Annotated in this window: 59 protein-coding genes and 1 pseudogene (1 of these 60 cut by a window edge); 27 read left to right on the plus strand and 33 right to left on the minus strand. The window is 59.8% G+C overall.

Features of this window, described 5'->3' with window-relative positions:
• Positions 1-100: 100 nt before the first annotated feature.
• Both ppk1 and hemB read right to left on the minus strand, forming a co-directional pair.
• A complete protein-coding gene (ppk1, locus tag A462_RS01800) occupies positions 101-2329 on the minus strand; it encodes a polyphosphate kinase 1 (RefSeq protein WP_003214009.1) in 2229 nt (742 codons plus the stop codon).
• An 18-nt stretch (positions 2330-2347) separates the two neighbouring features.
• Positions 2348-3361 carry a porphobilinogen synthase gene (hemB, locus tag A462_RS01795; RefSeq protein WP_003214011.1) on the minus strand — a complete coding sequence of 338 codons (1014 nt, stop codon included), beginning with the start codon at positions 3359-3361 and terminating at the stop codon, positions 2348-2350.
• Positions 3362-3590: 229 nt separating this feature from the next.
• Here hemB and A462_RS01790 point away from each other — a divergent pair, with 229 nt between their 5' ends.
• Positions 3591-4229, plus strand: a complete 639-nt coding sequence (locus A462_RS01790) for a DedA family protein (protein WP_003214015.1) — start codon at positions 3591-3593, stop codon at positions 4227-4229.
• On the opposite strand, the gene A462_RS01785 is transcribed toward A462_RS01790, so the two are convergent.
• Positions 4210-5445 carry a sterol desaturase family protein gene (locus A462_RS01785; RefSeq protein ID WP_008439297.1) on the minus strand — a complete coding sequence of 412 codons (1236 nt, stop codon included), beginning with the start codon at positions 5443-5445 and terminating at the stop codon, positions 4210-4212. The two genes, A462_RS01790 and A462_RS01785, sit on opposite strands and share 20 nt — an antisense overlap.
• 115 nt (positions 5446-5560) lie before the next feature.
• On the opposite strand from A462_RS01785, the gene elbB reads away from it, so the two are divergent.
• Positions 5561-6226 carry an isoprenoid biosynthesis glyoxalase ElbB gene (elbB, locus tag A462_RS01780; protein WP_003214018.1) on the plus strand — a complete coding sequence of 222 codons (666 nt, stop codon included), beginning with the start codon at positions 5561-5563 and terminating at the stop codon, positions 6224-6226.
• Here the strand turns inward: elbB and A462_RS01775 are convergent.
• Both A462_RS01775 and A462_RS01770 read right to left on the minus strand, forming a co-directional pair.
• Positions 6223-6675 (minus strand): YaiI/YqxD family protein, encoded by a 453-nt coding sequence (locus A462_RS01775; protein WP_003214020.1) that lies wholly within the window; start codon positions 6673-6675, stop codon positions 6223-6225. The two genes, elbB and A462_RS01775, sit on opposite strands and share 4 nt — an antisense overlap.
• Before the next feature lie 2 nt (positions 6676-6677).
• Positions 6678-8573, minus strand: coding sequence for a cytochrome c/FTR1 family iron permease (locus A462_RS01770; protein ID WP_008439302.1), 1896 nt, complete (start codon positions 8571-8573; stop codon positions 6678-6680).
• Positions 8574-8879: 306 nt separating this feature from the next.
• On the opposite strand from A462_RS01770, the gene A462_RS01765 reads away from it, so the two are divergent.
• Genes A462_RS01765 through A462_RS01750 form a run of 4 tightly spaced genes read left to right on the plus strand, consistent with a single transcriptional unit; the run spans position 8880 to position 12029 of the window.
• A complete protein-coding gene (locus tag A462_RS01765) occupies positions 8880-10277 on the plus strand; it encodes a COG3014 family protein (RefSeq protein ID WP_008439303.1) in 1398 nt (465 codons plus the stop codon).
• A gap of 10 nt (positions 10278-10287) precedes the next feature.
• Entirely contained in the window at positions 10288-10659 is a 372-nt protein-coding gene (locus tag A462_RS01760; protein WP_008439304.1) for a YcfL family protein, read from the plus strand.
• Positions 10660-10694: 35 nt separating this feature from the next.
• Positions 10695-11282, plus strand: a complete 588-nt coding sequence (lpoB, locus tag A462_RS01755; protein WP_003214026.1) for a penicillin-binding protein activator LpoB — start codon at positions 10695-10697, stop codon at positions 11280-11282.
• Between the two features lie 3 nt (positions 11283-11285).
• On the plus strand, positions 11286-12029 hold the full coding sequence (locus A462_RS01750) for a hypothetical protein (protein WP_008439305.1): 744 nt from the start codon (positions 11286-11288) through the stop codon (positions 12027-12029).
• A gap of 142 nt (positions 12030-12171) precedes the next feature.
• On the opposite strand, the gene A462_RS01745 is transcribed toward A462_RS01750, so the two are convergent.
• The 3 genes from A462_RS01745 to A462_RS01735 form a co-directional block, all read right to left on the minus strand.
• Positions 12172-12804, minus strand: a complete 633-nt coding sequence (locus tag A462_RS01745) for a LysE family transporter (protein ID WP_008439306.1) — start codon at positions 12802-12804, stop codon at positions 12172-12174.
• A 203-nt stretch (positions 12805-13007) separates the two neighbouring features.
• Positions 13008-13571 (minus strand): mechanosensitive ion channel family protein, encoded by a 564-nt coding sequence (locus A462_RS01740; protein WP_008439307.1) that lies wholly within the window; start codon positions 13569-13571, stop codon positions 13008-13010.
• Positions 13571-15481, minus strand: coding sequence for an ATP-binding cassette domain-containing protein (locus A462_RS01735; protein ID WP_003208841.1), 1911 nt, complete (start codon positions 15479-15481; stop codon positions 13571-13573). Before A462_RS01735 ends, A462_RS01740 begins: the two co-directional genes overlap by 1 nt.
• A 50-nt stretch (positions 15482-15531) precedes the next feature.
• Between A462_RS01735 and A462_RS01730 the strand changes: the two genes are divergently transcribed.
• Complete coding sequence (locus A462_RS01730; protein WP_008439308.1) at positions 15532-15993, plus strand: TIGR02444 family protein; 462 nt, start codon at positions 15532-15534, stop codon at positions 15991-15993.
• Here A462_RS01730 and A462_RS34525 read toward each other — a convergent pair.
• On the minus strand, positions 15990-16946 hold the full coding sequence (locus A462_RS34525) for an AlgP family protein (RefSeq protein WP_008439317.1): 957 nt from the start codon (positions 16944-16946) through the stop codon (positions 15990-15992). The two genes, A462_RS01730 and A462_RS34525, sit on opposite strands and share 4 nt — an antisense overlap.
• 192 nt (positions 16947-17138) lie before the next feature.
• Here A462_RS34525 and A462_RS01725 point away from each other — a divergent pair, with 192 nt between their 5' ends.
• Entirely contained in the window at positions 17139-17804 is a 666-nt protein-coding gene (locus tag A462_RS01725) for an FKBP-type peptidyl-prolyl cis-trans isomerase (RefSeq protein WP_008439319.1), read from the plus strand.
• Between the two features lie 53 nt (positions 17805-17857).
• Here A462_RS01725 and A462_RS01720 read toward each other — a convergent pair whose 3' ends face one another.
• The 7 genes from A462_RS01720 to A462_RS01690 all read right to left on the minus strand — a co-directional run bounded on the left by A462_RS01720 (position 17858) and on the right by A462_RS01690 (position 24256).
• Positions 17858-18316: an Rsd/AlgQ family anti-sigma factor gene (locus A462_RS01720; protein WP_008439329.1), complete on the minus strand. Its 459-nt coding sequence runs from the start codon at positions 18314-18316 to the stop codon at positions 17858-17860.
• Positions 18317-18522: 206 nt separating this feature from the next.
• Positions 18523-19044 (minus strand): disulfide bond formation protein B, encoded by a 522-nt coding sequence (locus A462_RS01715; protein ID WP_003208831.1) that lies wholly within the window; start codon positions 19042-19044, stop codon positions 18523-18525.
• Between the two features lie 237 nt (positions 19045-19281).
• Entirely contained in the window at positions 19282-20523 is a 1242-nt protein-coding gene (locus tag A462_RS01710) for a heme biosynthesis protein HemY (RefSeq protein WP_008439330.1), read from the minus strand.
• A 5-nt stretch (positions 20524-20528) separates the two neighbouring features.
• The gene (locus tag A462_RS35010) at positions 20529-21647 is read right to left on the minus strand and encodes a uroporphyrinogen-III C-methyltransferase (RefSeq protein WP_008439331.1); all 1119 of its coding nucleotides are present in this window, start codon (positions 21645-21647) and stop codon (positions 20529-20531) included.
• Positions 21648-21665: 18 nt separating this feature from the next.
• Complete coding sequence (locus tag A462_RS35015; RefSeq protein ID WP_238544273.1) at positions 21666-22433, minus strand: uroporphyrinogen-III synthase; 768 nt, start codon at positions 22431-22433, stop codon at positions 21666-21668.
• On the minus strand, positions 22430-23371 hold the full coding sequence (gene hemC / locus A462_RS01695) for a hydroxymethylbilane synthase (RefSeq protein WP_008439333.1): 942 nt from the start codon (positions 23369-23371) through the stop codon (positions 22430-22432). Before hemC ends, A462_RS35015 begins: the two co-directional genes overlap by 4 nt.
• A 138-nt stretch (positions 23372-23509) precedes the next feature.
• Entirely contained in the window at positions 23510-24256 is a 747-nt protein-coding gene (locus A462_RS01690) for a LytR/AlgR family response regulator transcription factor (RefSeq protein WP_003208820.1), read from the minus strand.
• A gap of 562 nt (positions 24257-24818) precedes the next feature.
• Here A462_RS01690 and argH point away from each other — a divergent pair.
• Positions 24819-26213 (plus strand): argininosuccinate lyase, encoded by a 1395-nt coding sequence (argH, locus tag A462_RS01685; protein ID WP_008439335.1) that lies wholly within the window; start codon positions 24819-24821, stop codon positions 26211-26213.
• Positions 26214-26323: 110 nt separating this feature from the next.
• Here argH and A462_RS01680 read toward each other — a convergent pair whose 3' ends face one another.
• Positions 26324-26983 carry a glutathione S-transferase family protein gene (locus A462_RS01680; protein WP_008439337.1) on the minus strand — a complete coding sequence of 220 codons (660 nt, stop codon included), beginning with the start codon at positions 26981-26983 and terminating at the stop codon, positions 26324-26326.
• A gap of 125 nt (positions 26984-27108) precedes the next feature.
• Between A462_RS01680 and A462_RS01675 the strand changes: the two genes are divergently transcribed.
• From A462_RS01675 to A462_RS01665, 3 genes are all read left to right on the plus strand, one after another.
• Positions 27109-27393 (plus strand): hypothetical protein, encoded by a 285-nt coding sequence (locus A462_RS01675; protein ID WP_003208814.1) that lies wholly within the window; start codon positions 27109-27111, stop codon positions 27391-27393.
• A 148-nt stretch (positions 27394-27541) separates the two neighbouring features.
• Complete coding sequence (locus tag A462_RS01670; RefSeq protein WP_003208812.1) at positions 27542-27790, plus strand: TIGR02647 family protein; 249 nt, start codon at positions 27542-27544, stop codon at positions 27788-27790.
• A gap of 168 nt (positions 27791-27958) precedes the next feature.
• Positions 27959-30796, plus strand: a complete 2838-nt coding sequence (locus A462_RS01665; protein ID WP_008439344.1) for a class I adenylate cyclase — start codon at positions 27959-27961, stop codon at positions 30794-30796.
• Here the strand turns inward: A462_RS01665 and rnk are convergent.
• The 3 genes from rnk to cyaY all read right to left on the minus strand — a co-directional run bounded on the left by rnk (position 30793) and on the right by cyaY (position 31888).
• Positions 30793-31203 carry a nucleoside diphosphate kinase regulator gene (gene rnk, locus A462_RS01660; protein WP_003208808.1) on the minus strand — a complete coding sequence of 137 codons (411 nt, stop codon included), beginning with the start codon at positions 31201-31203 and terminating at the stop codon, positions 30793-30795. The genes A462_RS01665 and rnk overlap by 4 nt on opposite strands.
• A 131-nt stretch (positions 31204-31334) precedes the next feature.
• Positions 31335-31553 carry a DUF1289 domain-containing protein gene (locus A462_RS33955; RefSeq protein WP_008439345.1) on the minus strand — a complete coding sequence of 73 codons (219 nt, stop codon included), beginning with the start codon at positions 31551-31553 and terminating at the stop codon, positions 31335-31337.
• Between the two features lie 2 nt (positions 31554-31555).
• Entirely contained in the window at positions 31556-31888 is a 333-nt protein-coding gene (gene cyaY, locus A462_RS01655) for an iron donor protein CyaY (protein WP_003208803.1), read from the minus strand.
• Positions 31889-32127: 239 nt separating this feature from the next.
• On the opposite strand from cyaY, the gene lptM reads away from it, so the two are divergent.
• The 6 genes from lptM to A462_RS01625 are packed head-to-tail and all read left to right on the plus strand — an operon-like array spanning position 32128 to position 36708.
• Positions 32128-32289, plus strand: a complete 162-nt coding sequence (lptM, locus tag A462_RS33965) for an LPS translocon maturation chaperone LptM (RefSeq protein ID WP_003208801.1) — start codon at positions 32128-32130, stop codon at positions 32287-32289.
• A 9-nt stretch (positions 32290-32298) separates the two neighbouring features.
• A complete protein-coding gene (lysA, locus tag A462_RS01645; RefSeq protein ID WP_008439346.1) occupies positions 32299-33546 on the plus strand; it encodes a diaminopimelate decarboxylase in 1248 nt (415 codons plus the stop codon).
• Positions 33547-33550: 4 nt separating this feature from the next.
• A complete protein-coding gene (gene dapF / locus A462_RS01640) occupies positions 33551-34381 on the plus strand; it encodes a diaminopimelate epimerase (protein WP_008439347.1) in 831 nt (276 codons plus the stop codon).
• 13 nt (positions 34382-34394) lie between these two features.
• Entirely contained in the window at positions 34395-35111 is a 717-nt protein-coding gene (locus tag A462_RS01635; RefSeq protein WP_003208796.1) for a DUF484 family protein, read from the plus strand.
• A gap of 2 nt (positions 35112-35113) precedes the next feature.
• Entirely contained in the window at positions 35114-36013 is a 900-nt protein-coding gene (gene xerC / locus A462_RS01630) for a tyrosine recombinase XerC (RefSeq protein WP_008439350.1), read from the plus strand.
• A complete protein-coding gene (locus A462_RS01625) occupies positions 36010-36708 on the plus strand; it encodes an HAD family hydrolase (RefSeq protein ID WP_008439351.1) in 699 nt (232 codons plus the stop codon). The genes xerC and A462_RS01625 overlap by 4 nt, the downstream gene beginning before the upstream one ends.
• A gap of 255 nt (positions 36709-36963) precedes the next feature.
• Here A462_RS01625 and sutA read toward each other — a convergent pair whose 3' ends face one another.
• From sutA to glnK, 4 genes are all read right to left on the minus strand, one after another.
• Positions 36964-37290 (minus strand): transcriptional regulator SutA, encoded by a 327-nt coding sequence (gene sutA / locus A462_RS01620; RefSeq protein ID WP_003208791.1) that lies wholly within the window; start codon positions 37288-37290, stop codon positions 36964-36966.
• A 103-nt stretch (positions 37291-37393) separates the two neighbouring features.
• A complete protein-coding gene (locus A462_RS01615) occupies positions 37394-37819 on the minus strand; it encodes a secondary thiamine-phosphate synthase enzyme YjbQ (protein ID WP_003208787.1) in 426 nt (141 codons plus the stop codon).
• A gap of 209 nt (positions 37820-38028) precedes the next feature.
• Positions 38029-39369 (minus strand): ammonium transporter, encoded by a 1341-nt coding sequence (locus tag A462_RS01610; RefSeq protein ID WP_008439352.1) that lies wholly within the window; start codon positions 39367-39369, stop codon positions 38029-38031.
• A 34-nt stretch (positions 39370-39403) separates the two neighbouring features.
• On the minus strand, positions 39404-39742 hold the full coding sequence (glnK, locus tag A462_RS01605; RefSeq protein WP_002555808.1) for a P-II family nitrogen regulator: 339 nt from the start codon (positions 39740-39742) through the stop codon (positions 39404-39406).
• Between the two features lie 422 nt (positions 39743-40164).
• Here glnK and A462_RS01600 point away from each other — a divergent pair, with 422 nt between their 5' ends.
• The gene (locus A462_RS01600) at positions 40165-40425 is read left to right on the plus strand and encodes an accessory factor UbiK family protein (protein WP_003208783.1); all 261 of its coding nucleotides are present in this window, start codon (positions 40165-40167) and stop codon (positions 40423-40425) included.
• Positions 40426-40477: 52 nt separating this feature from the next.
• On the opposite strand, the gene cfa is transcribed toward A462_RS01600, so the two are convergent.
• Positions 40478-41560: a cyclopropane fatty acyl phospholipid synthase gene (gene cfa, locus A462_RS01595; RefSeq protein WP_008439353.1), complete on the minus strand. Its 1083-nt coding sequence runs from the start codon at positions 41558-41560 to the stop codon at positions 40478-40480.
• A gap of 263 nt (positions 41561-41823) precedes the next feature.
• Between cfa and A462_RS01590 the strand changes: the two genes are divergently transcribed.
• The 4 genes and pseudogenes from A462_RS01590 (at position 41824) to A462_RS01575 (ending at position 46041) form a co-directional block, all read left to right on the plus strand.
• Complete coding sequence (locus A462_RS01590) at positions 41824-42732, plus strand: LysR family transcriptional regulator (protein WP_003208779.1); 909 nt, start codon at positions 41824-41826, stop codon at positions 42730-42732.
• Positions 42733-42829: 97 nt separating this feature from the next.
• Positions 42830-43681 (plus strand): annotated as a pseudogene (locus A462_RS01585) (YifB family Mg chelatase-like AAA ATPase); the annotation flags it as partial.
• A 472-nt stretch (positions 43682-44153) separates the two neighbouring features.
• Positions 44154-45176, plus strand: coding sequence for a hypothetical protein (locus A462_RS01580; RefSeq protein ID WP_157222897.1), 1023 nt, complete (start codon positions 44154-44156; stop codon positions 45174-45176).
• Positions 45177-45267: 91 nt separating this feature from the next.
• On the plus strand, positions 45268-46041 hold the full coding sequence (locus A462_RS01575; RefSeq protein ID WP_008439369.1) for a hypothetical protein: 774 nt from the start codon (positions 45268-45270) through the stop codon (positions 46039-46041).
• A 34-nt stretch (positions 46042-46075) separates the two neighbouring features.
• On the opposite strand, the gene A462_RS34715 is transcribed toward A462_RS01575, so the two are convergent.
• Both A462_RS34715 and A462_RS35365 read right to left on the minus strand, forming a co-directional pair.
• Positions 46076-47575, minus strand: coding sequence for a potassium channel family protein (locus tag A462_RS34715; protein WP_008439370.1), 1500 nt, complete (start codon positions 47573-47575; stop codon positions 46076-46078).
• Positions 47576-47597: 22 nt separating this feature from the next.
• Positions 47598-47990: a helix-turn-helix domain-containing protein gene (locus A462_RS35365; protein ID WP_032899896.1), complete on the minus strand. Its 393-nt coding sequence runs from the start codon at positions 47988-47990 to the stop codon at positions 47598-47600.
• Positions 47991-48034: 44 nt separating this feature from the next.
• On the opposite strand from A462_RS35365, the gene A462_RS01570 reads away from it, so the two are divergent.
• From A462_RS01570 to A462_RS01560, 3 genes are read left to right on the plus strand one after another with little or no spacing between them, the layout of a single operon-like run.
• Positions 48035-48328 carry a DUF4031 domain-containing protein gene (locus A462_RS01570; RefSeq protein WP_008439371.1) on the plus strand — a complete coding sequence of 98 codons (294 nt, stop codon included), beginning with the start codon at positions 48035-48037 and terminating at the stop codon, positions 48326-48328.
• 30 nt (positions 48329-48358) lie between these two features.
• Positions 48359-49579: a nucleoside triphosphate pyrophosphohydrolase family protein gene (locus A462_RS01565; protein ID WP_008439372.1), complete on the plus strand. Its 1221-nt coding sequence runs from the start codon at positions 48359-48361 to the stop codon at positions 49577-49579.
• Positions 49576-50247: a uracil-DNA glycosylase gene (locus tag A462_RS01560; RefSeq protein WP_008439373.1), complete on the plus strand. Its 672-nt coding sequence runs from the start codon at positions 49576-49578 to the stop codon at positions 50245-50247. Before A462_RS01565 ends, A462_RS01560 begins: the two co-directional genes overlap by 4 nt.
• A 9-nt stretch (positions 50248-50256) precedes the next feature.
• Here A462_RS01560 and A462_RS01555 read toward each other — a convergent pair whose 3' ends face one another.
• From A462_RS01555 to A462_RS01540, 5 genes are read right to left on the minus strand one after another with little or no spacing between them, the layout of a single operon-like run.
• Complete coding sequence (locus A462_RS01555) at positions 50257-51057, minus strand: hypothetical protein (RefSeq protein ID WP_008439374.1); 801 nt, start codon at positions 51055-51057, stop codon at positions 50257-50259.
• A complete protein-coding gene (locus A462_RS33975; protein WP_083853267.1) occupies positions 51035-51685 on the minus strand; it encodes a C1 family peptidase in 651 nt (216 codons plus the stop codon). The genes A462_RS01555 and A462_RS33975 overlap by 23 nt, the downstream gene beginning before the upstream one ends.
• Positions 51682-52698 carry an ImmA/IrrE family metallo-endopeptidase gene (locus A462_RS01550; protein ID WP_008439376.1) on the minus strand — a complete coding sequence of 339 codons (1017 nt, stop codon included), beginning with the start codon at positions 52696-52698 and terminating at the stop codon, positions 51682-51684. The genes A462_RS33975 and A462_RS01550 overlap by 4 nt, the downstream gene beginning before the upstream one ends.
• Positions 52699-53049 (minus strand): helix-turn-helix domain-containing protein, encoded by a 351-nt coding sequence (locus A462_RS01545; protein WP_008439377.1) that lies wholly within the window; start codon positions 53047-53049, stop codon positions 52699-52701. It abuts the gene before it with no gap.
• Positions 53042-53311 (minus strand): acyl carrier protein, encoded by a 270-nt coding sequence (locus A462_RS01540; RefSeq protein WP_008439386.1) that lies wholly within the window; start codon positions 53309-53311, stop codon positions 53042-53044. Before A462_RS01540 ends, A462_RS01545 begins: the two co-directional genes overlap by 8 nt.
• A 159-nt stretch (positions 53312-53470) precedes the next feature.
• Between A462_RS01540 and A462_RS34530 the strand changes: the two genes are divergently transcribed.
• Entirely contained in the window at positions 53471-54517 is a 1047-nt protein-coding gene (locus A462_RS34530; RefSeq protein WP_157222899.1) for a hypothetical protein, read from the plus strand.
• A gap of 729 nt (positions 54518-55246) precedes the next feature.
• Here A462_RS34530 and A462_RS01525 read toward each other — a convergent pair.
• Positions 55247-55555 carry the 3' portion of a hypothetical protein gene (locus A462_RS01525; protein ID WP_008439391.1) on the minus strand. It continues 123 nt past the right edge of the window, so 309 of the gene's 432 nt are visible here — the last part of the coding sequence; the start codon falls outside the window, past its right edge — the gene reads right to left on this strand; the stop codon is at positions 55247-55249.

Below are 55555 nucleotides of genomic sequence, written 5' to 3' on the forward strand. Positions count from 1 at the left end.
TCACGCTGAACGTGCGCTGATATGAGTGAGTGACGCGGAGCGTCACAGGATGTATTCCCACGCAGAGCGTGGGAACAATCCAACGCCACCGCGTCGGTTTTTAGTTCACCGTCAGAATCGGGCTGCCCAGCTTCTCCAGCAACGTCGCCTGGGCGCTGCGCGGGTTCTGGTTGCCGGTCGGGGTGTTGCGCACGTAGCGCCCGTCCGACTGCAGGCTCCAGCTGTGGGTGTTATCGGTGAGATAACTTTCCAGCTCCTTCTTGACCCGCATGATCAGTTTCTTGCCTTCCACCGGGAAGCAGGTCTCCACACGCTTGTCGAGGTTGCGCTCCATCCAGTCGGCACTGGAGAGGAACATCTGCTCCTCGCCGCCATTGAGGAAGTAGAACACCCGCGTGTGCTCCAGGAAGCGCCCGATGATCGAACGCACGTGGATGTTATGGGATACCCCGGCGATGCCCGGCCGCAGGCAGCACATGCCACGCACCACCAAATCGATACGCACACCCGACTGGCTGGCCTTGTACAGCGCGCGGATGATCTTCGGATCGGTCAGCGAGTTGAACTTGGCGATGATGTGCGCCGGCTTGCCTTCGAGGGCGAACTGGGTCTCGCGGGCAATCATGTCGAGCATGCCCTTCTTCAGGGTGAACGGCGCGTGCAGCAGTTTCTTCATGCGCAGGGTCTTGCCCATGCCGATCAACTGGCTGAACAGCTTGCCGACGTCTTCACACAACGCGTCGTCGGAGGTCAGGAGGCTGTAGTCGGTGTAGAGCTTGGCGTTGCCGGCGTGGTAGTTGCCGGTGCCCAAGTGGGCGTAGCGCACGATCTCACCGGCTTCGCGGCGCAGGATCAGCATCATCTTGGCGTGGGTCTTGAAGCCGACCACGCCGTAGATCACCACCGCACCGGCCGCCTGCAGGCGGCTGGCCAGTTGCAGGTTGGACTCTTCGTCGAACCGCGCCCGCAGTTCAATCACCGCCGTCACTTCCTTGCCGTTACGCGCGGCGTCTACCAGCGCATCGACGATTTCCGAGTTGGCGCCGGAGCGGTACAGGGTTTGGCGCACAGCCAGCACGTGCGGGTCCTTGGCGGCCTGGCGCAGCAGGTCGACCACCGGGGTGAAGGACTCGAACGGGTGCAGCAGCAGAATGTCCTGCTTGCTCACCACACTGAAGATGTTCTCGCTGTTTTGCAGCAGTTTCGGGATCTGCGGGGTGAACGGCGTGTATTGCAGCTCCGGGTGGCTGTCCAGGCCAGTAATGCTGAACAGGCGCGTCAGGTTCACCGGGCCATTGACCTGGTACAGCTCGGTCTCGCTCAGGTTGAACTGCTTGAGCAGGTAGTCTGACAGGTGTTTCGGACAGGTGTCCGCCACTTCCAGGCGCACCGCATCACCGTAGCGACGGGAGAACAGCTCGCCGCGCAGGGCGCGGGCCAAGTCTTCGACGTCTTCGGAGTCCAGCGCCAGGTCGGCGTTACGGGTCAGGCGGAACTGGTAGCAGCCCTTGACCTTCATGCCCTGGAACAGGTCATCGGCGTGGGCGTGGATCATCGACGAAAGGAATACATAGTTATCGCCAGCGCCCCCCACCTCTTCCGGTACCTTGATGATCCGTGGCAACAGGCGCGGTGCCGGAATGATCGCAAGGCCCGAGTCGCGACCGAAGGCATCGATACCTTCCAGCTCGACGATGAAGTTCAGGCTCTTGTTCACCAGCAGCGGGAACGGGTGCGTCGGGTCGAGGCCGATGGGGGTGATGATCGGCGAGATTTCGTCGCGGAAGTAGCGGCGCACCCAGGTCTTGATCTTGGTGGTCCAATGACGGCGCCGGATGAAGCGCACGTGATGCTTTTCCAGTTCCGGCAGCAGGATGTCATTGAGGATCGCGTATTGGCGGTCCACGTGGCCGTGTACCAGCTCGCTGATGCGGGCCAGGGCCTGATGCGGTTGCAGGCCGTCGGCACCGGCTTGTTCACGGGCGAACGTGATCTGCTTCTTCAGGCCGGCGACACGGATCTCGAAGAACTCGTCCAGGTTGCTGGAGAAGATCAGCAGGAATTTCAGCCGCTCCAGCAACGGATAGGACTCATCCAGTGCCTGTTCCAGCACGCGGATGTTGAATTGCAGTTGTGACAGCTCGCGATGGATGTACAGGCTGCTGTCATCCAGGTTGGTAACCGCAACCACCGGTACCGGCGCGGCAGCGGGCGCTTCGGCCACCACGGCAGGCGGGGCCGGCTCCAGCTCCGGCGGGGTCTCGGTAGCTTGTTCGACCACCGGGTGAGCGTCTTTTACGGCAACTTCTGTGAGTCCTTCGGTATTCATCGAGTGTTCCTGTGAGGGCTAGTGTTGCTCTCTAAGCAATTGGGCAGCGCGGGCGGCGAAGTAAGTCAGGATGCCATCGGCACCCGCGCGTTTAAAGGCAGTCAGGGATTCAAGGATCACCCCTTCACTCAACCAACCATTCTGGATCGCGGCCATGTGCATGGCGTATTCACCGCTGACCTGATAGACAAAGGTCGGCACCTTGAATTCCTCTTTGACCCGATAAAGGATGTCGAGGTACGGCATCCCGGGCTTGACCATCACCATGTCGGCGCCTTCGGCCAGGTCCGCGGCCACTTCGTGCAGGGCTTCGTGGCTGTTGGCCGGGTCCATCTGGTACGAGGCCTTGTTGGCCTTGCCCAGGTTCAGCGCCGAACCCACCGCATCGCGGAACGGGCCGTAATAGGCGCTGGCGTACTTGGCCGAGTAGGCCATGATGCGCACGTTGACGTGACCGGCCAGCTCCAGGGCTTCGCGAATCGCCTGGATGCGACCGTCCATCATGTCCGAGGGGGCCACCACCTGGGCGCCCGCTGCGGCGTGGGACAAGGCCTGTTTTACCAGCGCATCAACGGTGATGTCGTTCTGAACATAGCCTTCTTCGTCGAGAATGCCATCCTGCCCGTGGGTGGTGAACGGGTCCAGCGCCACATCGGTAATCACCCCCAGCTCCGGAAAGCGTTCACGCAAGGCGCGGGTGGCGCGCTGGGCGATGCCGTCGGGGTTCCAGGCTTCGGCGGCGTCCAGGGACTTGAGCCCGGACGGCGTGACCGGGAACAGCGCCAGCGCCGGAATCCCCAGTTCAACCCAGCTCGCGGCCTCTTCGAGCAGCAAATCAATGGTCAAGCGCTCCACGCCCGGCATCGACGCCACCGCTTCCCGACGATTTTCACCGTCCAGCACAAACACCGGCAGGATCAGATCATTCACCGTCAGCACGTTTTCACGCACCAGGCGCCGGGAAAAATCATCACGACGGTTGCGACGCAGACGAGTGGCGGGAAACAGGCGGTTGGCGGGGGTAAAGCTCACGGCAGACTCCTGAGCCCGGCTTGACGGGCGAGCGTGACAGTTATAAGCGGCCATTATGACGAAGGAATTACAGTTGTGGTTAGCTCATGCGCCGTAAGGCAACCGGCGTGCGACCTGTAGTCGCATTCGTCGTTTATGTAGGAATTGTTCACTTCGTGACACATCTCGATACTTTCATGAATGTTCACGAAGGCGTAGGCTGCGCGTTCATTTCGCCAGCACCCAGACCATGCTTCAACAATTTCTGCATGACTTCGGCTACTTTGCGCTGTTCCTAGGCACCTTCTTCGAAGGCGAAACCATCCTGGTTCTCGCAGGCTTCCTGGCGTTCCGTGGATACATGGATATCAACCTGGTGGTGGTCGTTGCCTTTTTCGGCAGCTACGCCGGCGACCAGTTGTGGTACTTCCTGGGACGCAAGCACGGCCGCAAACTGTTAGCGCGCAAGCCGCGCTGGCAACTGCTGGGCGACAAGGCCCTGGAGCATATTCGCAAGCACCCGGACATCTGGGTGCTGAGCTTCCGGTTTGTCTACGGTTTGCGCACGGTGATGCCGGTGGCCATTGGTTTGTCGGGCTACCCGCCGGGTCGCTACCTGTTGCTCAACGGGATTGGCGCCGCCGTGTGGGCCGCTGCGCTGGGCGCTGCGGCTTACCATTTCGGCGCGGTACTGGAAGGCATGCTGGGCAGCGTCAAGAAATACGAGCTGTGGGTGCTGGGCGCACTGCTGGTGCTGGGCCTGGGCTTGTGGATTCGCCGGCGCGTCAAGAACGCCCGCCTGACCCGCGAAGCCTGTGCCGCCGAGAAGGTTCGCCTGGCGGCCGGCGAACCTGAAAAAGCCGAAAAGCCTACGACGCCAGTCGAGTAAGCCGGTCTCTGCAACAGTAGAGGCCGATGCCGCTGAGCAAGCTGTAACTGACCAGCCCCAGCCAGCCCAACGCGCTGGCCGGCCACAGCCCCACCAGCGGCGCCAGCCACACCAAAGGCACATTCAGTGCCAGGCGCAGCAGTTCAGCCTTCAACGCCCACGGGCGGTTCTCCAGCGCCACCCCCAGGGTAAACAACCCCAATGCCATCGCGCTCCAGCCCAACACCAGGGCAGCGGTCGGCAAGCCCTCGCCGAAATTCATCAGGTAGCTGCCAAAACCCACGTACGCGGCAAACTGCAGCGCGATGTAAATCTGTTGGCGCCCATCCAGCGGCACCTCGAACTTGCGGAACTGGCTCAAGTCCGGCTTGGCCATCGGGTACTTTGCCGCCACATCCGCCGGGCGCCAACCGGTGCGCATGAACCAGATCCGCAGCTTGTCCCACCCACTTTCGGTGCGCCGTGCATCACTCCACAGCTGCGCATAAAACTGCAGGTTGGCCCACAGCGGGTTCCAACTGGCCAAGGGCGTGGTCACGCCAAAGATTACCGGCTCGTTATCGTCTTCTTCCTGGAAGGAGCCAAACAGGCGGTCCCAAATAATGAACACCCCGCCGTAGTTGCGATCCATGTAGAGAGCGTTCTGTGCATGGTGGGCCCGATGATTGGATGGCGTGACGAAGAACCACTCGTACCAGCCGAGCTTCGGCACATGCCGCGTATGCACCCAGAATTGATACAGCAGGTTGAGGGACGCCACGCTGATAAACACCACCAGCGGCACGCCCAACACGGCCAGCGGCAAGTAGAAGATCCAGCTCAGCAGGAAGCCGGTGCTGGTCTGGCGCAAGGCGGTGCTGAGATTGTAGTCCTCGCTCTGGTGATGCACGGAATGCGCGGCCCAGAGGATGTTGCGCTCATGGCCCATGCGATGCAGCCAGTAGTAGCAGAAGTCATAGAACACAAAGGCGAACACCCAGGTCCAGACGCTTTGGGCCGACAGCTCGATGATTGCCAGGTGCTTGAGCGCGAAGGCGTAGGTAAGGATGCCCACACCTTTGGTGAGCAACCCCGTGGTGGTGGACAGCACGCCGGTGCTGAGGCTGTTGATGGCGTCGGCCACCCGGTAGTTGCGTTGGCCGCGCCGGTAGTCGGCCAGCAGCTCGACCACGATCAAGGCAATGAAAAACGGTACCGCGTAAGGGACGAAGTCCATGGGCAAGTCCGGTCAATTATTGTTACATCTAGAGTAGGTGTAGCGGCTGGATATCCCATTGGCAATGAGTGACAAATGAGTAGACATTTAACGCCATGAATCAGGAGAAATGCCCATGAGCAAAAAGATTGCAGTGATCCTTTCCGGCTGTGGCGTGTACGACGGTGCCGAGGTTCATGAAAGCGTGATCACCCTGCTGCGCCTGGACCAGCGCGGCGCCGAGGTGCAGTGTTTTGCGCCGAACATTGCCCAGTTGCATGTGATCAACCACCTGACGGGCGAGGAGATGCCCGAGTCGCGCAATGTGCTGGTGGAGTCGGCGCGCATTGCCCGTGGCGAGGTGAAGGACATTCGTGAGGCCAACGCCGAGGATTTCGACGCACTGATCGTGCCCGGGGGGTTTGGCGCGGCGAAAAACCTGTCGAACTTTGCCGTGGAAGGCGCCGGGTGCAGCGTCAACCCGCAGGTGCTGGAACTGGCCGAGGCGTTTGCCGAAGCGGGCAAGCCCGTCGGGCTGATCTGCATCTCGCCGGCGCTGGCAGCGAAGATCTATGGCCCAGGCGTGACCTGCACCATCGGCAATGACGCCGACACCGCAGCCGCCATGGACAAGATGGGCGCCACCCACCAGGAATGCGCGGTCGACGACATCGTCGAAGACAAGGCGCGCAAGCTGGTGAGTACCCCGGCCTACATGCTGGGCAAACGCATCAGCGAAGTGGCGTCAGGCATCAACAAGCTGGTGGACCGGGTGCTGGAACTGACCCACGAGAACGATTAGGCCTTCATCAGCCGGGTCAGAATCCGATCCAGCGAATTGGCAAACGCCTGCTTGTCCTTGTCCCCATGGGGCGGCGGGCCACCGCCCATCTGGCCCTGTTCCCGCAGATCGGTGAACAGGTTACGCACCGCCAGCCGCTCGCTCATGTTCTGCGGGCTGAACTCCTTGCCTCGTGGGTCGAGCGCAGCCACGCCATTCTTCACCAAGCGGTCGGCCAACGGCACATCGCTGCAGATCACCAGGTCACCGGGCACGGCGTGCTCCACCAGGTAGTCATCGGCCGCGTCCGGGCCGCTGGGCACCACGATCAACTTCACGCACGAGAAGCTCGGCTTGATCTGGCTCTGCCCGGCCACCAGCACCACTTCGAACTGGCGCTTGAGGGCGAACTTCACCACCTGATCCTTGGCCGCCCGGGGGCAGGCGTCTGCATCGATCCACACGCGCATGGTTAAGCCACCACCCGGCGCTTTTCAGCGAGCCGGCTGCGACCGTACAGCACCACAATCGCCAGGATCGCCACAGCCTGGGCGCTCAGGGAATAGGCATCGGCGTGAATGCCCAGCCAGTCGAAGTCAAAGAACGCGACCGGCCGGGTGCCGAAGATCCCGGCTTCCTGCAACGCCTTGACGCCATGCCCGGCGAATACCACCGACAGCGCGCACAGCAACGCCGCGTTGATGCCGAAGAACAGCGCCAGCGGCAGTTTCGCCGAGCCCCGCAGAATCACCCAGGCCAGGCCCACCAACAGCACCAGCGCCGTGGCGCCACCGGCCAATACCGCGTTGTGCCCCGCAGGGCCGGCCTGCAACCACAGGGTTTCGTAGAACAGGATCACTTCGAACAGCTCGCGGTACACCGAGAAGAACGCCAGCATCGCAAAACCGAAGCGCCCGCCACCGCCTACCAGGCTGCTCTTGATGTAGTCCTGCCAGGCGGCCGCGTGACGGCGGTCGTGCATCCACACCCCGAGCCACAGCACCATCACGCTGGCAAACAGCGCCGTGCAGCCTTCCAGCAACTCGCGCTGGGCGCCGCTGACGTCGATCACATAAGCCGCCAACGCCCACGTCGCCAAGCCGGCCAACAGCGCCAGGCCCCAGCCGACGTTGACGCTGCGCACCGCCGATTGCTGGCCGGTGTTACGCAGGAACGCGAGAATCGCCGCCAACACCAGGATCGCTTCCAGGCCTTCGCGCAGCAGGATCAGCAAACCGGAGATGTAGCTCAGGGACCAGCTCAAGCCATCGCTGCCCAGCAGGCCGGCCGACTCGGTGAGCTTGCCCTTGGCCACATCCAGGCGCTGCTGCACTTGCTCGATCGGCAAGCCGTCCTGCAATGACTGCCGGTAGGCCATCAGGGCCTTTTCGGTGTCCTTGCGCACGTTGGCATCAACGTTATCGAGGGAGCTTTCAACCAGCTCGAAACCTTCCAGGTAGGCGGCTACCGACAGGTCGTAGGCCTGCTCGTGCTCGCCATTGCGGAACGCGGCGAGGCTTTTGTCGAGGGTGGCCGCGGTGTAATCAAGCAACTGCGCCGGGCCACGCTTGACCTGCGGCGGTTGGGCGCGCTGGGCGCGGAAGGTGGCAACTGCGCCGGGACCTTCGGCAGCCAGCACTTCGTTGGGGGTCTGGCGCGCGAGGTCGGCGAGGTTGAAGGACTTTTCACTGTTCGCGGCAGCCGGGTCGGCGGTGAAGCCGGCGATATAGGTCGCCAGGTCCCAGCGCTGGCGGTCGTCCAGTTGATCGGCAAACGACGGCATGTCGGTGCCTTCCACGCCCAGACCCAGGGTGTTGTAGATCGCGTAGAGGCTCAAGCGATCGAGGCGTGCAGCGTCCCGCAGGTTGGCGGGCGGCGGCGTCATGCCCACGCTTGCGGGGCCATCGCCGGCGCCTGTGGCGCCGTGGCACACCGAGCAGTTCTGCGCGTACAGCGGCGCACCGCGCGTCGGATCGGGGGTAATGGCCGGGGCCTGGCTGACTTCATAGGCCACTGCCAACTTGGCGCCCAATTGCCGGGCCTGGTGCGCAACCACCGCGCCGTCCTGATGGGCCGTTACGGCGGCCAGCAGTTCATCCACGCCTTTGATCAGTTCGGCGCGCTCGGGCTTTTCCGGTAGATCGGCCACAAGCCCCTGCAACACCCCGAGAAACTCTACCTGTTCACGGTATTCGGAATCATCGATAACCTTGCCCGCCTCCACTGTCGGGGGGTAGTCCGCACCGATGTAGTCCAGTAAATGCAGGGCTTGGGGCGCGCCCTCGGCAGTTGCAGCCAGCAGGTTGAAACTGCACGACATCAACGCCGGCAGCACCAGCCAGGCAAGAAAACGGAAGGGGGCAATCATGAATGGATCTCAAATGGAAATACGAAGTAACACATTGTCAAACCTTACGGGGTTTGACTCAAGTTGTAAGTGATGTGGGCCTGGGTTTACCAAGAGGCGGATGATGGCCTCGTTACCGGAAAATGGATCCAAAAGGCCATTGTTTTGCCAGTAATCGGGCTTATAATGCCGCGCCTTCGTTATTGCGAAATGGCATTTTCGCTCCTCTTTTTATGAGGAATTGGCAGGATGCAACGCCTTCCTGCCATTGGTGATTCGGCCCGACCAGCACATTCGGCCGATTACGTTCAGGGAAGAAGCTCTTCGATGGCATCTCGCGCCTTTACCTCGCTCGCGCTCGCGGCAGTGACCTTGCTGTCCGGTTGTTCGATGTTTCGCAGCTACGACACCGAGCTGCAAGCCACCAATCAGCAGTTGGCCACCGGCAACGTCGACGCCGCGCTGACGCTGCTTGAGAAGAACAACACCGGCGACGACAAGGACCTTCTCTACTACTTCGAAAAGGGTGAGTTGCTGCGCGCCAAGGGCGACCTGACCGGCAGCCAGGTCGCCTGGCGCAGCGCCGACCTGCAAGTCTACAAGTGGGAAGAGTCGGTCAAGTTCGACACCGACAAGTACCTCGCGCAGTTCGGCGCCTTCCTGGTCAATGACAAGGTCCGCCGCTACGAAGGCTACGACTACGAAAAGGTCATGCTGACCACCCAGATGGCCCTGAACCTGCTGGCGCTGAATGACTTCGACGGTGCCCGCACCGAGATCAAGAAGACCCACGAACGCGAAGCGGTGATTGCCGACCTGCGGGACAAGGAATACCTCAAGAGCGAAAACGAGGCCGAGCGCCAGGGCATCGCGACCCAGTTCAAGGACCTGCGCGGCTACCCGGTGGAAAGCCTCAACGCCCCTGAAGTGGTAGGCCTGAAGAACAGCTACCAGAGCGCGTTCAGCCACTATCTGGCCGGATTCGTCTACGAAGCCCTGGGCGAAAAAGACCTGGCCGCACCGGGTTATCGCAAGGCCGCCGAACTGCGCCCCAACACACCGCTGCTGGAACAGGCCCTGCTCGACCTGGACAAATCCAAGGTCGGTGCGGACGAGACTGACGTGCTGATCGTGGTGCAAAGCGGCCTGGCGCCGGCCCGCGACTCGATTCGCCTGCCGTTGCCGATCCCCATCGACGGCCACCTGGTGATCACGCCACTGTCGTTCCCGGTGATCAAGCCCGACACCTCGACCGCGCCCTTCGCCCAGATCGGTGTCGACGGCCGGCAACAGAACCTCACTGCCCTCAACAGCACCACCGCCATGTCCCGCCGCGCCCTGCGGGATGACATGCCGGGGATCATCCTGCGCACCACCGTGCGCGCCGTCACTCGCGGCATCACCCAGAACAACCTGAACAAGACCAACCCGATGGCGGGCCTGGTACTCGGTATTGCCTCGGCCGTCACCGAAGGCGCCGACACCCGCACCTGGCGCACCCTGCCGGACATGACCCAGGTGACACGCCTGCGCCTCAAGCACGGCGAGCATCAGGTCAGCCTGCCCAACGCCCTGGGCGGCACGCTGGTGACGGTCAAGGCCGATCAACGCTACCAGGTGATCACCCTGCGCGTGGTCGGCAACCAGGTCTTCGCCGGCGGTCTTGCAGCCCACGTGGTGCAGAACAATCCGGCCCAGGCCGTCGCCACTCTCAAACAACCTTAAGGAGCACGCTATGCGTCATTTCATCCTCGGCGCCCTGGCGCTGGTCCTGCTGGCCGGTTGCGCCACCCCGCCACCGCCGGAACCCGGAAGCGCCGCGAGCAAGATCGTGGTGATGGGCAAGTTCAAGGGCATCGCCGTCGGCGCCATCCGGGTCGCCCGGGAAAACGGCTTCCTGACCGCCAAGGTGCAGTTGAGCAACATCACCAGCAGCAACCAGATGATGTATTACCGCTTCGCCTGGCTGGGTGCCGACGGTTTCCCGGTGGGTGATGAAGAGACCTGGAAGGTGCTGAACCTCTACGCAAACCAGGCGACTTTCCTGCCGGCCATCGCCAACCTGCCCCAGGCTGCCGACTTCCGCCTTGAAGTGAAGACGCCTTGATCCACCCACTCATTCAGTTTCAGAGAGACATCCCCATGTTTGCACGCTTCTCGTTCCTCGCCGTGGTGGCCGTCCTGGCCAGCGGCTGCGCCAACACCTCGCCAGTCCTGGGCGGTAAAAACATCAGCTACGGCGACAGCAAGGCCGTGGAACTGGTGACCAACGAGTTCGGCTCCACCGACCTGCAGATGATCGCCGAAAGCATGACCCGCTCCCTGGCCCAGTCCGGCATCCTGCAAGGCCGCCCGGTGGTGCAGGTGTATGACGTGAAGAACAAGACCAGCGAGTACATCGATACCCGCGAGATCACCACGTCGATCAAGACCCAGCTGATGAAGACCGGCACCGCCCGCTTCGCCAGCGACAACACTGACATGCAAAGCCAGGTCGACCAGCTGAAGCTGCAGAACCAGAGCGGCCTGTACAAGAAGTCGACCGTCAGCAAGACCGGCAACATGGTCGCCGCCAAGTACCGCCTGGAAGGCTCCATCAGCTCCATCGTCAAGCGCAGCTCGGACTACAAGGACGTGTTCTACAAGTTCAGCCTGCAACTGGTCGACGTCGAAAGCGGCCTGGCCGAATGGATGGACGAAAAAGAAATCCGCAAGACCACGGAGCGCTAAGCAATGCGTGCATGGATCGGCATGATCGGCCTGCTGTGCGCCTTTGGCGCCTCGGCCGCACCGAAGATCGCGGTAACCGACCTGGCCTACGAGGCTCGCGTGGAGGAGTACATCCACCAGGTCGCGGCCAGTAATAATTTCCAGGCCAGCGCCTACAACGCCAGCGGCGGCTCGAGCTACAGCGAGTACGAAAGCCGTACCAGCTACATCGAGCAGACCGAGCTGCGCAAGTTCAGCGGCGACATCAAGGGGGAAATCCTCAAGTCGCGGCAGTTCCAGCTGGTGCAGGGCACGCCTTACACCGCGGACGCCAAGGGCGATGTGTATGACGTGATCAAGCGGATCAAGGCCGGTAACTTCAAGGGTGCGGACTACGTGCTGTTCGGCACCTTGTCGGACATCGACTTCACCCAGGACATCAACGCGCTGGACCACACCAACAGCTACTCGGCGGTGCTGGGCCTGACGCTGGTGGCGGATTTCAGCCTGATCAACACCCGCACCTTTGAGATCACCTCGGCGTTTACCGCCATGGGCGAAGGCCAGGACACCAAGCTGGTGAACAACCGTGACGTGCGCGTGAGCCTGAACCGGCCTCGCGTGGTGCGGGAAGTGTCGAAGGCGTTGGGCGAGGATGTGGCGCGGCAGTTGGCCGAACAACTCGGCGGTGGTTATCAGGAAGCACCTGGACAGCCTGCATTGCGCAATAACCTGCCACGGGATGAAGCGCCGAAGATCCTGCGCTGAACGAAAATCCCGCTACCGACATAAAACCAATGTGGGAGCGGGCTTGCTCGCGAATGCGGTGGGTCAGTCAATACATCTGGTGACTGACACTGCGCATTCGCGAGCAAGCCCGCTCCCACATTTTTTGATCCGGTTTCGTCAGTTACGCCGTTGCGCGATGCAGACTTGCGAGAAAGCCCGCCGCACCAACGAACAACCCGGCAAACGTACGGTTCATGCGTTTCTGCTGCTTCGGTGTGCGCAACAGGCGCAACACTTTCGAGGCGAGCCCGGTGTAGCCGGCCATCACGATCATGTCCACGCAGATCATTGTCGCACCCAGGATCAGGTATTGGTTCAGCAGCGGCGCCTGCGGGTTCACGAACTGCGGCAGCACCGCCAGCATGAACACCAGGGCCTTGGGGTTGCTGGCGTTGACCAGGAACCCGCGGAACATCATCGCCATCGGCTTGCCGATCGGGCGAATCGCCCCGTCATCGCTCAGGTCGGTTGGCAGCGCGCGCCATTGCTTGATGGCCAGGTACACCAGGTACGCTACGCCAAACCATTTGATCGCATAAAACGCGGTGGAGGATGCGGCAAGAATCGCCCCCAGGCCACCGGCGACCACGGCAATCTGCATCGCCAGGCCCAATTGCAGGCCCAGGGCGTTCCAGTAACCGCGCAGGAAACCGTATTGCAGGCCGCTGGACATCGACGCAATGGCACCGGCGCCAGGGGAAAGACTGATGATCCAACTGGCCAGGAAAAAGGCCAGCCATGTGTCGAGCGCCATTACACACCTCAGAGCTTAGTTTGCTGAATGTTTCTAAACTAACGCTGCCGGCTGAGAAATGGCTAGAAAAATTTTGGGGTGCGCCTTTGTGGCGAGGGGGCTTGCTGTGGCGAGGGAGCTTGCTCCCGCTGGAGTGCGTAGCGCTCCCGGCTTTTTTTGGGGCTGCTACGCAGCCCAGCGGGAGCAAGCTCCCTCGCCACAGGTTAAGGCAGCACGTCGCTGCCGCGCCAACGGCGCACCGAGCGCTGGAAGAACAGGCTGTTGGGCACTTGCACCATGACACTGCCGGTACCGGCCTCTTCCACTTCGATCAGCGTGGTGTAGAGCAGGTTGATCGCCACCACCCGGCCTTTGACGCCGGGCTTGTCGACGGTGTCCACCAACTCGACCACATCGCCCAGGCGGAACGGCCCGACGGTGAAGATCAGGATGGCGCACAGCAGGTTGGACAACACCGACCACATGGCGAAGAACGCGACCGCAGCCACCGCCACAAAACCCGACAACGCCGTCCACAACACCGTGGCAGAGACGCCCAGGCGCTCCAGCACGAAGATCAGCGCGCTGCCCATGATCAGCCAGCGCAGGCCGCCGCGCAGCGGCATCAGCAACTGCGGCGGGAACGGATAACGTTCCCCCAGGCGGTTCAGGCATTTGGCGACGAAACGCTGGGCGAGATAGCCGGCCAGCAGGATCAGCAGAATCTGTACGGCCACCCAGATCGGCGCGATCCATTGGGCCGGCAGCGGCAGTTGCAGCGCTTCCATCAGGACAGCGCCTCCAGCTCCGCTTGCAAGGATTCCAGCAGTTCGAGGGCTTCCATCCAGGTCTCCTCCAACTGCGCTTCACGTACCTTGAGCTTGGCCTGTTCGGCCAGCAGGTCGCGCAATTCATCCTTGCGGGCCGGCTCGTAGACGGCGCTGTCACCCAGGCTGGTTTCGATCTTCGCCAGCTTCTCGTGGATCTTGCCCAATTCGGCTTCCAGCTTGTCCGCTTCACGCTTGTGCGGGGCCAGTTGCTGACGCAATGCAGCCGCGGCCTGGCGCTGGGCCTTCTTGTCGGTCTTGTCCGGGTTGACCGGCGTGTTGCTGACCGGCGCGTTGCGCAGGCGGTAGTCCGACAGCCAACGGGCATAGTCTTCCAGGTCGCCGTCGAATTCCTCGACCTTGCCATCAGCCACCAGCAGGAAGTTATCCGTGGTGCTCTTGAGCAGGTGGCGATCGTGAGACACCACCAGTACCGCGCCGCTGAATTCCTGCAGGGCCATGGTCAACGCCAGGCGCATTTCCAGGTCGAGGTGGTTGGTCGGTTCGTCGAGCAGCAACAGGTTTGGCCGGTCCCAGGCGATCAGGGCCAGGGCCAGGCGGGCCTTTTCGCCACCGGAGAAATTCAGCACCGGCTCATCAATGCGCGCACCACGGAAGTCGAAACCACCGAGGAAGTCCCGCAGGGTCTGTTCGCGTTCGGTCGGCGCCAGGCGCTGCAGGTGCAGCAGCGGGCTGGCCTTGGCGTCGAGGGAGTCCAGCTGGTGCTGGGCGAAGTAGCCCACCACCAGGTTCTCACCGCGCACCAGGCGACCGGCCAGGGGCTGCAATTCGCCCGAGAGGTTTTTGATCAAGGTCGACTTGCCCGCGCCGTTGGGGCCAAGCAGGCCGATCCGCGCGCCAGGGGTGAGCTGCAACTTGACCTTCTCGAGGATGGTCTTGTCGCCATAGCCCAGGCGGGCATCGGAAAGGTCCAGCAACGGGCTGGAGATTTTCACCGACTCGCGGAACACAAAGTCGAACGGTGAATCGACGTGGGCCGCCGACAGTTCTTCCATGCGCTCCAGGGCCTTGATCCGGCTCTGGGCCTGACGGGCCTTGGTGGCCTGGGCCTTGAACCGGGCGATGTAGCTTTCCATGTGCGCGCGCTGCGCCTGCTGCTTCTCGTAGGCCTGCTGTTGCTGGGCCAGGCGTTCGGCACGGGCGCGTTCGAAGGCGCTGTAGCCGCCGCGGTACAGGGTGATTTTCTTCTGGTCGACGTGGGCAATGTTGTCCACCACGGCGTCGAGGAAATCCCGGTCGTGGGAAATCAGCAGCAAGGTGCCCGGGTAGCTTTTCAGGAAGTCTTCCAGCCACAGGATCGCATCGAGGTCCAAGTGGTTGGTCGGTTCATCGAGCAGCAACAGGTCCGAGGGGCACATCAGTGCCTGGGCCAGGTTCAGGCGCATGCGCCAGCCACCGGAGAAGTCGGCGACCGGGCGGTCCATCTGTTCGTTGGTAAAGCCAAGGCCGGCAAGCATCTTGCGCGCACGCGCGTCGGCGGTGTAGCCGTCGGCGCTGTCCAGTTCCGAGTGCAGGCGGGCCTGTGCGGCGCCGTCCTGGGCTTTCTCGGCCTCGGCGAGGTCGTGTTGCACCTGGCGCAGGCGCAGGTCGCCATCGAGCACGTAGTCGATCGCAATGCGGTCGAGGGTGTCGATCTCCTGGCGCATATGGGCGATGCGCCAGTCGGCCGGCAGCAGACAATCCCCGGAGTCGGGAGTCAGCTCACCCAGCAGCAAGGCGAACAACGTGGATTTGCCGGCGCCGTTGGCACCGATCAGGCCGGCTTTGTGACCGGCGTGCAGGGTCAGCTCGGCGTCTTCGAGAAGACGTTGCGGGCCACGCTGTAATGTTAGGCTTTGAAGTCGGATCATAATGGCGGCGGAGTCTACCAGCTTCGTTGGCCGCTGGCTTGGGTGTGAATATGTGCGCTGACCTGTGGAGCTTTGCCCTCTCGACTTACGCCCGCCCGGGCGTCGAGGACGCGTGCCTGCGCTTGCAGGCGCAAGGGGCTGATGTGTGCCTGGTGTTGTGCGGGTTGTGGCTGGAGCAGCGGGGTGTGGCGCCGGAAACGTCGCGCTTGCAGGCACTGCGGCAGATCGCCGGGCCGTGGCAGGCGGAGGTGGTTGAACCGCTGCGGCAAGTACGCACGCGATGGCGGGCCATGGCGCAGCAGGATGCTGAGCTGGGAGCGTTACGGGAGCGGGTCAAGGCTTTGGAATTGGATGCAGAAAGGCTGCTGCTATCACGCCTGGAAGGTGTGGCGCAGCGTTGGCCGATGGCCGAGGTGAATCATCAAGCATGGGTTGAAGGACTGGCGGCCGAAGCCGCCAACCTTGACCACGACGCGCTGCATCAGCTGCGCGCCGCGGTTACCGGCACTTAGGAAGCGCTGGTTGGGGTGACGCTTGGCGCTGCCGGTGCAGGCGTGCTGCTGGCCGGAGCGGTTGGCGCTGTGGTGCTGGCAGCAGGTGCAGCCGGGGTCGCAGGCTTTGCAGCTGGAGTAGCTGGTTTGGCTGGTGCTGGCTTGGCGGCGGCAGGTTTAGCGGCTGGTTTGGCAGCAGCAGGTTTGGCGGCCGGCTTGGCAGCTGGTTTCGCAGCAGCAGGTTTAGCGGCYGGCTTCGCRGCTGGTTTTGCAGCAGCAGGTTTAGCGGCTGGCTTSGCGGCTGGTTTYGCAGCAGCRGKTTTAGCGGCTGGCTTCGCRGCTGGTTTYGCAGCAGCAGTTTTAGCGGCTGGCTTGGCAGCTGGTTTTGCAGCAGCGGTTTTAGCAGCTGGTTTTGCAGCTGGTTTTGCAGCAGCAGTTTTAGCCGTTGGTTTGGCAGCCGATTTAGCCGGTGCTTTTGCCGCAGGCTTGGCCGCAGCTTTCGCAGGTGCCTTGGCGGCGACTGCTTTGCTGGCTGGCTTCTTCGCTGCGCTGGCTGCAACGGCCTTAGCCGGAGCACGGGTGCTCAGCACTTTGCCTACAGCTTCCTTCACACGACCAACACCCTGGGCCAATTTCAGGCTCTCGGAAGCATCACGCTTGAGTTGGGAAATGTAGGTGCGGGTTTCGGATTGACGATCCTTGAGGGCGTCGAGCAAGTCCTCAAGTTCTTTGACGGCGTCCTTGGCCTTGGCTTGTGCCTTGGCTTTGCCAGCGGTCGCTGCGCCTTGCAGTTTGGTGCGGGATTTGTGCAGTTTTTCCTGAGCTTTGCCGCGTTGTTTTTCAAGCTTGGCGAGCAACTTCTCAGCATCAGCCAAGGCTTGTGAACAGGCGCTTTCCAAATGTTCGAGCAGGCTGCCCGAAAGTTGTTGGAGCAAATGCAACGGGGTATTTACAGGCTTCTGTTTGGCCGACATGGTTTACCTCCTGGCTGACGTGGGTGCGGCTCATACTAGCCCTCTGCTCTTACCGCCGCTAGGGCATGTTGACAGTATCGATTGGCTTGCGTTGCACCGCACGAAAATTCTTATTGATATAACGAAAATCCACGCCACTTTTTAAGCATTCACACTGGCATAATCCATCGCACTTTCGGCTGGAGAACGCCCATGTCGCGTTACCTTTTTTTAGTGTTGAGCGTGGTGCTTTGCGTGGCCAACGCAAGCGAGAAATCCCCCTCCAAAGATGACCACGACCTGGCCTACAGCCTGGGCGCGAGCCTGGGTGAGCGCCTGCGCCAGGAGATGCCTGGGTTGCAGGTAGAGGCGCTGATCGACGGACTCAAACAGGCCTATCAAGGTAAGCCACTGGCCCTGGACGACACACGCATCGAACAGATCCTTGCCCAGCACGAAGCACAAAACGCGCCGGACAATCGAGCACCACAAAGTGAAAAGGCACTCGCTGCCGAGCAACAATTTTTAGCCAGTGAAAAATCCAAAAGTGGTGTGCGTGAATTGGCAGACGGCATCCTGCTGACCGAACTGACCCCTGGCAGCGGGAAGAAACCGGCGGCCGATGATCGCGTGCAAGTGAATTATGTTGGGCGGTTACCCGACGGGACCGTCTTCGACAAGAGCACACAACCTCAGTGGTTTCGCCTGGACAGTGTGATCAGTGGCTGGCGCAGTGCGTTGCAACAGATGCCGGTGGGCGCGAAGTGGCGCCTGGTGATTCCATCCGACCAAGCCTATGGCGCTGATGGCGCAGGCGAACTGATCCCGCCTTATACGCCGCTGGTATTCGAGATCGAATTGCTCAAGGCGGGCGCCTGAGCCCAAACGAAAAACGGTGCGCAATGCGCACCGTTTTCTTGTGTCGGGGGGAGTCAGGCCTTAGCCGTCAACTCTTCCTTGTGAGCGTTGTGCAGCACTTCGATCAGGCAATCTTCCAGCTCGAAACGCTCGTGAAGCAAACCGCCCAGCTCTTTGAATTTTTCTGCAACGCACTTGCCGGCATCACACAGGTCGTTGAACGCCAGCAGCTTCTCGGTGATGACATCGATGCGCGGGTAAATCGTCTCTGCCAAGTCCAGGCCACGTTGATCGTCGAAAGCCTCGGCCTCTTTGGTCAACTGCTCGTAGACACCGAAGTGCCCCGCCGAGACGTAATCCACCAATACCCCACAGAATTCCTGCAACGGCTTGCGGTTCTCGCTTAGCGCTTCGGGTTTGGCACCGAGAGCATCAAAGGCCCGAACCAGTTCGTGACGCGCTTTCAACCAACCATCGATCAGTTTATGCACCCCACCCCAGCGTTCCTGAGCATTCTGACAACTTTCCAGCATGATGATCTCTCTTCCCTATAGGGGCGCCGCACACTGCCCGCGCAACACTTCAAGGTTAAAGCGGCAACCGGGCAACGGTGCATCGAACAGTCTGTTTCAATAACGCGTGCGGGCCAGATTATGCCCGCATGACTATGGCATCAAGGTACGCAGGAGAGAAAGTTCATACAAGTGTTTAATCCCTTCCTACAACCTGCGGGCACCTCTCAGTGCCGTGCAAGGCCAAAACGCTGGCTCAGCAGCAACCGCGAGAACTGCGCGATGCCAAGGATCAGCATCGCCACGAAGAACAGCAGGCTCCACTCGGGAATACTCAAGTCGAACAGCGTCCAGTTGATTTCCACGCAGTCGACGGTGCCCTTGAAGATCAAGGCCAACGTCTCTCTCAGCGACAGGTTCTCGATCATGGATTGAAGGCCGGGCCAACAGGCAGGCAACTGTTCCGGCGGCGTATTTTGCAGCAGCACCTGGCGTACGGCGGTAATGGCGCCCAGCACTGCACACCCCATGCTCGCCGCCCAATACAGGTAGATCCCGGACCGCTTCGGCCCATGAATCGCCGCCACGAGATTGATCAGCGTGAAGGCAGCCACAAGAATTCGTTGCACCTGGCACAGGAAACAAGGCCGCAAAAGCGCGGCGTATTCCAGGTAAAAGGACGCGCCCAGCGTCAGCGCACCAGCCAGGAACGCCAGGAGGAACAGGGAGCGTGAGGGGGCCAAAGACATTGTTTATCCGCAACGCAAGAGATAGGTAGTTACGGTAGAGGAAAGACCTTACCCCTTTCAATACGCGCCAGAGCAGACGATTCCGCGAGAGCGTAGGGATATCCCGTCAGAAGGCGAGCGATTAAACGCGCGTCTACGTAGGAGTTTACTACAAGCCGTATTGACTACAGCTATTGGGCATTATTGAAGGGTTGGCCACCAGACAATTCTGAGGCAACCCTTACTCTGTTTCCTACTTCAAACCCGTGCCGGCACCGGCAACGGTGACGCCAGCAAACGCTTGTCCAGCAAGCCCAGGCCTTCCTGGAACAACTGGTTGCTGCGCTCGGTGTCGCCCAACTGCGCCAGCAGGCGTGCCAGCTCGGCGCAGGCCTCAGGGTTGCGCTGCACCTGCAGGCTGCTTTCAAGGTAATCCCGCGCCTTGCCCCACAAGCTGTTTTGCAGGCACAGGCGCCCCAGGGTCAGCAGCAGGCTGGCATCGCCTGGATGGTCCTTGAGCCAGCCTTCGGCGAACTTCAACTGCTTCGCCGGATCGCTGCCACGCAGCAGCCCGTAGAGCCGGATCAGATGACTGTCGTACTCGCGCTTGAGGGCACCGCGCAGCACTTCTTCAGCCTTGGCGTCCGCGCCCAACTGGCGCAGTTGTTCGGCGTACGCCAGCACCAGTTGCGGCTCCTGGCGCTGGGCCGAAGTCAGTTGTTGCCAGGCCAGCTCCAGGGATTGCTGCCCGGCCTCGCCCTGCTCTTCGTGCTGGGCAGCCAGGGTCAGGTTCTCGCCCCAGGCGCGTCGCTCCAGGTCGGCCAACTCGGCAGGCGGCAACACCTTGTCCTTGCGCAACTCCGGCAACAGCCGGATTACCGAAGACCAATCGCCACGCTGTTGATACAGCCGCTGCAGTTGGCGCAATACCTGGACGTTATGCGGATGACGCTCATGCATGGCCTGCAGGGTGACCAGGGCGCCATCGGTGTCACCGCGGTCCATCTGCAACTGCGCATGACTCAAGGCTACCGCGAGTTCGGCCTGGGGCTGGCGCTCAAGCGCGCGTTCCAGCAGGCCATCCGCTTCCTCATAACGGCCCTGTTCGTTGGCCGCACGGGCCGCGCCGAGGTAGTAGAGCAATGGCTGGCGTTCGGCTTCGGCCGCACGGTGCAAGTGGCGCTCGGCACTGGCCCAGCGCCCTTCGGCGAGGTCCATCTGGCCCTGCTCGATGGCAACCTGGACCCGACGGCTGCGGTTGCGCCGCGACCACGGATTGACCACGCCACCCGAGGTCAGCACCAGGCCCAGCAGCACCCTGGCCAAATAGATCACCAGGCCGATGGCAAACAACGCCACCAGCGTCGACCACAGCCCGGACTCGTAATGCAGCACATGGGGATAGGTAATCAGCACGTAGCCGGTATGTTTCGAAATGCCCACGGCCAGTGCCAGGGCGATCGCAATCGCCAGCATCAGGATCACATAGAAGCGCTTCATCGGCTTTACTCCTGGGTCGCCGGCTTGCCAGCGGAAGCCTTGGCTTCCTCGGCAGACAGGTGGCGACGGTCAAGGTAAGCCTGCACGGCAGCCAGGCTCGCGGCCAGGTCCGGCGTGACCACCGAGACGGCCTTGGGCTCAAGCTCGGCAATACGGGCCAGCATGGCTTTGCTTTGCGGGTTGTCTTGATTGAAGTTGTCCTGCAACACGCTGCGAGCCTCGCCCAGGGATCGGCTGTACACCGCCGGCTCGCCGTTGAGCGCCGCCCATTGCGCCTGCTCAAGTGCAAGGCTCAGGGCCAGGCGCACCTGGTTCAGGCCTTGCCCTGCCAGGAGCGGGCGAATGTTGTCATCAGGATTGAAGTCGATGCGGAAATACCGCGAGATCTGCGCCCACCACTGACTCCAACGGCTGTCCGTGTCGGTGGTCGGACGCCCATCATTGGCCGCTTCAGGGAGTTGGTATTCCGGCGCGATGGCCGCCAACTGCACGACCTGATCGCGCAATGCCGCCAGTTGCAGGTACAGCCCGGTACGGTCGGGCTGTTCGATATTGCGCAACGCGGCGAGGCTCTTGGCCAACTGCTCACGGGCGGCGTAGGAGCCAGGGTCACTTTGTTCGCGGAGGATTTCGTCAGCGCCCTGGACCAGTGCCTGGGCACTGTTGATGTCCTGCAAGGCGGAAAGACGCAGGCTGGCCAGGCGGATCAAGTGCTCGGCCTCGGCCAGGCGCCAGTCCTGGCGGCTGGCCCCCAGCACGGTTTCCAGGCGCTGGCTCAGGCGTTGTTGATCACCCTGCAATTGCGCCACCAGCCGGCGACGCTCTTCCAGCTCATCGGCGCCGGGCAGTTGCCCCAGACGGGCCGACAGCTGCTGCTGGCTCTGCTTGAGGCTCTGGGATTGGTCGTCCAGGGTTTGCACTTGGCCCAGCTGTTGCTGGCTGCTCGCCTGCAGTGCGCGGACCTGCCAGATCCCCCAGCCACCGGCGGCAACGCCGGCGGCGCCGAGCAACAAGGCCACGATGGCCAGGCCGTTGCCACGGCGCGGGGCGGTGGTGACCGGTGTCTCAACAGGCGCATCAAGCGCGGGCTGAGCTTCATCTTTAGGCAAGGCTGTTGCGCTCACGTATCCATCCTTTGCGTATTAGAGAGTGGGAACGGAAACACTCCGTAACGCCACTAACAAAGCCGCGGCACTGGCGCCACGACAATCCACAACTTCTTTCGCGCCAGCGGCACGCGCCATCTCGGCGACTCGCGGGCTGGGCACGAACAACGGCAGCTGTGCCACCTGGGGCCAATCTGTACCGGCCAGCGCTTGCAGGTGTAAAAAACCCTGCCCACTGCTGACCACCACGCCGTTCAAGCGTTCCACGTTTATGCGCTGGGTCAGCGTTGCACGGTCGTAGTCCGGCAGGAAACGGCGATACAACTCCAGATAGTCGACACTAGCACCTTGCTCGCGTAAACGCTCAGCCAGCAGCTCTCGCCCGCCCTCGCCCCGCAGGATCAGCACCCGGGCGCAGGGCTTCGAGATAGCCTCGCGCAAGGCGACCAGTTCAAGCAAGGCTTCACTGTCGTCGCCGTCGTGGGGATAACTGACATCAAGGCCATGCTCGGCCAACACCTGCGCCGTAGCAGCGCCGACACTGAACCACGGTAACGCCGGCGGTTGCGGCCAGTGTTGAGCCAACAACTGCAAGCCCAGGCGCGCGGCCGGCTTGCTCACCACGATCACCGCGCAATAGCGGTCCAGATCGCGAAAAACAGTCTGTTGTTCAGGCGTGACAGGCAGCGCTTCAACCTCCAGCAACGGCAGGCTGCTGCTGAAAACACCTTCTTCGGATAACGTCGCCGCCAGGGCCGCCGACTCCTCGGCAGGCCGCGTCAGCAGCACACGCCATTGCATCACTGCGGCCCGGCCTCGCCGTACACCGCTTGCAGAATGGCACCGGCGCCTTTTTCCAGCAGTTCCTCGGCGACCTTGATACCCAGGCTGGTGGCCTCGCTTTGCGGCCCGCGAATCTCTGCGGTGAGCAACAACCCACCACTCGGGTCGCCCACCAGGCCACGCAGCCAGAGGTTCTCACCCTCAAGCACGGCGTAACAAGCGATCGGTACCTGGCAGCCACCATTGAGGTGCTTGTTCAGGGCACGTTCGGCGGTGACGCGAATTTCGGTGTCCTGGTGATCCAGCGGCTTGAGCAGCGCATGAATTTCGCTGTCGGCGGTGCGGCATTCAATGCCCACAGCGCCCTGCCCGCCGGCCGGCAAGCTGTCTTCGACGCTGATGGCCGAGGTGATGCGGTCTTCAAAGCCCAAGCGGATCAAGCCGGCTGCCGCGAGAATGATCGCGTCATATTCACCGGCGTCGAGCTTGGCCAGGCGAGTATTGACGTTGCCCCGCAGGAAGCGGATTTGCAGGTCCGGGCGGCGGGTCAGCAACTGCGCCTGGCGACGCAGGCTGGAGGTGCCGACGACGCTGCCCAGCGGCAGCTCATCCAGCGAGGCATAGGTATTGGAAACGAAGGCGTCGCGGGGGTCTTCGCGCTCGCAGATGCAAAAAAGGCCCAGGCCTTCGGGGAAGTCCATGGGCACATCTTTCATAGAATGCACGGCGATGTCGGCTTCGTTCTCCAGCAGAGCGGTTTCCAGTTCCTTGACGAACAGGCCCTTGCCGCCGATTTTCGACAATGGCGAATCAAGCAGCTTGTCGCCGCGACTGACCATGGGCACCAGGGACACCTTCAGGCCAGGATGAGCCTGCTCAAGGCGTGCTTTGACGTATTCGGCCTGCCATAAGGCCAGGGCGCTTTTACGGGTGGCGATGCGGATTTCGCGAGAGGACATGGATCAATCCGTACTGAATAGATACGGCAGATAATAACAGCTCAGGCAAATGCGCTTTGATTTGAATCAGCAAGTGCGGGGCCTCCCTGGCCGCGTCGCACCGGGATATGGGCGGTGAAGCTCGCGTCAGCCCTCGGGCTAAAGCTGCTGCATCATCTTGCGCACACCGGCGACATGGCGCCGGCTGACGATCAGGGCGTCGCCATTGAGGCCCTTCAGGAACAGCTGAAAGTGCCCAAGCGGCGTGCGCTGCAGGCGCTCGATTCGCTCGCGGGCCACCAGCGCATTGCGGTGGATGCGCACAAAGCGGTCGCCAAATTCGTCTTCCAGCGCCTTGAGTGGCTCATCGAGCAGCACTTCACCAGCCTCGTGACGCAAGGTCACGTACTTGTGATCGGCGATGAAGTAGACCACCTGGTCCAGGGGAATCAACTCGATGCCCTTGCGGGTACGGGCGCTGATATGGCTACGCGGCCCGTTGCCGCCCTGGGCTGCGGGCTGGGTCAAGGCTGCCAGTTGGACACGATTGGGACGCTCGGCCTTTTTCAAGGCGCGAAGCAACGCATCGGCATTGATCGGCTTGACCAGGAAACTGGCGCCGCTGGCATCCAGGGCCTCGGAAGAGAACTCATCCTGGGAGGCGCACAGCACCACCGAAGGCGGCGATTCTCGCTCGCTCAGGCGGGCAGCCACCTGCAAGCCATCAAGGCCCGGCATGCGGATGTCGAGCAACACGACGTCCGGCTTGAGGCTGTCAATAAGGGCCAAGGCTTCCTCGCCACTGGTGGCGCTCGGCTCAAGGACATTGTAACCCTCGAGTTCACTGACCAAACGGCTCAGTCGCTCGCGGGCTTGGGGTTCGTCATCAACGATCAGGACATTCATATTGCGCTGGATTCCTGCGTGAGTCTCGCACAAGGATAGCGTAGACAGGTGCGGTGACTTCCGTCACGGCGATCCACGCTAAGACTAGCGCGAGCGGCAAAAAGTGCCCCGAGAGTGGCACCAATATTTACCCGGACCTGTTCAATCGCGCCCAAAGCCTGCTGCCTTCGGGCATCGTCGTAGGGTTTGCTGATACACAATACGAACACCCCCTCTCTAATGGATAGCCTGGAGTTCGACCTCATCGCCCGGCATTGGTGCAGTGCACCTTCCGTCAGCGCGAAGCTCTATCAGTGCAACTGTAGACGCTGGCGAAGACGATATTGCTCAATCGTCAAATATCGTTTCAATAAACACGCTTTGTTTGACCAAGGACCGCAAGTTTCCCCCCCGATCGGTCCTGGCTCCAGTCTCGTCCTGCGCGAGTCCGGGGGCAAGGCACTTAGCCATCTTGGAAACAAATAAAAATGCCCCGCCCCGGCATCGTCGCCTCCGGGGGCAACCCTGTTATTATCGGCGCCACACTTTCATGCCCTCTTTCCAGCAGATCACGAGCGAATCCATGAGCACCGACAAGACCAACCAGTCCTGGGGCGGCCGCTTCAGTGAACCCGTCGACGCCTTCGTCGCGCGCTTCACCGCCTCCGTCACTTTCGACCAGCGCCTCTACCGCCACGACATCATGGGCTCGATCGCCCACGCCACGATGCTGGCCAAGGTCGGCGTGCTGACCGACGCCGAGCGCGACAGCATCATCGACGGCCTGACCACCATCCGTGGCGAGATCGAAGCCGGTACCTTCGACTGGCGCGTCGACCTGGAAGACGTGCACATGAACATCGAGGCCCGCCTCACCGACCGCATCGGTGTGACCGGCAAGAAACTGCACACCGGTCGCAGCCGTAACGACCAGGTGGCTACCGATATCCGCCTGTGGCTGCGGGACGAGATCGACCTGATCCTGGCAGAAATCACCCGCCTGCAAAAAGGCCTGCTGGAGCAGGCAGAGCGTGAGTCCGGCACCATCATGCCCGGCTTCACCCACCTGCAGACCGCACAGCCTGTGACCTTCGGCCACCATCTGCTGGCCTGGTTCGAAATGCTCAGCCGCGACTACGAGCGCCTGGTGGACTGCCGCAAGCGCGCCAACCGCATGCCTCTGGGCAGCGCTGCACTGGCTGGCACCACCTACCCGATCGACCGCGAATACACCGCGCAGCTGCTGGGTTTCGACGCCGTGGGCGGCAACTCCCTGGACGGCGTGTCGGACCGTGACTTCGCCATCGAATTCTGCGCCGCGGCCAGCATTGCGATGATGCACTTGTCGCGCTTCTCCGAAGAGCTGGTGCTGTGGACCAGCGCGCAATTCCAGTTCATTGACCTGCCGGACCGCTTCTGCACCGGCAGCTCGATCATGCCGCAAAAGAAAAACCCCGACGTGCCGGAGCTGGTACGCGGCAAGAGCGGCCGTGTATTCGGTGCGCTGATGGGCCTGTTGACCCTGATGAAAGGCCAACCGCTGGCCTACAACAAGGACAACCAGGAAGACAAGGAACCGCTGTTCGACGCCGCCGATACCCTGCGCGACTCGTTGCGTGCCTTTGCCGACATGATCCCGGCGATCAAGCCCAAGCACGCCATCATGCGTGAAGCGGCCCTGCGCGGTTTCTCCACCGCCACAGACCTGGCGGACTACCTGGTACGCCGTGGCCTGCCGTTCCGCGACTGCCACGAGATCGTCGGGCATGCCGTGAAGTACGGCGTGGACACCGGCAAGGACCTGGCGGAAATGAGCCTGGAAGAACTGCGCCAGTTCAGCGACCAGATCGAGCAGGACGTGTTTGCGGTGCTGACCCTGGAAGGCTCGGTGAATGCCCGTAACCATGTCGGCGGGACTGCGCCGGCGCAGGTGAAGGCTGCCGTGGTTCGCGGCCAGGCATTGCTCGCCAGCCGCTAAAAGCTTCGCGAGCAAGCCCGCTCCCACATTCGACTGCATTCCAAAGGTGGAACTCGGTCAAATGTGGGAGCGGGCTTGCTCGCGAAAGCCTCATCACAAACACCCAAGATCTATTTCTTCGCAGCAATCATCGCCATAAACGCCGGCATCGCCGCTTCCTTGTCCGCCGCCACCCGCTGGGCATTCGGCAGCGCCTGCAAGTGCTCCAGCAACGCCTTGGCCTTCGGCAACTCAGCCAACAGATCCAGCCCGAACAGCTTCCCGGCCACGGCACAGGCCAGGTCCACGCTGTACACAAAATACAAATCCGCAATCGTGAAGCTGTCTCCTGCCACATACGGCGCAAACTTCCCGTGCCGCCCCAGCGATGCGATCCCCAGCAATAACTCCGCCCTGGACTTTTCCTTGATCGCCTCCGGCACCGGCATTCCGAAAAACGCCTCGGCAAAACACGCCCGGGCCGGCAACTCGATGTACAGCTCGATTTCCCTGCACAACGCCAGCACCTGGGCGCGCTGGAACGGCTCGCTCGGCAGCAGCGATCGTCCGCCCTGGGTCTGTTCGAGGTATTCGAGGATCACGCTGGTTTCGTTGATAAACCCTTGCTCGACACCCAGCACCGGCACCTTGCCCCGGGGGCTCACGGCCAAGGCTTCAGGGGTCTGGCCTGCGTAGAACGGCACCTCTTCGAAGGGCAGCCCTTTCTCCAGCAGCGCCAGTTTGACCATGTTGTAGTAGTTGCTGACCGAAAATCCATAAAGCTTGAGCATCACAAAGCCTCCAGGCCGTGTACGGGGTTGGCAGCAGTGGTTATAGATCGGGAGGCCGCGCCTGGCCAGCAGCATCAGCCGAGTGAATGGGGGTAGACTGGCGCCCTTTCCTCCAGGAGCCTGCCATGAGCGAGCCAACCGATATCGACAACGACGAAGAAGAGTTCGCCGAGACCACCTTGATTGAAGCGATCGAAAACCAGATCGAAAGCGACAACCCGCCCGCCGCCAAGGCCACGTTCAACAAGCTGACCCTGGTGGGCTACGAGCGCGAAGACATCCTGCAAATGATGGCCCACGTCCTCGCCATCGAAATTGACGCGCTGCTCGAAGAAGATCGCGCCTTCAATACCGAATGGTATGAAACTGCGTTGCGTGCGCTGCCGGAGCTGCCGCCCGAGAAGCAATAAGCCTCACACCGCGCTGGCCAGCAAACTCTTGCTGGCCACAATCCTGCCCCACATCAACACCGCATGAGTTCCGACTGGACAGCTCGCCCAAGTGCGTTCACCTTATGGCTGCTAACGTCTAAAAATTCCTAGAAAGTCTGGAGTCCTTATGTCGTATACCCCTGAGTTGGTTGCCGAACTGGAAATCCTTGCACTCTTCAACCTGGGCAGCTCCCAGGAAGGTCTGAAAGTTCATCAGACTGCCGCTCCCACTGCCATTGCCGCCGCCCGGCGCCTGTTTGATAAAGACCTGATCGACCAGCCAGACGGTGGTTACCTCACCAGCCTCGGCCGGGACGCTGCCGAACACGCACAAAGCCTGCTGACTATTCTGACGACCGCCAAAGAAGCCGCCTGACACCTCGTATCGCCCACGGGATCCTCTCTTCACGGATTCCGCGGGCATTCCCGCGCCCGGGATAAAATTCCGGCGTCAAAAACAAATTCCCTCTAAATCTCCTACGCTACTGGCTGTAAACTCCCACACGGCCGCCCACGTCGGGCCCTGCGAGCCACCGAGTTCGACATGACCCGCACCCACGAAATCCGCCCCGACCTGGACGAAGGCATCGACCGCAAGGTGCTGGCCCAGTTACGCGCGCGGTTTCTGGCCCTGAACGAAGGCCGCATGGCCCGGGCCGTCGAAGGACTGACACCACGCCAGCAAAGCGTATTGACCCTGCTGCCGCTGTTTTTCCACGTAAATCACCCGCTGTTGCCGGGCTATGTGTCGGGCAGCACGCCGGCCGGCCTGTCGAATTTTGAACCCGACGCGCAAGCCTTGGCCGAGGCCCAGCGCCTGACCCGCACGTTTTCCTACAAGCCCCGCCACGGCAACCCACCGCGGCCGATTCATGGCCTGTTCCTGATGGGCAGCCTGGGCACCCTGGCCCAGGCCGATCAAAGTGATATGGACGTGTGGGTCTGCCATGCGGCCGATCTCAGCGAGAACGAGCTGGCCGAGTTGCGCAAGAAATGCCAACTGCTCGAAACCTGGGCCCTGAGCATGGGCGCCGAGGCGCACTTCTTCCTGATCGAGCCGACGCGGTTTATCCAGGGCGAGCGCGACAGCCAACTGAGTTCAGAAGACTGCGGCACCAGCCAGCATTACCTGCTGCTGGACGAGTTCTACCGCACCGCCATCTGGCTGGCCGGGCGCACGCCGATCTGGTGGCTGGTGCCGGTGTACGAAGAAACCCGCTATGCCGACTTCACCCACGCGCTGATTTCCAAACGCTTTATTCGCGCCGATGAAACCCTCGACCTGGGCCACCTGGCGCACATCCCGCCGGGTGAATTTATCGGTGCCGGCTTGTGGCAGTTGTTCAAGGGCATCGAATCGCCCTACAAATCAGTACTGAAACTCCTGCTGACCGAGGTCTACGCCAGCGAGCACCCGAAGGTGCAGTGCCTGAGCCTGCGCTTCAAGCGCGCTGTGTTTGCCAATCAGCTGGACCTGGACGAGCTGGACCCGTACATCGTCGTCTACCGCCGGATCGAGGAGTACCTCAAGGCCCGTAATGAGCCGGAACGCCTGGAACTGGTGCGGCGCAGCCTGTACCTGAAGGTCAACCGCAAGCTCAGCGCGGGCCAGCGCACCGGGTGGCAGCGTTTGCTGCTGGAGCGCCTGGCCAGCGAATGGGGTTGGGACCAGCGCCAACTGGCCCTGCTGGACAGCCGCAGCCAATGGAAAGTCCGCCAGGTGGCCTCCGAACGCCGGGCGCTGGTCAACGAGCTGAACTACAGCTATCGCTTCCTGACCCAGTTTGCCCGCACCGAACAGACCGTCAGCCTGATCAACAAGCGCGATCTCAATGTGCTGGGCCGGCGCCTGTACGCCGCCTTCGAGCGCAAGGCCGGCAAGGTCGAGTTCATCAACCCCGGCATTGCGCCCGACCTTGCCGAAGACACCCTGACCCTGGTGCAGTCGCCCAACCGCAAAGAGCCCGGCCAGCATCATTGGGGCTTGTACAACGGCAGCCTGACCGCCCTGGAATGGGAGCACTTCGCGCCGATCAAGCGCAGCCGCGATTTGCTGGAAATGCTCACCTGGTGCCACCGCAACGGCGTGATCGACAGCAGTACCCGCCTGGCGCTGCATCCCGGCAGCAGTGACATGACCGAATTCGAGCTGTTCAACCTGCTGGGCAGCCTGCAACAAACTGTCGTCCTGCCCCTGGCCAGCGTCGATGAAGACCGCCTGCTGCGCTCGGCAGTGCCCGAGGAAGTGCTGCTGCTGATCAACGTCGGCGTCGACCCGCTCAAGCATCATCGCGACCTGAACATCCTGATGACCACCGAGCGCACCGACTCCCTGAGTTACGCGGGCGTACGGGAAAACCTGGTGCTGACCCTGGACCAGGTCACGCTCAACAGTTGGAACGAGGTGATGGTCAGCCGCTATGACGGCCCTCACGCGCTGCTCGACTGCCTGCGCGACTACCTCAATCAGCTACCGCCCAATCACTTGCCGCGCTTGCGGGTGCGCTGTTTCTGCCACAACCGCGCGCAGTTCATTGCCCAGCGCGTGGAGGAAATCTTCGACACCGCGCAAAACCTACTGCTGGGCCAGGAAAACCACCGCTACCTGGTGCAGGTGCAGCAGCACTACCACGTGATGGAACTGACACCCGGCCAGGCCAACCATGTGTCACTGGCGACCCAGGACGCGCTGATCGCCTACCTCAGTGAGGAACTGGCCAGCTACAGCCCGCTGCACCTGGACACCATGGCCCTGGAAGACCACGACCTGGCGCTGCTGCTGCCCATGGGCCTGCCCGACTGTGTGCAGGTGTTCTACCGGATCAACGACGGAGTTGCCGAGCTGTACGTGCTGGATGAGTTCAACGCGCTCTGGCAGCAGCGCCTGCCGTTCCACGACGAGCAAAGCCTGTTGGTGCCGTTGCAGCGCTTCCTGCAGTCGATCATTTATCGCCGCGATGCGCTGCTGCCGCTGGACCCGCAACAGCCCTTCGGCGCGGTGCAAATCCTGTATTACCAGTTGTTGCCGTCAGGCAGCGGCCGCGCACGTCGGGCAGAACCGCGCCCAGCGCCGCAAACCCCGGCCAATAAGCCGTTCTACGACGTGCAGGCGATTATCGGCAAGGCAGCACCGGGCCAGGTGGGGATCACCTTGTACTGCAATCAACGAGAGTTTTCCGAGCTGGAATTTGGCGACCAACTGTTTGCGGTGGTCGCCCAGCAAATCGTCGGGCAACGCCGGGAAGCCGAGCGTTACCGCTGCTACATCACCGATCTGGACCTGTCCGGCCTGCTCGGTGATGTTCAAAGCCCGAGCAATCTGTACCTGCGCTACAAGGCTGATCTGGAACTGGCGCTCAATGAAGCGCTGAACCAGGTTTAGAGAGGAAAGGCGCCACCGTCTTTCGGCTGGCCTTCGACGCCGAGCAATTCAAGCTTGAGGGTCTTGCCACCCGGTGCTGGCCAGTCGATATGCTGGCCGACTTGCAGGCCCAGCAATGCGCTGCCCACCGGCGCCAGGATCGAGATTTTGCCTTCGTCGGCGTTCGCGTCCTTGGGGTAGACCAGGGTCAGGTGATAGTCCTTGCCACTGCCTTGTTCACGGCAATGCACGCTGGAGTTCATGGTCACGACAGATGCAGGCACTTCATCGTGGCCAACCACTTCTTCGGCGCGGTCGAGTTCGTGTTGCAGGGCTTCAACGCCCGGCGACGCCTCGCCGACACGGTCGATCAGTTGCTCAAGACGCTGCACGTCAAGACGGGTGAGGATGATGGAAGGTGCGGTCATGATTCAGGCAGACTCCTTTTTTCTGCACAAAAAAGCAAAACCCCGCCAGGAAAAGGCGGGGTTCTCACGGACCTCGATGAGTTGAGGTGTATCCGGACACTACCACAGCACAATAAATAAACAAGACGGCCTCAGGCGCAGGTCCTGCGCTGCTCGGCCTGGGCGACGATCACGCGGCGTCGCGCATCGTCGGCAGAGCGCCATTCGCGGATGTCTTCCACATGACGGAGGCAACCGAGGCAGACTTTGTGCTCATCCAGCCGACATAAACTGATACAAGGTGACGGCACCGCCGGGCTGACATTGCTGAACAGCGGCTTGGGCGGGCGTACGGGAACGGGCTGCGTCACGATCAGATCTCGTCGAAGTCCAGCTCGACGCCGGCTTGTTCCTGGGTGAGGCGCGCGAGCATTTCGCTCAGCAGCTCATCGGTGGTGTCGTGGGTCCAGCGTTTTTCTTCTTCATCGTAATCGAAGTGAAAACCACCGGAACGCGCCGCCAGCCATAGCTGACGCAGGGGCTCCTGGCGGCTGAAAATCAATTGGGTGCCATTTTCAAACTTGACGGTGAGCACACCGGCCGAGTTCTCCAGGTCCACATCCAGACCGCTGTCGTCGAAAATATCCTCCAGCGCTTGCTGGGTCGCATCCACCAGGTCGTGAAAACGCGCTTCGGTCAAACTCATTGTGGGAACCTCGAAAAGTGTCTGGTCTCGCTCAAGCGCCGCACAATACGGACGCGCCATCATGATTGCAAAGGATACCGATTTCATTACCCACAGCCGTGTGAATTATCCTCGATTGGTGTAAGCACAATCGCAACAAACTCGGCAAAGCCCCGCCGGACGGGTATTTCGGCGCATAGGCAATCCGGCGGGTGGTCGGTATACTCGGGCGCAATTAATGCATATTCAAGGATTTCGCCATGAAGCGCCTGATCTCTTCCCTTGCTGCGCTCGTCGCGGTCGCTTGCCTCGTTAGTGCCTGTGGTCAAAAAGGCCCGCTGTATCTGCCCGATGACAGCAAAGACCCGAATGAACAGGCGCAATCGTCGCAAACCAAAGCGCACAAGCACGACACCTACTAAGGGAACATCATGGACGCTTTTAACTACCGGGACGGCGAGCTGTTCGCGGAAGGTGTCGCGCTGTCCGCCATCGCCGAGCGCTTTGGTACCCCGACCTACGTGTACTCCCGTGCCCACATCGAAGCGCAATACCGCTCCTTTGCCGATGCGCTGGAAGGCACGCCGAGCCTGGTGTGCTTCGCCGTAAAAGCCAACTCCAACCTGGGTGTACTCAATGTCCTGGCGCGCCTGGGCGCCGGTTTCGACATCGTGTCCCGGGGCGAGCTTGAGCGTGTACTGGCCGCCGGCGGCAAGGCTGACAAAATTGTGTTCTCCGGTGTCGGCAAGAGCCGCGAAGACATGCGCCGCGCCCTGGAAGTTGGCGTGCACTGCTTCAACGTCGAATCCACCGACGAGCTGGAGCGCCTGCAAGTGGTGGCCGCCGAGATGGGCGTTCGCGCGCCGATCTCCCTGCGGGTCAACCCGGACGTCGACGCCGGCACTCACCCGTACATTTCCACCGGTCTCAAAGAGAACAAGTTCGGCATCGCCATTGCCGACGCCGAGGACGTGTACATCCGCGCCGCGCAGTTGCCGAACCTGGAAGTCTTGGGTGTCGACTGCCATATCGGCTCGCAACTGACCAGCCTGCCACCGTTCCTCGACGCCCTCGACCGCCTGCTGGCGCTGGTCGACCGCCTCGGCGAGTGCGGCATCTACCTGCACCACATCGACCTCGGTGGCGGCGTGGGTGTGCGTTATCGCGATGAAGAGCCGCCGCTGGTGTCCGACTACATCAAGGCCGTGCGCGAGCGCCTCGAAGGCCGCGACCTGACGCTGATGTTCGAGCCGGGCCGCTACATCGTCGCCAACGCCGGCCTGCTGCTGACCCAGGTCGAGTACCTCAAGCACACCGAGCACAAGGATTTCGCCATCGTCGACGCGGCGATGAACGACCTGATCCGTCCGGCGCTGTACCAGGCCTGGATGAATGTGACGGCCGTCAAGCCACGCGCAGGCGAAGGCCGCAGCTACGATATCGTCGGCCCGATCTGCGAGACCGGCGACTTCCTGGCCAAGGAACGTCAGCTGGCCCTGGAAGAAGGCGACCTGCTGGCCGTGCATTCGGCCGGTGCCTATGGGTTTGTCATGAGCTCCAACTACAACACCCGCGGGCGTACCGCCGAGGTGCTGGTGGACGGTGATCAAGCGTTTGAAGTGCGTCGCCGCGAGACGGTAGCCGAGTTGTTTGCTGGCGAAAGCCTGCTGCCGGAGTAAGGTCATGTTGCTGCGTTTTACCAAGATGCACGGGCTGGGCAATGACTTCATGGTCCTCGACCTGGTCAGCCAGCACGCGCACATCCTGCCCAAGCACGCCAAGCTGTGGGGCGACCGGCACACAGGTGTCGGCTTCGACCAATTGTTGCTGGTGGAAGCGCCGAGTAACCCGGAAGTGGATTTCCGTTACCGGATCTTCAACTCCGATGGCTCCGAAGTGGAACAGTGCGGCAATGGTGCCCGCTGTTTCGCCCGTTTTGTCCTGGACAAGCGCCTGACCGCCAAGCGGCAGATTCGCGTCGAGACCAAAAGCGGCATCATCGAGCTGGATATTCGCAGCGACGGCCAGATCGGCGTCAACATGGGCGCGCCACGGCTGGTGCCGGCGGACATTCCGTTCCAGGCCACCGAGCAAGCCCTGAGCTACCCGGTGGACGTGGACGGCAAGACCGTCAACCTGGCCGCCGTGTCCATGGGCAACCCCCATGCCGTGCTGCGGGTGGATGACATCAACAACGCGCCGGTGCATGAACTGGGGCCGAAGATCGAAAACCATCCGCGCTTTCCCGCGCGGGTCAATGTGGGCTTCCTGCAGGTCATCGACCGTTCCCGTGCGCAGTTGCGCGTCTGGGAACGCGGGGCCGGCGAAACCCAGGCTTGCGGTACCGGCGCCTGCGCCGCTGCCGTAGCCGCGATCAGCCAGGGGTGGATGGATTCGCCGCTGCTGATCGACCTGCCCGGTGGACGCCTGTCCATCGAATGGGCAGGCCCCGGCCAACCGGTGAAAATGACCGGCCCGGCCACCCGCGTCTACGAAGGACAGGTCCGTCTATGAGTGAGCAAATCTAATGACTGATAAGCCTCAAGTACCCGCGCAAGCATCCCCAAGCGAAAGTCTGGAGGCCGCAGCCGTTGCGGCGTATCTGGAGGCTAACCCGGACTTCTTCGTCGAGCACGAAGAACTGCTGCCGGCCCTGCGTATTCCCCACCAGCGCGGCGATACCGTGTCGCTGGTGGAGCGGCAGATGAAGATCCTGCGCGAGCGCAATATCGAAATGCGCCATCGGCTCTCGCAGCTGATGGATGTGGCCCGCGACAACGACCGCCTGTTCGACAAGACCCGCCGCCTGGTCCTGACCCTGATGGACGCCGCCAGCCTGGAAGAAGCGGTGATCGCCGTCGAAGACAGCCTGCGCCAGGATTTCCAGGTGCCCTTTGTCAGCCTGATCCTGTTCAGCGACAACCCGATGCCGGTGGGTCGCTGGGTCAGCGGCAGCGATGCCCAGACCGCGATTGGCGGCCTGCTGTCCGAAGGCAAGACCATCAGCGGCACCTTGCGCGAGCATGAGCTGGACTTCCTGTTTGGCGCCGAGCAGCGCCAGCAGATCGGCTCCACCGCCGTGGTTGCCCTCAGTCATCAAGGTTTGCATGGCGTGCTGGCCATCGCCAGCCGTGATCCGCAGCATTACAAAAGCTCGGTGGGCACGCTGTTCCTGAGCTACATCGCCGAAGTGCTGGGCCGCGTCCTGCCACGCTTCACCAGCGCATTGCGCGCGGTGCGCTAGCCATGGAACGACAACTGGACGCCTACTGCGCTCACCTGCGCAGCGAGCGCCAGGTGTCGCCGCATACCCTGGAAGCCTACCGGCGGGACTTGAACAAGGTCCTGGCGTTCTGCGAGAAACAACACATCGGCAGCTGGAAGGCCCTGGACATCCAGGGTCTGCGCAGCCTGATCGCCCGCCTGCACCAGCAAGGCCAATCCTCCCGCAGCCTGGCGCGCCTGCTGTCGGCGGTACGCGGCCTCTATCACTACCTGAACCGCGAAGGCCTGTGCGACCACGACCCGGCCAACGGCCTGGCGCCGCCCAAGGGCGAACGCCGCCTGCCCAAGACCCTCGACACGGATCGCGCCCTGCAATTGCTCGATGGCGCCGTGGAGGACGACTTCCTGGCCCATCGCGACCAGGCAATCCTCGAACTCTTCTACTCCTCGGGCCTGCGCCTGTCGGAGCTGACCGGGCTTAACCTCGATCAACTGGACCTGGCGGATGGCCTGGTGCAAGTGCTCGGCAAAGGCAGCAAGACCCGCGTATTGCCGGTGGGCAAGAAGGCCCGCGAAGCCTTGCTACTGTGGCTGCCGCTGCGCGCCCTGGCCAACCCGGCGGACGACGCGGTGTTTATCAGCCAGCAAGGCCGGCGCCTCGGGCCCCGGGCCATACAAGTGCGGGTCAAGGCCGCCGGCGAGCGCGAGCTGGGGCAGAACCTGCACCCGCACATGCTCCGGCACTCCTTTGCCAGCCACTTGCTGGAGTCCTCCCAGGACCTGCGTGCGGTGCAGGAACTGCTGGGCCACTCCGACATCAAGACCACCCAGATCTACACCCACCTGGACTTCCAGCACCTGGCAACGGTGTACGACAGCGCCCATCCACGGGCCAAACGCATTAAGGGCAGTGACTCATGAGCATCAAGCTGATCACCTTCGACCTGGACGATACGCTCTGGGATAACGTGCCGGTCATCATCAGCGCCGAGGCATCGATGCGCGAGTGGCTGGCGACCCACGCCACCAAGGTGGGCGACTTGCCCCTGGAGAAGTTTGCCAGCCTGCGCCAGCAGGTGCTGGAGCGTCATCCCGAGCTGAAATATCGCATCAGCGTGTTGCGTCACAAGGTGCTGCAATACGCCTTCGAGGAAGCCGGGTACCCGCTGCCGGAAGCGGCGCAGATGGCGGATGTGTGCTTTGAAGCGTTCATCCATGCCCGGCATCAACTCACCGTATTCCCCGAAGCGGAACCGATGCTGCAAGCACTGCGCCGCGACTATCTGCTGGGGGTGATTACCAACGGTAATGCCGATGTGCAACGTGTGGGGTTGGCGGACTACTTCCACTTTGCACTCCGGGCTGAAGACATTGGTATTGCCAAGCCGGATGCGCGGTTGTTTCAGGAAGCCTTGCAGCGCGGTGGCGTAGCGCCGGGCGCGGCAGTGCATGTGGGTGACCATCCAGGGGATGACATTGCCGGTGCGCAGCAGGCGGGGCTGCGGGCGGTGTGGTTCAACCCGGCAGGCAAGGCCTGGGAGGCCGAGAAATTGCCGGATGCCGAGATTCGCAGCCTGACCGAGCTACCCGACGTGCTAGCCCGCTGGAATGCATAACCTGATGATGAAGGGCTTTTGTGGCGAGGGAGCTTGCTCCCGCTGGGCTGCGAAGCGGCCCCTGAACCAGCCACGACGGCCTTTCTGAAAGACCGCGTCGACCCAACCAGGGGCCGCTTCGCGCCCCAACGGGAGCAAGCTCCCTCGCCACACACGCTCTTCATCCTTGGATGGGTGTTAGCCCTGACCATTTTGTTTCGCCCATGAAAAAGCCCGCAGCGACGGCGGGCTTTTTCAGCAAGCAAACAGCAGGCCTTAGATAGGCCGGCTGCCGTACTTGTTATCCGGCTTCTTCGGTGGATCTGCCACCACGTTAGCCTCGACTTCCTGCACTTTGCCGCCTTTGGCGAGGAATTCTTCCATCGCCCGGGCCAGCGCATCGCGCTCTTTGTTCTTGGCTTCTACGCTCGGCAACTCGTCAACCGACACTGCAGCCTTGGCCTTGCCCTTGGCTGCCGGGACCGGTGCATCGTCGCCACCGTCGTCGTCAGCCACGTCTTCGGCAGCCGCCTCAAGACCTTCCTCGGTTTCGTCGTCGTCGCCTACTTCGAGGTCGTCGTTTTCCAGATCATCGTCGCTCATGTTCTACCTCATGACTTGCGAAAAGCAGATTAGTTATAGCCCAGCTTCGCCGCCTGTCGACGGCCGCCGGAAAAAAATCAACATCCACCGGTTAACCAGTGGCTTATGCCCCATCACCGTGCAAGGTGGCGAGGACTTTACGAGCACCGCCATGATCACGGTGCTCGCCCAGATAAACACCTTGCCAGGTCCCCATCGCCAAGCGGCCGGCCCTTACCGGCAAACTCAGCTGACAGCCCAGCAGACTGGCCTTGAAGTGCGCCGGCAGATCATCCGGACCCTCGTCGTTGTGTTCATATCCCGCCGTGCCTTGCGGCACCAGCGCATTGAAAAAACGCTCGAAGTCACGGCGAACCGCCGGGTCGGCATTCTCGTTGACCGTCAACGAGGCCGAGGTGTGCTGCAGCCACAAATGCAACAGTCCCACCCGACAGGCCTTCAATTCAGGCAGGCCGGCGAGCAACTCGTCCGTCACCAGATGAAAGCCCCGGGGCTTGGCCCGCAGGGTTATCAGGGTCTGTTGCCACATACAGTTCTCCGCCTATCGGCGCGCATTCTAGCGCGCTCAGGGAAAAAACAAAGTGCCGAATACGCCTACATGCCTGTAAGACATTCGCACACTGAAAAGTGCAGTGCGGATCCCATCACAAAGTCGCAAAAAAACCCATACACCTTTAGCCACAGACAAACCCAAGGCAAAAAAATGCCCGGCAAGCCGGGCATCTTTTTTTCGCGTACTTACAAGTTGTAGCCGCGCTCGTTGTGTTGCGCCAGATCGAGGCCAACCGCCTCTTCTTCTTCGGTCACCCGCAGGCCCATCACCACGTCCAGCACCTTGAGGATGATGTACGTCACGATAGCGGTGTAGATGACGGTGAAGCCGACGCCTTTGGCCTGAACCCAGACCTGTGCGGCAATGTCGGTAGTAGCGGCGTTGAAGCCCCCCATCGACGGTGCGGCGAACACGCCGGTCAGGATCGCGCCGAGGATACCGCCGATACCGTGCACGCCGAAGGCGTCCAGGGAGTCGTCGTAGCCCAGTTTGCGTTTCAGGGTAGTGGCGCAGAAGAAGCACACCACACCGGCAGCCAGGCCGATTACCAGGGCGCCCATCGGGCCCACGGTGCCTGCGGCTGGGGTGATTGCCACCAGGCCCGCAACCACACCCGAGGCGATGCCCAGTGCGCTTGGCTTACCGTGGGTGACCCACTCGGCGAACATCCAGCCCAGGGCCGCAGCAGCGGTAGCGATCTGGGTCACCAGCATCGCCATGCCGGCAGTGCCGTTGGCCGCAGCAGCGGAGCCGGCGTTGAAGCCGAACCAGCCGACCCACAGCATGGCCGCGCCCACCAGGGTGTAACCGAGGTTGTGCGGCGCCATTGGGGTGGTTGGGAAGCCTTTACGCTTGCCGAGTACCAGGCACGCTACCAGGCCGGCCACACCGGCGTTGATGTGCACCACGGTGCCGCCTGCGAAGTCGAGCACGCCCCAGTCGCCCAGCAACGAACCCGGACCGCCCCACACCATGTGGGCAATCGGTGCGTAGACCAGGGTGAACCAGACGCCCATGAAGATCAGCATCGCGGAGAACTTCATCCGCTCGGCGAATGCACCGACGATCAGCGCCGGGGTGATGATCGCGAAGGTCATCTGGAAGGTCACGAACACGGCCTCAGGGAACAACGCCGCCGGGCCGGTGATGCTGGCCGGGGTCACACCCGAGAGGAACAGTTTGGACAAGCCACCCACAAACGAGTTGAGATTGACGACGCCTGCTTCCATACCGGTGGTGTCGAACGCCATGCTGTAGCCGTACACGAACCACAGGATGGTGATCAGGCCGGTGATGGCAAAGCACTGCATCATCACGGAAAGAATGTTTTTGGAGCGAACCATGCCGCCGTAGAACAGCGCGAGGCCTGGAATGGTCATGAACAGCACCAGCGCGGTGGACGTGAGCATCCACGCGGTGTCGCCGGAATTGAGGACTGGAGCAGGTACTGGGTCCGCCGCCATGGCCAGGGCCGGCATTACGAGGGACAACAGGGCTCCTAGCCCTGCGAATTTACGCAGAGTCATATTGTTTTCTCCTGGGGCGTTGGGGTTTGGCGGCTTAGATTGCGTCGGTATCGGTTTCGCCGGTACGGATGCGAATAGCCTGTTCCAGATTGACCACGAAGATCTTGCCGTCACCGATCTTGCCGGTGTTGGCGGCCTTGGTTATCGCCTCGATAACCCGGTCAAGATCCTTGTCGTCAATGGCGACATCAATCTTCACCTTTGGCAGGAAATCGACCACGTATTCCGCGCCGCGATACAGCTCGGTGTGACCCTTCTGCCGACCGAAGCCTTTGACCTCAGTAACGGTAATGCCCTGCACGCCGATCTCGGACAGTGACTCGCGTACATCGTCCAACTTGAACGGCTTGATGATGGCAGTGACTAGCTTCATGAAAACTCTCTCCCGAATTGGTGGACTTGCCCCAGGAAAACAAACCCGTCTCAAGTCTAAGCGCAGTGCCTGGCTTTGTAACGCTTCGTCGCCCTGGCATTTGCCATTGCGACGCTCGCTAACCACTGGTGACGAAACATGTACCGCTGGTCCGTCGGCGCACTGCATCGTCACAGCGACTGCATCAGTGCATGGGTCATGATCGTCTAAGCAGAAAGCTTGCCAGCTCCGTAAAAATCACTGAAATCAGTCCTTTGTTCGCCTGTGCCCACCTACCGGGCGCCACGACAGCGAAGATACGCACGAAAACGGTGCGCGACCGCCCGTCCTCATGCGCGAAAAGCGTGCGCCGCAGGGGCTGGAAAAGACTATAGACGCTGCGTGATACACTGCCGGCCAACAGATTTTCCGGACTATTTCCCATGCTCGCGCCCAAAGACCTCCTCGACGCCCTGAGCGGCCACGCCTCCCGCCTGTTCAGCAGCGACACGCCGCTGCCACGCAATGAAATTGAAAGCCAGTTCAAGGCACTGCTGCAAAGCGGTTTCAGCAAGCTGGACCTGGTAAGCCGGGAAGAGTTTGATAGCCAGATGGTGGTGCTGGCGCGCACTCGGGCGCGGTTGGAAAGCCTTGAGGCCAAGGTGGCGGAGCTGGAAGCGCGATTGACGCCTGCCGCCGAATAAGCCGGCCCAACCGGGGCAGGTTTCACCTGTCCCCGTTAAACCGTTGCAACCCTCAGCTCACCCGCTGATACCCGCCGACAACCCCCTTCTTCGACAATACCCACTGCCACAGCTGGATATCCCGCGCGCGAAACGCCCCTGCACACGACAGCAGGTAATAGCGCCACATCCGGTAGAAGCGCTGGCCAAAGGTGTCTGCGAAATCCGGCCACGCCAGCTCGAAGTTTTCGCACCAGGCCATCAGCGTCTTGTCGTAGTCGGCGCCAAAGTTGTGCAAATCCTCGGCAACAAATAACCCGTCCATGGCGTCGCCGATCTGCCCGATCGAGGGCAAATCACCGTTGGGAAAGATGTATTTGTCGATCCACGGATCCGGCGTGCTGTTGCGTTGGTTCTTGCCGATAGTGTGTAGCAGGAACAACCCATCGTCTTTCAGGCAGCGGTTGGCGACCTCCATATACGCCCGATGGTTCTTGCGCCCCACATGCTCGAACATGCCGACACTGGCGATATGGTCAAATTGCTCGTCGATATCCCGATAGTCCTGCAGACGAAACTCGATCGGCAGATGTGAATACTTGGCCCGCCCCCACTCCGCCTGCTCCTTGGAGATGGTCACGCCGACACACTCGACCCCATAGTGCTCGGCCGCATGGCTCATGAAACTGCCCCAGCCACAGCCGATATCCAGCACGCGCATGCCCGGCTTGAGCCCCAGTTTTTTACAGATCAGGTCCAGCTTGGCGAACTGCGCCTGCTCCAGGGTGGTGGCATCTTTCCAGTAGCCACAGGTGTAGGTCATGCGCGAGTCGAGCATGCGTGCGTAGAAGTCATTGCCGAGGTCGTAATGTGCTTCGCCGACTTGCCAGGCGCGTTTCTTGTTTTGCAGGTTCAGCCAGCGGGAGCTGAACGCGTGAAACAACAAGGTGGCCGGGTTGGCCTGGTCGATCACGCCGGAGCGCATGAGGCGGTAAAAAAACTCATCAAGTGCCTCGGCGTCCCAGCCGCCATCCATGTAGTCCTCGCCAAGGCCCAGATTGCCCTTGGCCAGGGCGAGATCAAATGTGGCACTGTGGTGCAGTTGCATATCGGCAGCCGATGGCCCGTTGACCTCGATCTGCGCCTGCGCCAGCAACTCCTTAACGAAGCGCGCTCCCTGAGACATCTCATCAGAACCGGAAAAAGAATGACGCGTTTTGTTAAGCACAGTTGCTCTCCAGAAATAGCGTTGCCTTTGATTCATACACTGCGAGAAATCTGGCCATGGAAGCGTCTGGCAAGGCCCTTAAGGCGTCATGGAAGCGCTGGCTGGGAACAGATGTAACAAATCTTATCCAGCCATTTTTTAAAGATATAATGAATTAATATTATGAAAACCATGCAAAATTGGAATGCAAGATGGACATTCGGGCGCTCCGTTATTTCGTAGAAGTCGTCGACCAGCAGAGCTTTACCAAAGCCGCTGTGAAGCTGCACCTGACCCAGCCAACAGTCAGCAAGATGGTGCAGCAATTGGAGTCGAGCCTTGGCCTGAAGCTGCTCGACCGCATGGGAAAACGCTTCACCCTGACGGACGCCGGGGAAATTGTGCTCAAGCGCGCCAAGGAAATGATCGCGCTGCACGATGAAATGACGGTAGAGCTGCAAGACTTGCAGCATGTCGGGCGCGGCGCCCTGCGCATGGGGCTTTCGCCCTCGACCCACCTCGCACTGGCGCCGATTTTTGCGGAGTATCACGCCCGTTACCCGAAGATCGAACTGAAACTGTTCGAAAGCGGCGGCAATATCACCATCCAGGATCTGCGCCAGGGCACGCTGGAGTTCGGCACCATCCTGGACTCGCCGCGCGTGGCGGATATCTGGTCCGAATTCGAATCCATGCCCCTGTTCGAATCGCCACTGTGCCTGCTCGCGCCCCATGACTCGCCCTGGCAAGGCCGCAGCTCGGTGGAGTTGAGCGAACTGCAAGCCTGCGAATTCATCTTTTACGATGACACCTTCACCCTGAACCAATTCGTACTTGATGCCTGTGCACAAGCCGGTTTTGAGCCGCGGATCAGTGGCCGCAGCAGCCAATGGGACTTTATCGCCTCCCTGGTACGACTGGGCGTGGGCATCACCCTGCTGCCCCGGGCATTCTGCGAAACCCTTGATGCGAGCCAGTTCAGCATCGCGGAAATACAGTCGCCGGCCCTGAACTGGCGACTGATGCTGGCGTGGCGTCGGCAGTGCAAATTGTCGTTTGCGGCGCAGGCGTGGTTGACGCTGGCGAAAGAGTTTCTGTGTGTGCCGCCGTCGGACCGCTAGCGCGATACGTTCTGTAAAACCTCGCCGCCGCGCGTCGCCATCACTCAACTACCCTTGAAAAACCGCAGGAAGCGGCCACTCATTTCAAGGAACCAGCATGTCCCTCGCCATCGTCCACAGCCGCGCCCAGATAGGCGTCGAAGCGCCCGCCGTCACTGTCGAGGTGCACATGGCCAACGGCTTGCCGTCGCTGACGCTGGTGGGCCTGCCGGAAACCGCCGTCAAGGAAAGCAAAGACCGCGTGCGCAGCGCCATTCTCAATTCTGCGCTGCAATACCCGTCCCGCCGCATCACCCTCAATCTCGCACCCGCCGACCTGCCCAAGGACGGCGGGCGTTTTGATTTGGCGATTGCCCTGGGGATTCTCGCCGCCAGCGTGCAGGTACCGGCGCTGACCCTCGATAACGTGGAATGCCTGGGCGAGCTGGCGCTGTCCGGTGAGGTGCGGCCGGTGAAAGGTGTGTTGCCGGCAGCCCTGGCGGCGCGCAAGGTCGGGCGCACCTTGATCGTGCCACGGGCCAATGCCGAGGAAGCCTGCCTGGCTTCGGGGTTGAAGGTGATTGCCGTGGATCACCTGCTGCAAGTGGTGGCGCACCTGAACGGTCACGTGCCGATCGAGCCCTTCGTTTCCAGTGGCCTGATGTACTTGAACAAACCCTACCCGGACCTGAGTGAAGTGCAGGGCCAACTGGCGGCCAAGCGTGCGCTGTTGATCGCTGCGGCGGGCGCCCACAACCTGTTGCTCAGCGGGCCACCGGGCACCGGCAAGACCTTGCTCGCCAGCCGTCTACCAGGGTTGTTGCCGCCCTTGAGTGAACAGGAAGCGCTGGAGGTGGCGGCGATTCAATCGGTGGTCAGCCTGGCGCCGCTGAGCCATTGGCCACACCGGCCATTTCGCCAGCCGCATCATTCGGCATCCGGCCCGGCGCTGGTGGGCGGCGGCTGTCGGCTTTCGAAATAGATGCGAATTTTTCGAAATTAATGCGACTGAATATTCTACGGCTTTGGCGTCTCCACTGCTTACAACCTACACAAGCATTGCCAGAAACAGGTTCTACTTCGTGGCTAGAGTACCAAGCTGGTGGAGCCGGACAGCAAAACTCTGACTCATCAGCTCTCGCCTCAAAGTCCAATTAGGGCTCTCCATTACGGCCGCTTCCGAGTGGGAAAAAAATCATCGTAGAACCGTCAGGCTAGCGAAGATCCATAAGCAGTAATCCGGTTTGCTGTAGGACAATTGGCCGGTTCCCCAAGTCAACCAATGTCCGCACCGGAAGGATGTCAACCCGACCGCCTGTAATCGGGCCGTCAAGGCGAATCGGTCGTGGACCTCGATCGCTCAAAAAAAAGGGCGTTGAGGATATACGTATTTGTGCTGCCAGGTATCATCTGGGCCTAGCCCTCAGCCGTTGCGGACGACCATGATCGAAGCGATCCCACCATCAGCGTCAGAAGACCAGGCCACTGCACGGATGAATGTAGTTCGAGACGGTGTCGAGATGAGTCGTGAGCAATCCCTTGCGCTCGCCCAGAATTATTTTGATGAAGGGCAAGTCGCGAAGGTTGAGGGTCTTGAACTCGAGTTCGCCACCAGGAAGATCCGACAAAACAGCGAAGACCTCGCGGATTTTCAGCGCGGCTATGAGAGCAATTTCGCCCAGGCCGATTGGGAGGTGCGGCTTTCAGGCAATGCGCCGGATCTACGTGGACTTAGTGACCGACCAGGTAGCGCGGATTTCTTTCGCATCTGGGGTGGCATTGATCACTGGCATGACTGTCCAAACGACGAGTTCAGCTTCAACTCAAGCTACTTTTCCCAGCATAAGGATCCACTGCACGTCATCAGTGTCGCTCATGAGCTGGTAAACCTATTCAACAGTGCCGCTGAGCTGTTTGAGCAAGGCTATCCCAAACAGCGTGTCTCCGCGGTGCTCTATAAGGGCCGTGAGGTCACGCTTCGTAAACCGCCGTTGGCCTGCGGCCTACTGGGTCGGCTAGCGGTATCTCAGCGCCTCTGGAATGAATTCATGCGGCAAGCGCTGATGTCTGGGGCGCGGCTGCCGATCGTGCTGCTCGCAACAGAAAAAGAAGATGTGCAGCAAATGCTGCGGTTCCTGGCCCTGCCGGCAGATTGGAGCAATTACTATAAGCTGCTGGAGACCCTCGAAACTTACGCCAAGCGCAACGGCAAGCCTTTTCCGAAGAAGGCAGCGGCCCGCAAGGCCTTCACGAATAACGCGAACAATAACTCCAAGGTCGGCATCGGCGCGCGGCACGGCATCCAGGAAGAGGGCCGGTCGAACACGGCCACGCCCATGACTATTGAACAAGCGCACGTCTACATCTCGGGGGTGTGCAAGCTCTACCTCAACACCTTCTACGGCGACTACTTTGCCTTCGATTTGCCGCAAGGGATCCGTTTGGCGGAAGATCCTGCTGTGTAAGCCGCCAGCACATGCAGGACGGGCTCAGTTGCTTTAGCAAGGCCGCCCCCGTTTTCTGGCGTTACATCCCCTGCACATGTGAGCCCATTCCATGACCTTTGAGCCACCGCAGAAAGGCAACCCGCATAAACTGACGATGAACCAACATACCTTCCCGAGCGCCAGCATTGACCGCTTCGCGAACGAGAAAGGGGCGGTCCAGGTGCTGCGCAAGGCTTCTGACAAGGTCTTTCATGCTAGGCCGGCGGACCGGATCTTCTGTGCCCAACGGGTCTGGGATCAGCAGGCGGAAGGCGGGTTCATGAAAGACATCGAGGACGCCTTTCAGGCTCTGGTCAGCGTTGTTCTCGATGATCCTGCTTTTCGCTTGGGCCGCCAGCATTTCACCGTTATCAACGAATTCTACTGCCTCTGGAACATCCGAGCGCAGTGGAAGAAGAACGAACGGCTGGCTGACCCGTCAATCGGCAGCGCTCCCGAGGTAATCGGTCTCCGGCATCGCTACACCCAGGATGAGCAGGAGCTACTAGAGGCCGAAGGTATCGGTTGTATCCGCCCCGACCTCACGATTTCAAGCCGCTCGCTGGTTGCGCCGTCGATCCGCCTCAACCTTTCCGACGCGGTCAGGGCGATGAGCGGCGAAACGTGGCAGCTCCTGCAGGCTGTCGAGGGGGAGTTCGTCGTGCCGGACAACTTTTTTAAATGGCTGTTTGTACCGCTGTCGCCCACCGTCTACCTTTGCGCGCATCCTGAACTGAACTCATCCAGGCTGCACCGTGATGGCGTGGCGTTCATTAATCGCCTCGCCATTGAGGCCAGCATCGACTACTACTTCGCCCGCGACCTAGATCATTGCCCAAAATGAGTGGCGCCTTCCGGGGACATGTCCGTATAACTTCTCAGTCGGTCTTTCTGTTGGTAAAACCGGCTACGACCAACCCCATCATGAAAGCACCTAGGAATGCCTCGGTCCCGCATATCATCCGTAGAAGAGTTGTCTTTGGTAGGATGTCCCCATATCCCAAAGTAGTGAAGGTCACAATAGAAAAGTATATATAGTCAAAGAACGATTCCAGTGGTGGATTTGCTTGTATTTGATCCTGTAAAGCGTGATACAGAAATGCGTAGATCAAAATAAAGAACGATGAGGAAAGGGCAAGCCGATGAAGCTTTACTCCATGCCCCCAAAGGGCCCAGTCTAAAATCGAATAAAACCACTGTAACTTGTGCTCAGCATAGATAGCTAGATATTTTGGCCTTCCAAGGTATTTAGCAATGTATCTGGCCTTTTTTACCAGCACCTTACTTCCACCCATCGCTTTGAAATTTTTAGCAATAGTTAGCCAGCTACCAGGGTTACCTCGCGGATACAGGTCTGAATATTTGTAATAAAGTTTCGCGTTGAATAGGTTTCGTCGATGCGCCAACTGCTCTTGATAAAGGTAATGTGCAGCGAATTTTTTTTGCCCTGCCGCGTTATAAGAATTCTTCAATAGCCTATAAGCATCTTCATTCGATATTTCATTTTTCTCAGGGTTGTATGATATAAGGTCCTTCAAATCGCAATTATCAATGAAAGGCAATACTCGGCACTTTGTAAAGGACAACCTGAAAAATGTGGAATTCGTTGCGTAAAAATCCCCAACCTCACACTTTGTGAAGTGAAAATCTTGTATTTTTGAATTCAATATCCTCGTAGTATCAAACTTACAATATTTGAACTTATAAAAAGCTTGCTCAGTATTTTCAATGGTGAGATTCAATAAGCTAGAACAGCTTATTATTTTAAAACTTCCGTAAATATTTCCTGTGATACTGAGCCCATCTAGGTCAGCAAAATCCAAATTCATCTCAGATAGATCGGTATGAGCTGGGACTGTCACCTCTCCCAGCTTAAGTAACTCTGGGCCTCGCCAAATCGAGGCGCGAGTATTAGGCCGGACATTCCTCCAGCCGCCCATCGAAAAGCGATCAGTGTGACCGAGACTTGCACGAGTCAAATCTACAGGCAACTTCTTACCCGTTCTGATTTTCATCCACTCAAAATAAGGGGTAAACTTGGCAATATTTTCGTTTTTTTCGTGATGACTCTCTCGGGAGAAACTCCATTGAGCGCTTGATGCATCAGCTTTGCTGATACAAAAATATTGAGGCGTTCGATATGAAGTTGTCTTTTTTATTACAACATGCTCCCCTTCACCATTGAAGAAGTCTCCAAGACGCAAGCATAGCAATATCTCGTATTCAGAGATTCCTATGGTTGCCAACCACACTTCGAAGTCCGGCAAGGTTGTTCTGAAATATCCAAATAGTATCGGCAGATCATTTTTTGCACGCCACTCGTTAAACTTAGCTGGTGTTAATTGCCAAAGCTCGGCGGCACTAATGTAATTTTTCATGCTTACCTAAACATTGATTACGTTAAACCCGCTGCCCCTGCGTTACAGAGCTGCTCGCAGACGTATTTGCAGGAAGCGCCGCATTGATGAGCTCCTCCAAGGCTTCTACCAACTTCGTCACTGCTGGTTCGCACCCTGGCGAAACTCGAAGCAGCTCGTCCAACTTTCGCCCCAAGCTCGCGGTACCGGTTGAATACTCAGGAGGATCGTCTTTAATCTGCAGAAATGTGCATATTTTATGCAAATTTTTGCCAACACTATTCATCTGTCCCCGCTCGTAACGAGAGATCTGAGAATGGTGAACACCGACCGCGCGGCCAAGATCTACGAGCGTTAGACCCCGACCCAAGCGAGCTTGACGGATCTGCGCCCCAACAAGGGTGACGTCGAATGAGGAGTTGAATTTTTTTCCCATAATGTGCAAAATATTTGCATATTTTTTCACAGAAGGCGAGCAGAATGGCGGTCTACGTGGATTCAGAAGAAATCCTGTGGCGGGGCAAGCTCTGGTGCCATCTGGCAGCGGATACTCTGGATGAACTTCACTCGTTCGCCTCTCGACTAGGTCTGCGCAAAAGCTGGTTCCAATGCAAGGGTTACCCGCACTACGATGTGACCGTTTCGGTGCGTGAACGCGCGCTGAGAATGGGAGCAATCGACGCCGATCGCGAGACAATCGTCGGTCGCTGCAAGCAGCTGAAGATGGAACTACGTCAGCAAGTGCTAAGACAGCAGGTGCTGGCACTCGCCTGAAATGGCTTAAATAGAGATCAAGGAGGATTGATGGCGCCAGTACCTCAACCGCGTCCGGTGGCACTAACCGTAGCCAAGTACATGCTCAAAGCGCGGGAGAGCATGCGCTTCGAGGACGATGCCGATAGCCTTCAATACATTCGCTTTGGATACTTCGGCGAGATTGGTGGCTTACTTTCCTCCGTTAAAAAAGCAGGTCGTGACCGCTTGCAGGCCGCACAGAACGACTTGGCCGCAGAAGAACTGGGCGACGCGCTGTGGTACTTGACCATTGCGGCGCACCTTCTGAAAATCCCCGCCGACGCTCTAGGGGAGCACTGCATCCTTGTCCTTCGCGATGAATTCGGCGAAAGCAAGAAAGCTCCTGCTCCACCGATTACGTTCCGTCAGATAGACGGTCTTATCGAAACACAGCGCGATGAGGATACAATCCCCCGCCCAACGCAGCTGGGTAAGCTCGCGCTAAGCGCCGGCGTGCTGGCTGAAATGTCGCATGCCAGCTTAGTAAGCATGGCGCCACCCAAGCGCGAGGCTTATTTCGGACAGCTGTTGTCGGAGCTCGCCAAGACCTGCTCCAGCTTCAACCTGAACCTTGAAGATGTGGCCTTGGGAAACCTGGAAAAAACGGCCAGTCGCTGGCCAAGTGACCAGAAGCGTGAATTTCCACTTTTCGATGAAGGCTTTCCGGAGCATGAGCAGTTCGAGCGCGAATTCACTATCGAATTCATTGAACGCGGCGAAGGCCAGACCAAGCATGTGGTTCAGCGCCTGAATGGCGTCTATATCGGTGACCGCCTTACAGACAACAGCAACGAGCCTGACGACTATCGCTTCCACGATGTCTTCCATTTGGCTTATGTGGCGTATCTGGGTTGGTCACCAGTGTTGCGAGCACTGCTCAAGCGCAAACGGAAATCCGCCCCCGCCAAGGATGAGAACGACGATGGCGCTCGCGCAGCGATCATTGAAGAAGGCATCGCCACTTGGATTTTCGATCACGCGAAAAAATATGACTACTACGCAGCCACTCAGCCTGGACGGCTCGACTACGGCCTACTCAAGCAGATCCAAGGGATGGTTCGGGGTTACGAGGTTGAGCGATGCAAGCTTTGGCAGTGGGAGCTTGCCATCATCGAAGGTTTCAGAATGTTCCGCGAACTGCGCGAGCATCGAGGAGGCTCGGTGGTAGTCAACATTACTGAAGGGACGCTGACTTTTCACAAGCCCCTCAAAGAGGCCTACACCCAATGACCCCTACATCCTTCGTAAAGGCCTTGTCTGAATTCAGTCTCGACAATGTGTTCAACCCGTACGCAGACACCTGCCCTGTGCATGATCGCGCGGGCGCTGCCGCCTCTCGTCGCAAAAACCTGAAAACCTATCTTCAGGCTGTATCCGATCTAGGCACCGACACCATCTGGATGGGTCGTGATCTGGGATATCGCGGCGGACGTCGGACCGGCCTGGCCCTAACCGACGAATTCCACCTTTGCGAAATGACACGCGTTTACCCAGGGAGTGAGTCACAACAAGCAACTCGAGGGCCAGCAATTGCCGAACGGACCGCTGCAGAGATCTGGGCCATCCTGAAGGCCATCGATATTCCTCCCCTTCTTTGGAATGTGTTCCCATTTCATCCACATGAACCAGGCAACCCATTCACCAACCGCAAATTCAGCGCAAAAGAACTGGCTTTGGTGGATGAGCTTAATAGCGAGCTTTTCAGCTGGCTTAGAATCAGGAAGATTATCGCCATTGGCCAGGACGCCGCGCACTATGCGTCGCGCTTCGGCCTGCCCATAGAAACCATTCGCCATCCGAGCTACGGGGGAGTCCGAGACTTCCGCGCAGGGATGGCCAAACTTTACGATCTGCACCCTCAGTTTTCACAGGAAAGTCGTCAGGCATCGCTGCTCTGACGGTTGCCTTCAACCAGGTAGAGCAGCCAAAAGGTCTTTGGTGACACTCACCTTGCCAAAGGTCTCCGTATCCAAATACGCATGCGTTGCGATACAGGTAAGCACTCCACACTCATATTTGGACTCCTTGCCTACAAACGAGTGAAGCTGACTCAACCCGACAAGGTTGCCCAGCGCACGCTGGCAGTACCACTGAGAGCGGTAGATCGCAGTCAGATCCAGCTTGCCATCTGTAATTTTGAAGCTCAGATGACTCAAGCAAGGGACGTTGAGTGGTTTTGCATCTCGAGATGGGTCGAACACCGGTAATTCATAGCCATGTCCGTCGAGTGGCGGTGCCAGGTCAATATCGGGATCACTGACCCCCAGCTCGAACGCCGATTGGTACTTGGTACCGTTGTGCGTTTGAAGCAGACGCTCAATCAGGTCGTCCAATGGATTGATGGTCCCTGTCCCGTTTCGACTCGGACGACTCATCATGCGCTGAGCATAGGTGCCCCACGAACTGCGCTTTTTGCCCTTGACCAGCAACGCCAAGTAATTTGTGTATAGCTCAGGGCGAGAAAATCGTCGGGCCAACCCATTGGGGAAAATGGTGCCCGCCACGGTCTCGACACTCAGGTCCTCACGACTGCTGCGCAACACCGCATCCACAGCCTTGATGATTTTCAGATCATCCTTGCCCAGCTTCTGAGGAGCACTGATTTCCAGGATCAAATTCCGATCCTTGCGCTGCTTGCATCCCGCCAAATGTCGCGCCGCAGCCACCCAAGCCTGCCCCAAACTTTCAGATGCGATCAGTTTTGCCATTCTCTACTCCAAAAGCACATTCGGCATGCGCGCTTACATAGGCGCCTGAAATCCAGGCGTGTCCGTCTACACCCCACTGGGGGCCCCAGCTATTGCGCACGTAGAACCATGGCGCACTATTTCCATCTTCATGCCCCACGCCAATAGCGACTACCGCATGGAGAAGTCCTGGCATGACCTGATCACCGAAAGCCACTAGGCCGCCTTCAGGCTTGAAGAATTCGGGCGTTACCCGCAGACCCAAGCCGATCGGCTGACCGGCGCTTATAAAATAGGCAATATCAGTAGGGTCAGCCGATACGCACTGCAATAAGTCACCGTAATGCTGAAGTCCCGAGGGCAGATCGGGTATTGGGAGCGAAGGCTCTTCAGAGCAGTAGGGGAACGCGGCTTCCTCAGGCTGACCGACACGAGATGCCTCTCGCATCGCATTGAAAGTGATTCCGCCGCCCGGCTCCCAATCCGGCGTCAAAATGGCGGCCGCCCGATAAAGGTATTCAGGACTCAAATCGGCGGGTGATTTCGGTCGATTCAGATCCGATAATGCAAATGCCAGGCAGGTCGGACGTCGCCCCTGAGGCCTTGCTGGCGAACCGAAGCCATCGAGCAACACCTTGGGGACGATCACGCTAGCCCGTCCTTGAGCAACTGCTTACGCGAGTGCGGTGTCAGCCCGAGATTCAACGGCTCAAACTTGGCGTATGATCTGAATGTATCGGTAGCTGAGCTCGAGGAATCCCATGGCGCACGCTCCGAGAGCCGCACGCTTACGGGCTCTGAATCGCCGGTCCTTCCGCCAGTGAGGAGGTAGTCCATCATCTCTGTACCGCCGAAAACCGGCGACTTATCCACTGAAGGCGTCGAGGGTACGGTCAACGGCTCCAGCAGAAATCCCTGCGACTTTAACTCTTCGGAATCGGCTTCCCAGAGATATCCTGACGGTGCACGGCTTGGCAATCGAACAACCAACTGGTCATCCGGGCGAGGCTCAAGGATTGAAGTTCGATCATCGCTGTCGAGCAGCCAAACCTCTTTGCGGGTATCCACCAAACGGTCGCCGAGCAGCGCTTTCTTGATCATCGCGGGCTTGGTCCGCAACATTTCCCGGACTTGATCAGCGCTCATGACGCCATGCCGGCTGAGCGACCATGCCGCAGCTTCGTAGCTGACCCCCATGCGTAACGCCAGTTGATAAAGGACGTCAGGCCGGAACAGCGCCTGCTTGGTCCATTGCTTGCGCTGCATGATTTTGACGATCAGCTTGCGAGGCACCAGCAGGTTGTACCCGAACTGATCCGCCTCCTGCTCGACGAGGGCAGCCTGAGAACCGTAATAGATTTTCTCGTCGGCGCTGCTGCCGTGCCCCATGAAAAAATGACCCAGCTCGTGGGCGCAGGTCATATGAACCAAGCCTGCTGGACGATCCACATTGACCAATATTCCAGGCGTTTCATCACCCAGAAATGCCCCGAGCAGCTTCTCCATGGGGCGCAGCATGACCATCACCCCAGAATCAGCAGCGATCTGGAAAGGGTCTATTCGCGTGTATCCGTCCTGCTCGATGCGGGCCATCGCACCGCTCTCATCGATGACCTCGACCGCACGTTGTGCGGCTCGCAAAACAATATCGCGGAAGCCCATTCACTGTCCCTTGTGCTTGAGAAACTCGGCGAAGCGAGCTACCTCATCAATATCCTGCTGCGAAAGTCCATTTACTGCTCTGGCCAGAAACGCGAGCTGGGTGGGGCCGGAAGGCGCCGGGTCTCTTCCGGTCATCAGGTACTCCATAGATTTGCGATAGAGCTTTGCGAGCTTGCTCAACTCCGTCGCCTCCACCTTGCGGTTGCCCGACTCGATGTTAGTCACCGCCGGGCGGGAGACCCCGAGTGCATGAGCCACCTCATCCTGGGAAAGCCCCACATACTCCCGAGCATCTCGCAGGCGCTCAGCCAGGCGTAGCCTGTCCTGATCCTCCACCGACGAACTATGCATGGGTCTTTTCCTTCAGGTGCTTAAGTATTCCTGATGTGACCAGCTTGACGAACTGTTCTTTGGTTTCGTAACCACCGTTGCGGATCACGACATCCACCGGGATTTTGACTTTCAACATTTTCCCGATTTCAACAAGCGCTTCGATAGCCATGACCGATTCCATCGGCGCACCCAAGTCATCAACCGACAGCGGGTCATCAACGATTTCGAGCGCACGCTTATCCCAGAACTGGCCAAGGTGTTTCTCAATGCCGTCTTTCATTTCGATGGTCCAGAGGTAAGAAAATCGTACATTTGATGTTTGAATTTAAGTCGATACCGCAGAAATTGCAATGCCTGCCGACACATCAATCTCTGGAGCCAGCTTTCCAGCGCGGTACCTCACCTTGTTAAACAGCAAAGCAGACGCGAAACCCGTCGAATGAAACTCACTGAACGCCATTACCGAAGGTCAGACGCTCAGGCGAAGGCATTAGATGAATGCAAAGCGATGGGGCCTTGGTTCGACTCTGCGTGTTCTGGCATGGAAAAAAGCGCGGCCAATTCCTCGGTCTTCGCAGAAGCAAGGTCCATTGCCCAATGCTCTTCCATGATCCGCCGCATCTCGACGATCCAGTCTGACTCAACATCCGTTTTCAGCAGCACCAATTCATCCTCTGATCATTGGCAAATAGCTTGCGCCGAGCGGGGTTCTCGACTGCCGCCAAGCGTATTAATATCACATTGGCATCACGGTTGCGTAATCGCGCAAACCAGACGCTTGCGACGCAGCAAGCACCTGAAATCAGAGAGCAAAATGAAACAGCAGGCAAAATTTAAACGCCCCAACGGCCGCAAGAGATTTAAAGAAATCGCCATCCGCACATTTACAATTCTTTCAAGCTTGGGCGCATTCGGTGTGATTGTCGCAACGACCTACAGCTTTCTTGTTAGTGACACCAAGCTCGTTTATGAAAAGCCGTACGGACGCTCTTACGTTTTTTCATTAATCAATGATTCGCCGGCTGACATCATCGTTGAGAAATTCAAAATCTCGTATCCCGATCAGCCAGTGATCGCGAAAACCACCAAAGACATCTACGCACAGCCCAAGGACGGCGGGCTGGAAATGCCTGGGGGAAATATCAGCACGGTTCCAATTACCGAATTCCATGAACTGGATGGTGAAACAATATCCGCTAGGGACACCCATAAATTCAGGTTGCCGCCCCTCAATAGCCGGGACTATCTGCAGTTGGAAGCAGCTATCTTTGAAATAACTTACCAAGTAACACCTAAAAACAAATTGCTCAGCTATATCGATCAGACACTCAAATTTGTAGCACTAAGAAACGAAGAAGAATCTTTACGCTACATAGTGGTCGACAACTACTGGATTCCCACTCGCTCCAAATCTCCCTATGAAGCCATACGAATAGCTTGTCGAGATAACGATATGCTTTCCAGAGGCGATCTGTGCACACGGTAACCTAGCAGTTCTAGCACGATCTCAAAGGCTCGAGAGCGATGCGCTACTGAATCGCCCAGGCCCTTGCAAACCCACCGTCTCATCCAGCTATCCGTGTGGTACGCTCAGAACACCGCCCGATTCACAAGGCTGCCCAAATGAGTAGTTTTCATAAGTCAGATAGCAACTTTGCCGAGATCATTGAGGGCAAGGCTCGCCGACGCGAAGAGCTAATGAAAGCTATCCGAGAGGCAGACCCTGCGGTCTTCGCGGAAGCAACTGAACGCCTCAAAGAGATTATGCGGAATAGAGATCCCAGCCAGCGTCGTCGCCGGCTAGGCCCGCTGCAGTAGCAGTTTTTCGATCAGGACTCACTGAGCCTTACCAGTTGCTCTTCCAGCAGCCAATCGCTGGGCGTTTAGCAGACTCGCCTGTACCAGCTGCAGTTCGTTGATGCCCCCTGATTCTGGTTGCCGGTGGGATTGGATCTCAGCTAGTCACTGTCCCAAATGGTGTTGGTCAGGTCTTATGCAACTGGTTGGTCAGATCGAATTCCCGGTCAACTCAGTGCAATTATCCATTTAGTGAGCAGCGGTATCGTGATGTGGATATCGAGGCGCGACCAAGGCATGCTGATTAGCGTGGCCCAATAAGCAACGACCCGCCTCGACCAGGCCTTTGAGTCATCCGATGGAGCACCTCAGGTGCTATACCGAGCGAGCATGAGCCGGGATGCGCTGAGCAGTGCACTCAGGGAGCCATACGCTCTAAGATCTCGGGTTTCGATCGCTTGGAAGTCAGAAACCGGTGGATGACTTCCGAATTGCCCTTGTTTAGTCCGGAACCATGTTCGACGACGTCCGCAGCACGGGAGATCATCAGCTCACCCGAAGTAGGCACGCTCAGCACGTCCAAGGTGATCTTGTAGATCCGCTTGCTGTTTTTGCCGACTTCCAAGGTGATGTTATTCGAGCAATGCTCAAGCTGTTTCGGCTCGTTACCACCTAGGTATTTGAACTCGACCTCGACAGAGTCTGCCTTCTCGTGGACGACTCTCCA

Source organism: Pseudomonas sp. Ag1 (assembly GCF_000278565.1).
GTDB lineage: Bacteria > Pseudomonadota > Gammaproteobacteria > Pseudomonadales > Pseudomonadaceae > Aquipseudomonas.

Coding starts and splice junctions, on each gene's coding strand:
- ppk1 (WP_003214009.1), bottom strand. CDS start 2,329: ATGAATACCGAAGGACTCACAGAAGTTGCCGTAAAAGACGCTCACCCG.
- A462_RS01790 (WP_003214015.1), top strand. CDS start 3,591: ATGCTTCAACAATTTCTGCATGACTTCGGCTACTTTGCGCTGTTCCTA.
- A462_RS01785 (WP_008439297.1), bottom strand. CDS start 5,445: ATGGACTTCGTCCCTTACGCGGTACCGTTTTTCATTGCCTTGATCGTG.
- elbB (WP_003214018.1), top strand. CDS start 5,561: ATGAGCAAAAAGATTGCAGTGATCCTTTCCGGCTGTGGCGTGTACGAC.
- A462_RS01775 (WP_003214020.1), bottom strand. CDS start 6,675: ATGCGCGTGTGGATCGATGCAGACGCCTGCCCCCGGGCGGCCAAGGAT.
- A462_RS01770 (WP_008439302.1), bottom strand. CDS start 8,573: ATGATTGCCCCCTTCCGTTTTCTTGCCTGGCTGGTGCTGCCGGCGTTG.
- A462_RS01765 (WP_008439303.1), top strand. CDS start 8,880: ATGGCATCTCGCGCCTTTACCTCGCTCGCGCTCGCGGCAGTGACCTTG.
- A462_RS01760 (WP_008439304.1), top strand. CDS start 10,288: ATGCGTCATTTCATCCTCGGCGCCCTGGCGCTGGTCCTGCTGGCCGGT.
- lpoB (WP_003214026.1), top strand. CDS start 10,695: ATGTTTGCACGCTTCTCGTTCCTCGCCGTGGTGGCCGTCCTGGCCAGC.
- A462_RS01750 (WP_008439305.1), top strand. CDS start 11,286: ATGCGTGCATGGATCGGCATGATCGGCCTGCTGTGCGCCTTTGGCGCC.
- A462_RS01745 (WP_008439306.1), bottom strand. CDS start 12,804: ATGGCGCTCGACACATGGCTGGCCTTTTTCCTGGCCAGTTGGATCATC.
- A462_RS01740 (WP_008439307.1), bottom strand. CDS start 13,571: ATGGAAGCGCTGCAACTGCCGCTGCCGGCCCAATGGATCGCGCCGATC.
- A462_RS01735 (WP_003208841.1), bottom strand. CDS start 15,481: ATGATCCGACTTCAAAGCCTAACATTACAGCGTGGCCCGCAACGTCTT.
- A462_RS01730 (WP_008439308.1), top strand. CDS start 15,532: ATGTGCGCTGACCTGTGGAGCTTTGCCCTCTCGACTTACGCCCGCCCG.
- A462_RS01725 (WP_008439319.1), top strand. CDS start 17,139: ATGTCGCGTTACCTTTTTTTAGTGTTGAGCGTGGTGCTTTGCGTGGCC.
- A462_RS01720 (WP_008439329.1), bottom strand. CDS start 18,316: ATGCTGGAAAGTTGTCAGAATGCTCAGGAACGCTGGGGTGGGGTGCAT.
- A462_RS01715 (WP_003208831.1), bottom strand. CDS start 19,044: ATGTCTTTGGCCCCCTCACGCTCCCTGTTCCTCCTGGCGTTCCTGGCT.
- A462_RS01710 (WP_008439330.1), bottom strand. CDS start 20,523: ATGAAGCGCTTCTATGTGATCCTGATGCTGGCGATTGCGATCGCCCTG.
- hemC (WP_008439333.1), bottom strand. CDS start 23,371: ATGTCCTCTCGCGAAATCCGCATCGCCACCCGTAAAAGCGCCCTGGCC.
- A462_RS01690 (WP_003208820.1), bottom strand. CDS start 24,256: ATGAATGTCCTGATCGTTGATGACGAACCCCAAGCCCGCGAGCGACTG.
- argH (WP_008439335.1), top strand. CDS start 24,819: ATGAGCACCGACAAGACCAACCAGTCCTGGGGCGGCCGCTTCAGTGAA.
- A462_RS01680 (WP_008439337.1), bottom strand. CDS start 26,983: ATGCTCAAGCTTTATGGATTTTCGGTCAGCAACTACTACAACATGGTC.
- A462_RS01675 (WP_003208814.1), top strand. CDS start 27,109: ATGAGCGAGCCAACCGATATCGACAACGACGAAGAAGAGTTCGCCGAG.
- A462_RS01670 (WP_003208812.1), top strand. CDS start 27,542: ATGTCGTATACCCCTGAGTTGGTTGCCGAACTGGAAATCCTTGCACTC.
- A462_RS01665 (WP_008439344.1), top strand. CDS start 27,959: ATGACCCGCACCCACGAAATCCGCCCCGACCTGGACGAAGGCATCGAC.
- rnk (WP_003208808.1), bottom strand. CDS start 31,203: ATGACCGCACCTTCCATCATCCTCACCCGTCTTGACGTGCAGCGTCTT.
- cyaY (WP_003208803.1), bottom strand. CDS start 31,888: ATGAGTTTGACCGAAGCGCGTTTTCACGACCTGGTGGATGCGACCCAG.
- lptM (WP_003208801.1), top strand. CDS start 32,128: ATGAAGCGCCTGATCTCTTCCCTTGCTGCGCTCGTCGCGGTCGCTTGC.
- lysA (WP_008439346.1), top strand. CDS start 32,299: ATGGACGCTTTTAACTACCGGGACGGCGAGCTGTTCGCGGAAGGTGTC.
- dapF (WP_008439347.1), top strand. CDS start 33,551: ATGTTGCTGCGTTTTACCAAGATGCACGGGCTGGGCAATGACTTCATG.
- A462_RS01635 (WP_003208796.1), top strand. CDS start 34,395: ATGACTGATAAGCCTCAAGTACCCGCGCAAGCATCCCCAAGCGAAAGT.
- xerC (WP_008439350.1), top strand. CDS start 35,114: ATGGAACGACAACTGGACGCCTACTGCGCTCACCTGCGCAGCGAGCGC.
- A462_RS01625 (WP_008439351.1), top strand. CDS start 36,010: ATGAGCATCAAGCTGATCACCTTCGACCTGGACGATACGCTCTGGGAT.
- sutA (WP_003208791.1), bottom strand. CDS start 37,290: ATGAGCGACGATGATCTGGAAAACGACGACCTCGAAGTAGGCGACGAC.
- A462_RS01615 (WP_003208787.1), bottom strand. CDS start 37,819: ATGTGGCAACAGACCCTGATAACCCTGCGGGCCAAGCCCCGGGGCTTT.
- A462_RS01610 (WP_008439352.1), bottom strand. CDS start 39,369: ATGACTCTGCGTAAATTCGCAGGGCTAGGAGCCCTGTTGTCCCTCGTA.
- glnK (WP_002555808.1), bottom strand. CDS start 39,742: ATGAAGCTAGTCACTGCCATCATCAAGCCGTTCAAGTTGGACGATGTA.
- A462_RS01600 (WP_003208783.1), top strand. CDS start 40,165: ATGCTCGCGCCCAAAGACCTCCTCGACGCCCTGAGCGGCCACGCCTCC.
- A462_RS01590 (WP_003208779.1), top strand. CDS start 41,824: ATGGACATTCGGGCGCTCCGTTATTTCGTAGAAGTCGTCGACCAGCAG.
- A462_RS01580 (WP_157222897.1), top strand. CDS start 44,154: ATGATCGAAGCGATCCCACCATCAGCGTCAGAAGACCAGGCCACTGCA.
- A462_RS01575 (WP_008439369.1), top strand. CDS start 45,268: ATGACCTTTGAGCCACCGCAGAAAGGCAACCCGCATAAACTGACGATG.
- A462_RS34715 (WP_008439370.1), bottom strand. CDS start 47,575: ATGAAAAATTACATTAGTGCCGCCGAGCTTTGGCAATTAACACCAGCT.
- A462_RS35365 (WP_032899896.1), bottom strand. CDS start 47,990: ATGGGAAAAAAATTCAACTCCTCATTCGACGTCACCCTTGTTGGGGCG.
- A462_RS01570 (WP_008439371.1), top strand. CDS start 48,035: ATGGCGGTCTACGTGGATTCAGAAGAAATCCTGTGGCGGGGCAAGCTC.
- A462_RS01565 (WP_008439372.1), top strand. CDS start 48,359: ATGGCGCCAGTACCTCAACCGCGTCCGGTGGCACTAACCGTAGCCAAG.
- A462_RS01560 (WP_008439373.1), top strand. CDS start 49,576: ATGACCCCTACATCCTTCGTAAAGGCCTTGTCTGAATTCAGTCTCGAC.
- A462_RS01555 (WP_008439374.1), bottom strand. CDS start 51,057: ATGGCAAAACTGATCGCATCTGAAAGTTTGGGGCAGGCTTGGGTGGCT.
- A462_RS01550 (WP_008439376.1), bottom strand. CDS start 52,698: ATGGGCTTCCGCGATATTGTTTTGCGAGCCGCACAACGTGCGGTCGAG.
- A462_RS01545 (WP_008439377.1), bottom strand. CDS start 53,049: ATGCATAGTTCGTCGGTGGAGGATCAGGACAGGCTACGCCTGGCTGAG.
- A462_RS01540 (WP_008439386.1), bottom strand. CDS start 53,311: ATGAAAGACGGCATTGAGAAACACCTTGGCCAGTTCTGGGATAAGCGT.
- A462_RS34530 (WP_157222899.1), top strand. CDS start 53,471: ATGAAACTCACTGAACGCCATTACCGAAGGTCAGACGCTCAGGCGAAG.